The following is a 56748-nucleotide window of genomic DNA, read 5'->3' as shown; positions in this document are numbered from 1 at the left end:
CCTGAGCGATCGCGGTCACCGTCGCGAACGGCAGCGACGAGTACGCGCCAAACCGCAGCGCGCGCATCGCGTTGTGATGCACATACCCGGGTGCGCGGCGCGATGCGCCGAACCCGCTGGCGATGCCCACCGCCACCCGGTGGCCGCCGACGATGCCGGCGACGACATCGGCCGATCCCAGCCCGTTCTGGATGGTCAGCAGCGGGGTGGTCGCCCCCAGCACCGGCCGGGCTGCGGTGGCCCCGGCGGCCACGTCGGCGGCCTTGACCGCCAACACCACCAGGTCCATCGGCTCGGCCGGGGCGGCGGTGGCCGCCCGCATCGTCACCACCTGGTCGTATCCCGGTCCGCTGATCCGCAGTCCGTGCGCGGCGATCTGCGCGATGTGATCGCCCGCCCGGTCGACGGCCAGCACCTCATTGCCGGCCGCCGCCAGTTTGGCGGCATACACCGAACCCATCGCGCCGCAACCGATTACCGCAATCTTCATCCGTTCATCCCAGCAGGTCGTCGATCAACTCGGTCAGCCCGGCCTTCTGCTCCAGCCCGAAGCCCGGTGTGTCGGCGGGCGTGATCGCGCCGTCGGACAGCACACAGCCCGGCGAGTAGCCGCCGAACGGGGCGAACACCCCCGGATAGGATTCGCAGCCGCCCAGCCCCAGCCCGGCGGCGATGTGCAGGTTGATCAGGTGACCGCCGTGCGGGTAGGCGAACCGGCGATCGAACCCGTGCGCCTCCAGCACCCCGAGCATGCGGGCGTATTCGGTCAGCCCGTAGCTGAGCCCGGCGTCCATCTGAAAGACGTCGTGGCCCGGGCGCATGCCGCCGTAGCGGACCAGGTTGGTCACGTCGGGCACCGAAAACAGGTTCTCCCCGGTGGCCACGGCACCGTCGTAGCACTCGATCACCTGGCGGTTCAGTTCGAAGTCGAGCGGGTCGCCGGGCTCCTCGTACCACCGCAACCCGTACGGGCTCAATGCCCGCGCCCAGTCGCACGCCGCGGCCGCGTCGAAGCGGCCGTTGGCGTCGACGGCGACCCGGGCGCCGGCGCCGACGACGTCGAGCACCGCCTCGATGCGGGCCAGGTCGTCGCGCAGCGCCGCCCCGCCGATCTTCACCTTGACCGCGGTGTAGCCCAGGTCGCGGTAGCCGCGCATCTCGGTGCGCAGCCGGTCCAGGTCGTCGCCGGGATAGTAGTAGCCGCCGGCGGCGTACACCGGGACCGCCGACCGGGCCGGTTCCCGGCCCCAGTGGCGGGCGATGGTGGCGTAAGCGGGCTCCTCGGCGAGTTTGGCGTTCAGATCCCAGCACGCCAGTTCCAGCGCGGCCGCCGCGGCGGCGCGGTCGCCGTGTCCGCCCGGCTTTTCGTCGGCGATCGCGCACGCCAGCACCCGTGCCGGGTCGATGCGGCCCGCGTGGTCGTGCAGCGACTCCGGTGGCGCGGACAGCACCCGCGGGATCATCCGGTCGCGCAGAATGCCGCTTTGGGCGAACCGGCCGATCGAGTCGAACGCGACCCCGGCGACCGGTTTGCCGTGTCGCCGCACGTCGGAGACCACCGCAACCAGCGACACCGTGTGCCGTGAGAAGTCGACCAGCGCGTTGGCGATCTCGCCACGCAACCGTATCGGGGTCTCGATGATCTGGGTGATTCGCATTGCCTTAAGCATGCCGTGCACCGGGTTGTCGGCGTTACGGTGACCACCATGTGGGACTTTGAAACCGAGCCGGACTATCAGCGCAAACTGGACTGGGTCGAGGAGTTCATGCGCGCGGAGGTCGACCCGCTGGACCTGGTGGCGCTAGACCCCTACGACCGGGCGAATCCCGACACCGTGGCGGTGTTGCGGCCGCTGCAGCAGCGGGTGCAGGAGCAGGGCCTGTGGGCGGCGCACCTGCCGCCCGACCTCGGCGGGCAGGGCTACGGGCAGGTGCGGCTGGCGCTGCTCAACGAGATCCTGGGCCGGTCCCGCTGGGCGCCGTCGGTATTTGGCTGTCAGGCACCGGATTCGGGCAACGCCGAGATCCTGGCGCTGTTCGGCACCAACCAGCAAAAGGCCCGCTATCTGCAGCCGTTGCTCGACGGGGCGATCACGTCGTGTTATTCGATGACCGAGCCGCAGGGCGGTTCGGACCCGGGCCTGTTCGTCACCCGCGCCGAACGGGACGGCGATTCGTGGGTGCTCAATGGCGAGAAGTGGTTTTCCACCAACGCCCGCCACGCCGCGTTCTTCATCGTCATGGCCGTCACCAACCCGGACGCGCGCACCCGGGAGAAGATGTCGCTGTTCATCGTGCCGGCCGAAACCCCGGGTATTGAGATCGTCCGCAATGTCGGTGTCGGGGTGGAGTCGGGCGAGCATGCCAGCCACGGCTATGTCCGCTACACCAACGTGCGGGTGCCCCTGGACCACGTGCTCGGCGGGGAAGGGCAGGCGTTCGCGATCGCCCAGACCCGGCTGGGCGGCGGACGGGTGCACCACGCGATGCGCACCATCGCGTTGGCGCGGCTGGCCTTCGACATGATGTGCGAGCGGGCGGTGTCGCGGCAGACCCGGTTTGGTCCGCTGTCGGATCTGCAGATGACCCAGGAAAAGGTGGCCGACAGCTGGATTCAGATCGAACAGTTCCGGCTGCTGGTGCTGCGCACCGCCTGGCTGATCGACCGGCACCGCGACTACCAGAAGGTGCGCCGCGATATCGCCGCGGTGAAGGTCGCCATGCCGCAGGTGCTGCACGACGTGGTGCAGCGCGCCATGCACCTGCACGGCGCGCTGGGGGTGTCCAACGAGATGCCGTTCGTGAAGATGATGGTGGCCGCGCAGTCGCTGGGCATCGCCGACGGGGCCACCGAGCTGCACAAGATGACGGTGGCCCGCCGCACCTTGCGCGAATACCAACCGGTGGCAACACCGTTCCCGTCGGCGCATCTGCCGACCCGACGCGCGGCCGCGCAGGCGCTACTGGCCGAACGGCTGGAACACACCATCGCCGAGTTCTGACCGGGTCAGGTCATGTACCGAACGACGCTCTCGGCGACACACGCCGGCTTGGCGGCGCCTTCGACTTCGACGGTCGTCGACAGGGTCACCTGGTAGGCACCGTCACCGAGGTCATCGACGTTGACCACCGAACCCTCGGCGCGCACCTTGGAGCCGACCGGCACCGGCGACGGGAAGCGGACCTTGTTCAGCCCGTAGTTCACCGCCATCTTCAGCCCGTCCACCCGGTACATGGTGTGCATCAACTGCGGCAGCAGCGACAACGTCATGTAGCCGTGCGCGATCGTGGTCCCGAACGGGCCGTTGGCGGCCCTCTCCGGGTCGACGTGGATCCACTGGTGATCCCCGGTCGCGTCGGCGAACAGGTTCACCGCCTCCTGAGTGATGGTCACCCAGTCGCTGTGGCCGATGGATTGACCCTGCAGCGCGGCCAATTCGTTAACCGATCCAAACGTGCGCATTGCGTTATCTCCTACCTTTCGTCGTTTGCGACCGACACTATTCGCGGGCCGCGATCAACCCCTCCTGCACCAGCGTGGCGACGACCGCCCCGTCGGGGTCGACCAGCCGGCCGCTGACCACGCCGCGTCCGCGCGCGGCGGCCGGCGACGACGACTCCAGCAGATTCCACCGGTCACTGCGCACCGGTTGGTGAAACCACACCGAGGAGGCGGTCGTGCCGCTGCGATGACTGCGGTCGGCCATCGCATGGCCGTGCACCTGCAGCGCCGGGTCGATCATGTAGACATCGGTGACATACACCGCCGCGCAGGTGTGCAGAAACGGATCGTCGGGCAGCGGAACCGTTGTGCGCCACCAGAATCGGCGAGTAAATGCCTCCCCGCACCCGGTGTCGGCGATCCGGATGTCGATCTCGTCGAGCGGCATCGACGGGGCGGGCCCGGCCGGGCCGGTGCGCGGCAGGTCACCGGGTGGCGCCGGCGCGGCGACCCGGCCGTGTTCCGGGCCGGCCAGCGCCGCCGCGAAGGTGACCGTGGCGGTGGTCAGCAGCCGGCCGGATTGCCGCGCCATGACCCGCCGGCACGCCGAGGTCCGCCCGTCGAACACCCGCTCCACCGCGTATTCGACGGGGTCGCCGGCGTCGCCGCCGCGCAGAAACTGCACGTGCATGTTGGTCGGTGCCATCCCGGTGACGGTGCGGCCGGCCGCGGCCAGCGCCTGCCCGGCCAGCTGCCCGCCGAACGCGCGCTTGCCGGCCGGCCCGCTGCCGGGGCCGATCCACACGTCGCCGTCGGCGGGCCGCACCTCAAGTAAGTCCAGCAGACGACTCATGCGCCGGCGACGATTCCCTGCTCGACCAGCCGGGCCAGCTCCTCGCCGCCCATCCCGAGCCGATCCCGCAACACCGCCGCGGTGTCGTCGCCCAGCGCCGGCGCCGCCACCGCCGGGGGGTGTACGCCGTCGATCGCCAACGGTGACCCGGCGGCCAGATAGTCGCCGACCCGCGGCTGATGCAGCGCGGTGAACAGCGGGTTGGCCGTCACCCGGTCGCTGGCCGCCACCTCCCCGAAGGTGCGGTAGCGGTCCCACAGGATCGACGTGGCCGACAAGCCGGCGGTGATCTCCTCGGCGGTGTGCTCGGCGAACCACACCGTGAACAAGCCGGTCAACGCGTCGCGGTAGCGGTACCGGTCGCCTTCCTGGGCGAAGTCCGCGCCAAGCGCATCCGCCAGCGCGGCAACGGCTTTCGTGGTTCCGGTGAGTTCGGTCAGGTCGCGGAAATGCCGGGGGGTCAGCGTGACGATCATGAACGACGCGCCGTCGCCGCTGGTGAAGGTCTGACCGTACTGGCCGTAGATGGCGTTGCCGAGGCGTTGCCGCTCGGTGCCGTTGACCATCGGCTCGGTGAGCAGTCCCAGCGCCCCCGCCGTCGCCAGCGCGACGTTCTCCAGCGCCAGGGTGATCCGGCCGCCGACGCCGGTGTCGTCGCGGCGGCGCAACGCGGCGATGACGCCCAGCGCGACATACAGCCCGCACGTCACGTCCCAGGCCGGCAGCACATGGTTGATCGGGCCACCGTGCTCGGCGGGACCGGTCACCAACGGGAAACCGACCGCGGCGTTGACCGTGTAGTCCACCCCGGTCGACCCGTCGCCGCGTCCGCTGACCTCCAGGTGGATCAGGTCGGCGCGTTCAGCGGTCAACGTCTCGTACGAATGCCATTGCCGCCCTACCACATTCGTGATCAACACGCCGGCGTCGACGATCAGCCGTTGCACCAGGCGCTGGCCGGCGTCCGACCTCAGGTCGACCGCCACCGACCGGACGCCCTTGTTCAGCCCCGACCAGTAGATGCTGGTGCCGTTGTCGGCGACCGGCCAGCGGTGATAGTCGGCGCCGCCACCGATCGGGTCGACCCGGATCACCTCGGCGCCCAGCTGGGCCAGCGTCATGCCCGCCAGGGGCACCGCGACGAAACTCGCGATCTCGACGACTCGCACGCCGGCGAGCGGCGCGGCGATGGTGGTCATGGCGCTCCCCTTTCCGTCTTCGGCATCCTCCCAGACCGGCGCGCGGCGCCGACGTCGCCCGCGGGCGACGGTAACGGCGGTGTCTCGCAATCGTTAGCTAACCGCGACGCGTTCCCCCGGCGGCGACGGGCCGGAAAACCCCCCGATTCGTGTTTGACTGCCGCAGGACAGCCATTCGACCGTGTCAAACGGCAGATGAAAGTTGGGATGGGTAGGAGCTATGAAGTTCGTTGACAAGTTGCGCGGCGCCGCGGCAGGTTTGCCACGCCGGCTGACGATGGCGGCCATCGGGGCGGCGTTGCTGCCCGGCCTGGTCGGTGTGGTCGGCGGCACAGCGACTGCCGGCGCGTTCTCCCGACCGGGTCTGCCGGTCGAATACCTGCAGGTGCCCTCGCCGTCGATGGGTCGCGACATCAAGGTTCAGTTCCAGGGCGGGGGGCCGCACGCGGTGTACCTGCTCGACGGTCTGCGCGCCCAGGACGACTACAACGGCTGGGACATCAACACCCCGGCGTTCGAGGAGTACTACCAGTCGGGCCTGTCCACGATCATGCCGGTCGGCGGGCAGTCCAGCTTCTACACCGACTGGTACCAACCCTCGCAGGGCAACGGCCAGAACTACACCTACAAGTGGGAGACGTTCCTGACTCAGGAGATGCCGAGCTGGCTGCAGGCCAACCGGGGTGTCTCGACGACCGGCAACGCGGTGGTGGGCCTGTCGATGGCGGGCAGCTCGTCGCTGATCCTGGCGACCTACCACCCGCAGCAGTTCCCGTACGCCGCAGCGCTGTCCGGGTTCCTCAACCCGTCGGAGGGGTGGTGGCCGACGCTGATCGGCATGGCGATGAACGACTCCGGCGGCTACAACGCCAACAGCATGTGGGGTCCGTCCAGCGACCCGGCGTGGAAGCGCAACGACCCGATGGTGCAGATCCCGACGCTGGTGCAAAACAACACCCGCATCTGGATCTACTGCGGTAACGGCACACCCAACGAGCTGGGCGGAGCCGACATGCCGGCCAAGTTCCTGGAAAGCTTCACGTTGCGCACCAACGAAACCTTCCGGGACAACTACATTGCCGCCGGCGGCAACAACGGGGTGTTCAACTTCCCGGCCGACGGGACGCACGCCTGGCCGTACTGGAACCAGCAGCTGGTGGCCATGAAGCCCGACATCCAGCGGGTGCTGCTGGGTACCGCGCCCGCCACCTAAACCGCACCACCCCAGGCATGGGCAGCAGCGTCCACCCGGCGCTGCTGCCCATGCTTTTTCCCGCGGGCGGAACTATTTCCACAACGCGCGGCGGTCGGCGTAGAGGTAGGTGTACCCGCTGGTCAGGGCGCACACCACGCTGGCGATACCCAGCATGTAGGTGCCCCCGGCGAACAGGCTGATGAACCCGCCGATGGTGGCGCCGCCCATGAAGCTGGCCAGGATCAGGAAATATCCGAGCCAGTCGGTGAGATTCCCGCCGTTGCAGTGCCGCTCGATGCCTTGGCCCATCTTCACCAGCGTCCCGGTCATATAGCTCAAACCGATCGACGTTTCGCCGTCTTTGTTGACGAAGGTGGTGTTCAACGCACCGACACCGAAGGTCACCAACGCGATCGGAAAGAACGGCAGGGGCAGCGCGGGCCCGCCCAGGAAGAGGTCGACCACGGTAGCGAGCACGAGCGCCAACGTGGCCAGCACGGTGGACGCATGCGGCCGGGTCGGCCACAGGTAGCGGCGGCACAGTGACGCGCTGATCACGCCGGCGACGAAGGCCACCATGAGCAGCGCAGCCGACACCGCCAACCAGGGCGAGGCCGTCGTCCACTCTTCGTCGGCGAAGAACCCCATCACTGCGCGCTGGGCGTTTCCGGTCATGAAGGTGACGAAGTATCCCGCGGAGTGTGAAAACGCCGTAGCCCCCAGCACCCCGGCCAGCGCGGACAACACCCAGGACAGCTTCGTTTCGCTGTCGTACATCTGGCGAAGACGAATCACGAACGACCATGCTGCCAGACCTCGGCGGTCTCGGCAGCGCGAGCGAGGCTCAGCTAACCAGGAGACGCTCGATCGAGCGCAGTGGAATCGGCAGCCAGCCCGGCCGGTGCCGCGACTCGTAGCCGGCCTCGTACACCGCTTTGTCCAGTTCGTAGGCCGCCAGCAGGTCCGCGGACGCCCGCGGATCGACCCCGGACACCGCGGCGTAGCCGTCGCAGAACGCGGTGCGGTTGCGCTGCACCCATTCCCGGGCTCGCGCCGCCAGTTGCTTGTCGTCGCTCTGGTCGACCAGCTGCCCGTAGGCGGCGTACTCGTAGGAGCGCAGCATACCGGCGACGTCCCGCAGCGGGGAGTCCGGCGCGCGCCGCTCCTCGGACGGCTGGCCGGGTTCGCCCTCGAAGTCGATCAGCAACCAGCTTTCCGGGGTGCGCAGCACCTGCCCCAGATGCAGGTCGCCGTGCACGCGTTGGGTGGTGATCGGTACACCGGCCAGCGCGCCGAAGCGTTGCTCGATGGCACCCAGGTGGGGCTCCAGCTCGGGAACGGTCGCGGCGGTGGCCTTCAGCCGCGCCACCATGGCGTCCACCGGGAAGGTGGACGCCATGGTGCCCAGGGCCTCGGACAGCGTCGCGTGCACCGACGCGACCGCCTCGCCGAGTCGCTGGGACTCGCCGGCGAAATCCCCGCCGACCTCGTGGGCGTACAGGTCGGCCTCGGCGAACAGGTCGCGGACGCTGGCGGTGGCCATCGCCCAGCCTTCCGCGGAGTTGGCGGCGTACGCGTTGACCATGCCCAGCGGGCAGGGCACCCCGCCGGGCAGCACCGCCTGGTAGGCGCCCAGCAGTCGGGCCGCATGCGGGTTGCCGGTGCGCGCCAACACCCGGTTGAGTTCGATGTCGGGGCTGATGCCGGTGGTGGTGCGGCGGAACACCTTCAGGATGGCGTCCTGTTCGAAGATGACGCTGGTGTTGCTCTGCTCGGCGTCGGCCACCCAGGACGCCGCGTCCAGCGGCAGCACGGCGTCGGGTTCCCGGGCGAAGGTGACGTCGCCGCGCACCGCGGCGGAGTCGATCAGCGACAGCAGGAACCGGCAGGCGTCCGGGTCATACAGCGCGTCGTAGCCAACGTGGCCGTGGTCGGTGCCGATCGTGGCGACCGCACTGTACTCGGAGACCAGGTCGGCGTCCCAGCTGACCACCACCTGATAGCGGTCGGTGGCCCCGTCGGTGTAGGTGACGTCCACCAGCACCAAATCCAAGCCGTCGCGCAACGCCACGATGAGGCCGGGGGTGGCGGCGGACAGTTCCCGGTTGCGGCCGGCGTACCAGCGTTGTTGAACAAGCCAGTCCGCCCAGGGCAGGTTGGCGGGCACCCCGGCGGACCGGTCGGTAGCAGAAGTCATCGCGACTCCTCAGACTTGCACAGCTGAAACCAGTAGAAGCCGTGTCCGGGCAGCGTCAGCAGGTAGGGCAGCTGCCCGATGGCCGGAAACTCCACGTGCCCGGTCAGTTCGATCGGGGTGTAGCCGCTCCAGTGCTGCAGGTTCAGCTCGATGGGTTGGGGGAAGCGGGACAGGTTGTTGACGCACAGCACAGTCCCGCCGGTGTCGTCTTCGAGCTCCCGCACGTACGCCAGCACCGACGGGTTGGAGCCGCCCAGTTCCCGGAATGTGCCGATGGCGAAGGCGTCGTGGCGGCGGCGCACCGCCAGCATGGTGCGGGTCCAGTTCAGCAGCGACGTCGACGTGTCGCGCTGGGCTTCGACGTTGACCGACTGGTGGCCGTACACCGGGTCCTGGATGGGCGGCAGGTACAGCCGGCCCGGGTTGGCGGCGGAGAAGCCGGCATTGCGGTCCGGGGTCCACTGCATCGGGGTGCGCACCGCGTCGCGGTCCCCCAACCAGATGATGTCGCCCATCCCGATCTCGTCGCCGTAGTACAGGATCGGGGACCCGGGCAGCGACAGCAGCAGCGCGGTGAACAACTCGATCTGGTTGCGGTCCTTGTCCAGCAGCGGCGCCAACCGCCGCCGGATGCCGACATTCGCCTTCATCTGCGGGTCTTTGGCGTATTCGGCGTACATGTAGTCGCGTTCCTCGTCGGTGACCATCTCCAGCGTCAACTCGTCGTGGTTGCGCAGGAAAATGCCCCACTGCGCCAGCTCCGGGATCGGCGGCGTCTGGGCCAGGATTTCGGAGATGGGGAAGCGCGACTCGCGGCGCACCGCCATGAAGATGCGGGGCATCAGCGGGAAGTGGAACGCCATGTGGCACTCGTCACCGCCGGTGTCGGGGTCGCCGAAATACTCGACGACGTCGGACGGCCACTGGTTGGCTTCGGCCAGCAGCACCCGGCCCGGGTATTCGTCGTCGACCACCTTGCGGCAACGTTTGAGGAAGGCGTGCGTCTCGGGCAGGTTCTCGCAGTTGGTGCCCTCCCGCTCGAACAGGTACGGCACCGCGTCGAGCCGGAACCCATCGATGCCCAGATCCAGCCAGAACCGCAGCACGTCGATCATCGCGTCCTGCACGGCCGGGTTGTCGTAGTTCAGGTCGGGTTGATGCGAGAAGAACCGGTGCCAATAGAACTGGCGGCGCACCGGGTCGAAGGTCCAGTTGGATTCTTCGGTGTCGACGAAGATGATGCGGGCGTCGGCGTAGCGTTCGCTGGTGTCGCTCCACACGTAGTAGTCGCCGTAGGGGCCGTCGGGGTCCCGGCGGGATTCCTGGAACCACGGGTGCGAGTCGGAGGTGTGGTTCATCACCAGGTCGGTGATGACGCGGATGCCGCGGCGGTGGGCGGCGTCGAGCAGCGTGACGAAGTCCTCGACGGTCCCGAACTCCGGCAACACCCGGTAGAAGTCGCGGATGTCGTAGCCGCCGTCGCGCAGCGGCGAGTCGTAAAACGGCGGCAGCCACAGGCAGTCGACGCCCAGCCAGCGCAGGTAGTCCAGCCGCTCGGTGAGCCCGCGCAGATCACCGATCCCGTCGGCGTTGGAGTCGTAGAACGCGCGGACCAGCACCTCGTAGAACACCGCGCGTTTGAACCAGGTCGGGTCGGCCGGCAGAGCACGAGCGTCACCGAAGTCGTCGGCGCTGGGATGCTCGACCACACCGTCTTCGACGCGGCTCCCCGCGGTGGGGTCGGCCGGATCGAGTTCGTCGTTCGCTAAACCCACCCCTCCACACCTACCGCAAAACGGCGGCGGTTACCCGTCGGGGCGGGGAATCGGTCGTCAGCCGACCGGGCCCGGCGCCAACGTGACCTTCTCGGTGTGCACGCCGGCCAGCTGACCGCGCCAGGTCAGTGCGATGGTGTCGCCGGGGTGATGCTGGTCCAGCAGATCCGTCAACGCGGTGGCCGAGGTGACCGGGGCGTTGTCGACCGCGGTGATCACGTCGCCCATCCCGATTCCGGCGTCCGCGGCCGGGGTGTTGGCCAGCACCCGCTCCACCCGCGCGCCGGCGCCGTTGTGGTCGACCACGCCGACCCCCAGGAATGCGGTGTCACCGATGTGCACGGTGTTTGACGCGGCGCCCGACCGGATCTGCCCGGCGATCGCGAGCGCCTGGTTGATCGGGATCGCGAAGCCCTGACCGCCCTGCTGCGGGATCTTGTAGTTGTCGGAGGCGGCGGTGTTCATGCCGATCACCTGGCCGGCGGCGTTGACCATCGGCCCGCCCGAGTCGCCGGCCCGGATCGGGGCGTCGGCCTGGATCATGCCGTTGAGCGTCTCCGAGCTGCCGGTCAACTCGTCGGCCGCCGACACGGTCTGGTTCAGCGCGGTGACGTGACCGGCGACCGCGCTCGGGGTGCCGCCCTGGCCGCCCGCGTTGCCCATCGCGACGACCGGGTCGCCGACCGCCACCGACGACGAGTCACCGAGCTCGGCGGCGGGCAGCCCGACCGCCCCACGGAGCTGCACCACGGCGACGTCGTGGCTGCGGTCATAGCCGAGCACGTCGACATCGTAGGTTTGGCCGTTACCGATGGCGATCGCGGTGACGTTGGTGGCCCCGGAGATGACGTGGTTATTGGTCAGCACCACGCCGCTGGGGTCGAGCAGAATGCCGGTGCCGGCCCCGACCGCGCTTTGGTACCCCATCTGGGTGTTGATGTCGACGACGGTCGGTCCCACCTTGGCGACCATCGACGACGGGTCCGGCGCCGGGGCGGGCGCCGCGTACGCCGGCGCCGTGGCTAGACCCAGCCCGACCGCAGCCGCCACACAGAGCAAAGACCGCCACGGTCCGCGGGGAGATCCGCCCATCCCGTCACCTCCTGCATCGGTTCACCGGTTCCTCGCAGCGTACGTGGCCGCTACGCGCGATTGGATGCACTTTACGGTAGCGAGCGGCCCCGACGGGGAATGCCGGCGCGGCGAAAACGGTGGCGTCCCATAGGCTGGCCGGGTGGGCGACAACGCCGACCTCCGCCGCCGGTTCGCGCAGGCACCGGTCGCGCGGCTGGCCACCGTGACCCCCGGCGGCGCACCGCACCTGGTGCCGGTGGTGTTCGCGGTGCGCGACGACGTCGTCTACACCGCCGTCGACGCCAAACCCAAAACCACGGCCCGGCTGCGCCGGCTGACCAATATCGAGCACAACCCGCGGGTCAGCCTGCTGGTGGATCACTACACCGACGACTGGACCCAGCTGTGGTGGGTGCGCGCCGACGGCCCCGCGGCCGTGCACCACGACGGCGCGCAGCTGCACACCGGATACCGGTTGCTGCAGGCGAAATACCCGCAATACCGCACCGTGGCCCTGACCGGCCCGGTCATCACCGTCGAGGTGCAGCGCTGGGCGGGCTGGCTGGCCTGACCGACCCGAGATACCCGGTATCGTGCCGACATGGCTTCCCGTGATCACGGCGACCCGGGCGATGCCCCGTCGGCGCCGCCCCCACTGACCCCGGTCGTCAACGACACCCGGCCGTCGGCGGCCGAAGAAGCCCGCACCATCGCGGCCTCCACCAACGCCGCCACGCTGGCGACGCTGACCGCGCACGGCGATCCGTGGGCGTCGCTGGTCACCTACGGGCTGCTGGGCGGCGCCCCGGTGCTGTGTGTGTCCCGGATGGCCGAGCACGGCCGCAACCTGACCAAGGACCCGCGGGCCAGCCTCGCCATCGTCGAACCGTCCACCCAGGCCGATCCGCTGGCCGGCGCGCGGGTCACCCTCGCCGGTGTGGTGCACCACCCCAGCGGCGACGAGCTGGCCGCGGCCCGCGACGCCTACCTGGCGGACGTGCCGGCCGGTAAGTACTACATCGACTACAGCGACTTCTCGGTGTGGGTGCTGCGGGTGCACCGGGTGCGCTGGGTCGGCGGTTACGGCCGCATGGATTCGGCGACCGGCGAGGACTACACCGCCGCGGGCCCCGACCCGGTGGCACCGCGCGCGGCGGCCGCGATCGCCCACCTCAACGCCGACCACGCCGATGCGCTGCGGGCGATGGCGCAGGCACTGGGCGGCTACCCGGACACCACGTCGGCGACGTGCACCGGTGCCGACCGCTACGGCCTGGACCTTCGGGTCGTTACCGACCGCGGGGTGGCCTACACCCGGGTCGGCTACCCCGCGCCGATCGGCTCGGTCGCCGAGCTGCGCGGGGCGGCAAAAGAACTGGTGCGGCTGGCCTCGGCGTAGCCGGCCTCGGCGTAGCCGGCCTCGGCTCAGGCGTTCCTCGACGCAGGGGCGCAGCGCCTAGTGCGCGGCGAGCTCCGCACTCGCACCGTTGAGAGCCGCGTCCGACGGGGTCGCCCGCTCGAGGAACCGGAGCAGCTCCACCGGGAACGGCAGCACCAGCGTGGAGTTCTTCTCCGCGGCGACCTCAACCACCGTCTCCAGCAGGCGCAGCTCCAGGGCGGCCGAATGGTCGGCCATCGCCTCGGCGGCCTGCGCGAGTTTGCGCGACGCCTGCAGCTCCCCATCGGCGGTGATCACCCGGGCACGGCGTTCTCGTTCGGCCTCGGCTTGCCGCGACATCGACCTCTTCATCGACTCCGGCAACACCACGTCCTTGATCTCCACACGGTCGATGTGGATGCCCCAGCCCAGCGCCGGGCTGTCGATCATCACTTCCAGGCCCTGGTTGAGCCCCTCCCGGTTGGACAGCAGGTCGTCGAGATCGCTTTTGCCGATGATCGATCGCAGCGACGTCTGGGCGACCTGCCCAACGGCCGAGATGTAGTCCTGCACATCGACGGCCGCCCGCACCGGGTCGGCGACCCGGAAATAAATCACCGCATCGACCCGCACCGTCACGTTGTCGCGGGTGATGCCGTCCTGGGCGGGCACCGGCATCGTGATGATCTGCATGTTCACCTTCTCCAGGTGATCGGCGACGGGGACCAGCCAGGTCAGCCCCGGCGTCCGCACGCTGCGTTGCACCCGCCCGAACCGAAAGACGACGCCGCGTTCGTATTCCTTGATCACGCGGAAGTTCGCCACCGCTGATAGTGCCGCGATGCCGACCGCACCGGCCAGCACAAGAAGGATGATCATGGTGTCTCCCGTTCCACTCGGGGAACACCCTCAGCGTCCGTCAGCGAATACGGGCCAATCGGCGCCCGAGTTCATGCCTTCGATTCTGGCACCGGCCATGGGGCACCTCAACACGATCGCCGTGGACACCGTTTTGGCTGAACCGCTTGTGCTGGGCAGCGGTTGAGGGAAGGGTGGACTATCAGCACGACAGCCGGGGAACCAGGAGCGGCGCACGATGACCGCCGGCGACGATGCAGAGCGCAGCGATGAGGAGGAGCGGCGCACGATGGCAGACAAGACGACCACTTCCTCAGGCAGCGGGAGCGCCCCCACCGCGGACAGTCCGGCCGCCATCCGCAACGTGGTGGTGGTGGGCCCGTCGGGCGCCGGGAAAACCACCCTGGTGGATGCGTTGCTGGTGGCGTCGGGGGTGTTGCCCCGGCTCGGCTCGGTGGTGGACGGCACCACCGTCTGCGACTTCGACGACGCCGAGATCCGGCAGCAGCGCTCGGTCGGGCTGGCGCTGGCGTCGTTGCTGCACGACGGGATCAAGGTCAATTTGATCGACACCCCCGGCTACGCCGACTTCGTCGGCGAGCTGCGCGCCGGGTTGCGCGCCGCGGACTGCGCGCTGTTCGTGATCGCCGCCAACGAGGGGGTCGACGAGCCGACCAAATCGCTGTGGCAGGAATGCGATCAGGTGGGGATGCCGCGCGCGGTGGTCATCACCAAGCTGGACCACGCCCGCGCCGACTACCCCAACACCCTGGCCACCGCGCAGGCGGCATTCGGCGGCAAGGTGTTACCGCTGTATCTGCCGGTCGGCGACGGGTTGATCGGGCTGCTGACCCAGACGCACTACGACTACGCCGGCGGGCAGCGCACCGAACACGCCCCGGACCCGTCGTACCGCGAGCAGATCGACGAACACCGCGGCAGCCTCATCGAGGGCGTCATCGAAGAGTCCGAAGACGAGTCGCTGATGGAGCGCTACCTCGGCGGTGAACAGATCGATCAGGCGGTGCTGATCGCGGACCTGGAGAAGGCGGTCGCCCGCGGCTCCTTCTTCCCGGTGATCCCGGTGTGCGCCAACACCGGGGTCGGCACACTGGAGCTGCTCGAGGTCGCCACCAGTGGATTCCCGTCTCCGCTGGAGCACCCGCTGCCGGAGGTGTTCACCCCGCAAGGCGCGACACATGACAGCCTGCGCTGCGACCCGGACGCGGCGCTGTTGGCCGAGGTGGTGAAGACGACCTCGGACCCCTACGTCGGCAGGGTCAGTTTGGTCCGGGTGTTCTCCGGCACCATCAGGCCCGACGCGACGGTGCACGTGTCGGGCCATTTCACATCGTTTTTCGGCGAGGAGAACAGCCACGCCGACCACGACGAGGACGAGCGGATCGGCACCCTGTCGTTCCCGCTGGGTAAACAGCAGCGCCCGGCGGGCACTGTGGTGGCCGGCGACATGTGCGCGATCGGTCGGCTCAGCCGCGCCGAAACCGGGGACACCCTGTCGGACAAGGCCGAACCGCTGGTCTTGCGACCCTGGACGATGCCCGAGCCGCTGCTGCCGATCGCGGTCCAGCCGCGCGCGAAAACCGATGAGGACAAGCTGTCGGTCGGGTTGGCGCGGCTGGCGGCCGAAGACCCGACGCTGCGCATCGAGCAGAACCCGGAAACCCACCAGACCGTGCTGTGGTGCATGGGTGAGGCCCACTCCAGCGTGGTGCTCGACGGCCTGGCCAACCGGTACGGCGTCACGGTGGACACCGTGGAGCTGCGGATCCCGCTACGAGAGACGTTCGGCGGCAACGCCAAAGGCCACGGCCGGCACGTCAAGCAGTCCGGCGGGCACGGTCAGTACGCGGTGTGCGACGTCGAGGTCGAACCGCTGCCGGAGGGCTCCGGGTTCGAGTTCGTGGACAAGGTGGTTGGGGGTGCGGTGCCGCGGCAGTTCATCCCCAGCGTGGAAAAGGGGGTGCGGGCGCAGATGGAGAAGGGCGTCGACGCCGGATACCCGGTGGTCGACATCCGGGTCACCCTGCTCGACGGCAAGGCCCACAGTGTCGACTCGTCGGATTTCGCCTTCCAGATGGCCGGGGCGCTGGCGTTGCGGGAGGCGGCGGCGGCCACGAAAGTGACGCTGCTGGAACCGATCGACGAGGTCTCGGTGCTGGTGCCCGACGACCTGGTCGGCGCGGTGATGGGGGATTTGTCCAGTCGCCGGGCCCGGGTGCTGGGCACCGAGAAGATCGGCGACGAACGCACCCTGGTGAAGGCCGAGGTTCCGCAGGTGGAACTCAGCCGCTACGCGATTGACCTGCGGTCGCTGTCGCACGGCGCGGGATCCTTCACCCGGTCCTTCGTGCGGTATGACCCGATGCCGGAATCCGCCGCCGCACGGGTCCGGGCCACCGCGTAAGGAGCGGCGTTGACGACCTTCCACGGCCTGCCCGTCCACATCCTGCTGAACCACTTCATCATCGTCTTGGCCCCGCTGACCGCGCTGCTGGCGATCGTCGCGGCGTTGTGGCCGGCGGCGCGCCGCCGGCTGGTGTGGCTGTTGGTGGCGCTGGCGGCGGTGACCGTCGCGTTGACGCCGCCCACGGTGCGGGCCGGCGCCTGGTTCGCCGAGCACGTCGACTCCTCCCCCACCTTGACCACCCACATGAACCTGGGCGACACCACCATCTACTGCTCGGTGGCGCTGCTGGTGGTGGCCGCGCTGCTGGCGGTGACGCATGTTCGCCAACAGCGTGGGCGCCGGCCGTCGCCGGTGGTGCAGGGGTTGATTGCGGTGCTGGTGATCGCGGCGTCGGTGGCGGTGTTGGTGCAGGTCTACCGCATCGGCGAGTCGGGCGCCCGGGCGGCGTGGGGCAGTTTCGCCGCCGCTGCGGCACCCTAGGCCGCCTTTCCGATAGTTTGCCGCGCCCGGTGTTCGGGCGTCGGCGTCCCGGCATGTCGGGGCCCGTCCGATTAGAATGTGTTCTTGATGATTCAACCATTGGGGAGGGTGGGCGCCATGCGAAGCGTGGTTCGCTGTCTGTCGGTGGTGGCGGCGACGTGTGCGCTGACGCTGGCGGTCCCGGAGACCGTCAGTCGGGCGGCCGAGGCGCCGCCGCGGGCCGGTTACACCGTGGCCACCATCCAACCCGGCCCCGGCCAGGTGGTCGGGGTGGGGCACCCGGTCATCGTGCAATTCACCAAACCGGTCGCCGATCGCGCCGCCGCCGAACGGACCATCGACGTGTCGTCGGCGGGCAACACCACCGGGCGGTTCAACTGGGTGAGCGACGAGGTCGTGCAGTGGGTGCCGGACAGGTTTTGGCCGGCCCACAGCACGGTGACCGTGAAGGCCAGCGGGTTGTCGAGCCGCTTTGAAACCGGCGATGCGGTGGTCGCTGTGGCCAGCATCTCCGCGCACACCTTCACCGTCAGCCAGAACGAAGAGGTGCTGCGGGTGATGCCCGCCTCGATGGGCAAGCCCAAGCGCCCGACACCGATCGGGTCGTTCACCGCGCTGTCCAAGGAGCGGACCATCAAGTTCGATTCCCGCACGATCGGGATTCCGCTCAACGACCCCGAGGGCTACCTGCTCGATGGGGAGTACGCGGTGCGGGTCACCTGGAGCGGGGTGTATGTACATTCGGCGCCGTGGTCGGTGGATTCCCAGGGCTACGCCAATGTCAGCCACGGGTGTATCAACCTGAGCCCGTCCAACGCGGCCTGGTACTTCAACCTGGTGAACATCGGCGACCCGATCATCGTCCAGGCCTAGCGGGCGGCGAGTAGTCGCCGATCAGAACATCGTCCGCTCGATGCCGAAGCGGTCAAAGATCTTGCTGGCGATCTCTTCGATCGACACGTGGGTGGTGTTGAGGTACGGGATACCCTCCCGGCGCATCAGCCGCTCGGCTTGCTCCAGTTCCCAGCGACACTGCTCCATGGCCGCATAGCGGCTACCCGGCCGGCGCTGCTCGCGGATTTGCGCCAACCGCTGCGGGTCAATAGCTAGGCCGCACAGCCGATCCCGGTACGGGCGCAGGTGTACGGGTAATTCCAGCTTGTCCAGATCCTCGTCGATCAGCGGGTAGTTAGCGGCGCTCACCCCGTAGTGCAACGCCATGTACAGGCAGGTGGGTGTCTTGCCGGAGCGGGACACCCCGACCAGGATCAGGTCGGCTTGGGAGAAGTCCACGTCCATGCCGTCGTCGTGGGCCAGCGCGTAGTTGGTGGCGTTCATCCGCGCCTCATACTTTTCGACGTCGACCAGTCCGTGCGAGCGGTTCACCGCGCCGGACGGGGTGGCGCCCAGTTCCTCCTCCAGCCGACCGATGAACGGCGCGAACACATCCAGCATCAGTGCGCCGCTGGCGGCGACAATCCCGCCGAGCGAACGGTCGGCCATGGTGTTCACCACAATCGGTCGGCTGCCGGTTTGCTGGTATCGGGTCTTAATCCGCTGCGCGGCGGACTCGGCCTTGGTCGCGTCGTCGATGAACGGCAGTCGATGCTTCTCGAACTCCACCCCTTCGAACTGCGCCAGCATGCTGTTGCCGATGGTCTCCGCGGTGATCCCCGTGGAGTCGGAGATGAAGAAGACTGGACGTCGCATTGCGCTCCCACCCGGCGCGTTGACACCCGGCCGCGGCTGGTATGCATGTGACACCGCTGCCGGCGAGGGTTCTGTTGGGGTTGGCGCCATCCGCAGCGCACGATACCAGCCCCTCCGACCACCGCTGTTTGATGAGGAGGCCCGCGTGAGCGACCTGGTGCTGTGGCTAGACCAACTGGGCATGGCCGACCTGGGCGAGGTCGGCGGCAAGAACGCCTCGCTGGGCGAGATGATCGGCAACCTCGCCGAGCTGGGCGTGTCGGTGCCCGGCGGGTTCGCCACCACCGCCAGCGCGTTCCGACGCCATCTGCACGACAGCGGTCTGGCGGCACGCATCGCCGACCGGCTGCAGAACCTCAACGTGCAGGACGTCGACCTGCTGGCCAGCAGCGGCAAGGAGATCCGCGGCTGGATCACCGAGACCGCGCTGCCCGCCGAGTTAGAACAGGCGATCCGGGACGGCTACGCCAAGCTGTGCGACGACGCCGGCGCCCCGGACGTTGCGGTGGCGGTGCGCTCGTCGGCCACCGCCGAAGATCTGCCCGACGCCTCCTTCGCCGGCCAGCAGGAAACCTTCCTCAACGTCACCGGCATCGACAACGTCCTGCACACGGTCAAAGAGGTCTTCGCGTCCCTCTACAACGACCGCGCGATCGCCTACCGCGTGCACCAAGGCTTCCGGCACGACGATGTTTTCCTCTCCGCGGGCGTGCAGCTGATGGTGCGCTCGGACGTGGGTGCCGCCGGGGTGCTGTTTACGCTGGACACCGAATCGGGTTTCCGCGACGTCGTGTTCGTCACCGGCAGCTACGGCCTGGGTGAGATGGTGGTTCAGGGCGCGGTGAACCCCGACGAGTTCTACGTGTTCAAGCCCACCTTGACCGCCGGTAAACCCGCGCTGCTGCGGCGCAGCCTGGGGGCCAAGCAGCAGCGCATGGTCTATTCCGATCGGCCCGGCGAGCGGGTGCGGGTCGAAGACACCCCCGCCGAACAGCGGCGCCGCTTCTGCATCACCGACGAGGACGTGCACGAACTGGCGCGTCAGGCCCTGGTGATCGAGCAACACTACGGCCGCCCGATGGACGTCGAATGGGCCAAGGACGGCCACACCGGAAAGCTCTACATCGTGCAGGCCCGCCCGGAGACGGTGAAGTCGCGCGCGCATGCCACCCAGCTGGAGCGCTTCCAGCTCAACGAGCAGGGCGAGGTGTTGACCCAGGGCCGCGCCATCGGCCAGAAAATCGGGGCCGGTCAAGCGCGGATCATCCGGTCGCTGCAGCAGATGAACAGCTTCCGGGAAGGCGACGTGCTGGTCGCCGACATGACCGACCCGGACTGGGAGCCGATCATGAAGTGCGCCGCCGCCATCGTCACCAATCGCGGCGGCCGCACCTGCCATGCGGCGATCATCGCCCGCGAGCTGGGCGTGCCGGCGGTGGTCGGAACCGGCGACGCACTGGAGCGCATCCCGGACGGCGCGGCGGTGACGGTGTCGTGCGCGGAGGGCGACACCGGCGTCGTCTATGAAGGCCGGCTCGACTTCGACCGGGTCACCGCGGACCTGGGCGCGATGCCGGAGCCGCCGCTGAAGATCATGATGAACGTCGCCAACCCGGACCGCGCGTTCGATTTCGGCATGCTGCCCAACGCCGGTATCGGCCTGGCGCGGCTGGAGATGATCATCGCCAGCCACATCGGGGTGCACCCGAAGGCGCTGCTCGACTACGACCGCCAGGATGACGAGACCCGGGCGACGATCGACGCGCGAATGGCCGGCTATGCCGATCCGGTGAGCTTCTACGTCGACCGCCTGACCGAGGGCATCGCCACCATCGCCGCCTCGGTGCATCCCAAGCCGGTGATCGTGCGGCTGTCCGACTTCAAGTCCAACGAGTACGCCAACCTGATCGGCGGCCGCCGCTACGAACCGCACGAGGAAAACCCGATGATCGGCTATCGCGGCGCCAGCCGTTACGTCGATCCGGGCTTTGCCGACGCGTTCGGGTTGGAGTGCGCGGCGGTGAAAAAGGCGCGCGAGACGATGGGGTTCACCAATATTTGGGTGATGATCCCGTTCGTGCGGACACTCGACGAAGGCCGCAAGGTGATCGAGGTACTGGCCCACAACGGCTTGCGGCAAGGCGAGCACGAGCTGAAGGTCATCATGATGTGCGAGGTGCCCTCCAACGCCCTGCTCGCCGACGAGTTCCTGGATGTCTTCGACGGTTTCTCGATCGGCTCCAACGACCTCACCCAGCTCACCTTGGGCCTAGACCGCGACTCCGGCATCGTCGCCGACCTGTTCGACGAACGCGACCCGGCGGTGAAAAAGTTGCTGGCGCTGGCGATTAGCACCGCTCGCGCGAAAGGCAAGTACGTGGGGATCTGCGGCCAGGGCCCCAGCGACCATCCCGACCTGGCCGAATGGCTGATGGAACAAGGCATCGAGTCGGTGTCCCTGAACCCGGACACGGTGGTGGATACCTGGCTGCGGCTGGCGAAGAAGAAAGCGGGTACCGGGTAGGCCCGGCCAGCACCCCGCCGAGCAGACGCAAAAGCCCCTTGAAACACCTGTTTTCGGGGGCTTTTGCGTCTGCTCGCGCGACCTACTCGCGCCCCGGTGGGTGCCACGGGTGCCCGCCCAGCGAGGCGGTGATCACCGCGGGCGGCATCCGCGACACGTACAGCTCGGCGCGCTGCTGCGGCGTCAGATGCCGCCAGGCCCGTAGCCGGCTGGCCGCGCGGCGACCCGCATGCCGCAACACCGCGGAACACCTGGCCGAAACGGGGCGGCGGACAACAAAATCCATGACCTTCTCCTGTCCGGAGGCCCGTCCGGTCGGGAAGTTCGCGCGACGGCGACGGCTCGGGCTTAGCCGACAACAGGGGTACCCGGACCGGGTCGGGCCGAAACTGCGGTCAAACACGGATGTGGACTATCGCTGCGACACAATCTCGCCCTCACCTCCTCGGTCCAGATATCCATCGGGCGGTCAGCGTTCGTTCCATGCTGGCACCGCGGCCCGGGCCCGTCAATCACCCGTCGCCACGACCTGTGGACAAACGCTATCCCGCGCCGCGCGCCGGCTCGGCGGCCAACCCGAGTTCCTCCAGCACCGCAGCGGTGTCGGCCCCCAACTCCGGGGCGGGGCCCGCGACGCGGCCCGGGGTCCGCGAAAACCAGGTCGGCACACCGGGAAACCGCACCGCCCCGTGCGGGGAGTCCACCGTCTCGAAAAAGCCGACCGCGTTCAGGTGCGGATGGTCGAACAGCGCCCCGGGGGTATGCAACGGCGCCGCGGGGATTTCCAACTCGCGGAACAACGCCAGCCATTCGGCGGTGGTGCGCTCCCGCAGCGTCTCGGCCAGCAGAGCATAGACGGTGTCGATCTCGCGGGCCCGGCTCTCCACGGTGGCGTACCGGGCGCTGGCCCACGGCGGCTGCACCGCGCCGATAAAGGCGTTCCAGTGTTTGTCGTTGTAGATCAGCGCGGCGAGGTAGCCGTCGCTGGTGGCATACGGGCGGCGGTTGGGCGCCAGCGCCCGCGGATAGCCCGCCGGGCCCAGCGGCGGGTCGAAGATGGCGCCGTTGGCGTGCTCGACCAGCATGAACGACGCCATCGTCTCGAACATGGCGGCCTCCACCTCCTGGCCCTCCCCGGTCCGTTCCCGGTGGAACAGCGCCATCATGGTGGCGTACAGCGCGGTGAGCCCGGCGACCTTGTCCGCCATGATGGTGCCGACATAGCTGGCCTCCCCGGTCAGCTGTTGCTGCACGGCCGGCAACCCGCATTCAGCCTGGATGGTGTCGTCGTAGGCGGGCAGGTCGCGGCCGGGCCCGCGCCGGCCGTAGCCGTAGCAGTTGGTGTACACGATCCCCGGGTTGAGGGCCGCGACCGCGTCGTAGCCGAAGCCGAGCTTGCTGATCGCCTTGGCCCGCATCGAGTGGATGAACACGTCCGCGGTGCCGATCAACGCCCGCAGCGCCGTTTTCCCGGCCTCGGTGTGCAGGTCCAACACCACGCTGCGCTTGCCGCGGTTGACGTTGACGAACACCCCGCTCATCGCCGGCGCCGGCCCGACCGAGATGTAGCGGGTGGTGTCGCCGTCGGGTGACTCGACCTTGATCACGTCGGCGCCCATATCGGCCATGATCTGGGTGCAGTACGGTCCCATCACCATCGCGGTCAGGTCGATCACCCGCAGCCCGGCCAGCGGCCCGGTCGCCTCGGTGGGCCTAGCCATGCTGTGCTCCTTGTCGGGTGCCGTGTTCGGCCATCGCGAAGCTGTACCGGATGTGGTCGACGTGCCCGTCGGGCACCGCCGGAAAGATCACCGGGGCGCCGGTGTCCCTGATCGCGGCCAATTCCTCGCCGACCTGCTCGATCGACCACGACGGCCGGAACACGCCGGGGGTTTCGGCGATCACGGCCCGTGCCACCCGGCCGGCGATGGCGATCAGCATTTCGCCGCTGACCGAACAGGATTCGTGGGCCAGCCAGCCCACCACCGGCGCCACCAGCTCCGGGCCCCACGGCGGGTAGGCCGAGGTGTCGATGCCGTCGGCCATCCGGGTGTCGGCGGCCGGCACGATGATGTTGCAGCGCACCCCGGACGCGGCGCCTTCCAGCGCGGCCACGTTGGACAGCCCGATCAGGCCGGCCTTGGCGACCGCGTAGTTGGCCACCCCGTGGTTGCCGTACAGGCCGCCGATCGACGAGGTCAACACGATGCGGCCGTAGCCCGCCGCGCACATGGCCGGAAACGCCGGCCGGACAACGTGAAACGCCCCGCGCAGATGGACGTCGACGACGGCGTCGAAGTCGGCGTAGCTCATCTCGAGCAGCGAGCCGCGCCGCACGGTGCCGGCGTTGTGGATGAGGACATCGAGGCGGCCGTAGCGGTCCAGCGCCGCGGCGATGATCGCGGCACCGCCGCCCGCGGTGGCCACCGACTCGGTGCAGGCGACGGCCTCGCCGCCGGCCGCGGTGATCTCGGCGACCACCTGCTCGGCGGGGACGGTGTCGGCGCCGTCGCCGCCCAGGCTGCCGCCGGGGTCGTTGACGACGACCTTGGCGCCACGCGACGCCAGCAGCAGCGCGTAGGCGCGCCCGAGCCCGCGGCCGGCGCCGGTGATGACGGCGACGCGGTCGTCGAAGCGCAGCTCAGGTTCCCAGGATGAGGCCATCGAGATCGCCTTTGTCGCGCCATTGCTGCAGCAGGTCCCCGAACGCGTAGAACCCGGGCCCGTACGGTTCGCCCAGATGGGACCGGATGCCCTCACCCCCGCCGCCGCCTTCGTTGTTGTAATAGCCCGGCGTGCAGGCTTGATCGAACGCCGAATTGTCGATCGCGGTCTCCCGGATCGTCTGGCACCACTGGTCCTGGGCCTGCTGGCTGGGCTCGACGGTGGTGGCGCCGCGGGCCAGCGCCGCGGCGATGATGTGCGCGATGTGCTCGCCCTGCAGTTCGTAGTTCGCGGCGATATTCGCCGAGATCCCCACCTGGGTGAAGCCGGTGTAGAACTGGTTGGGGAAGCCGCGGCTGGTCATCCCGTGGAAGGTTTTGTATCCGTCCCGCCAGTAGTCGTACAGCGACAGCCCGTCGCGGCCCTCGATCGCGTCGATGGAGTAGCGGCGCGAAATCTCGGTGGTGATCTCGAAGCCGCTGGCATAGATGATGCAGTCGACCTCGTACTCGACACCGTTGGCCACCAATCCGTTCGGGGTGGCCCGCTCCACCCCCTTGGTCGCCGACACGTCGACCAGCGTGACGTTGGGCCGGTTGAAGGTGTCCAGATAGTCGTCGTTCGAGCAGGGCCGTTTGCACAGGAACCGGTAGTAGGGTTTGAGCGCCTCGGCCGTCGCCGGGTCCGCGACGATGGCCGCCACGCGGCGGCGCAGCCGCTCCATGACCTTGTAGTCTTCCTCCTCCCGCAGCGCCATGAACTGCTCGGGCGTCAACGACGCCGGGTCGTCCAGCGCCAGCACCCGGGCGGCGGTGTTGCGGCCGAGTTCGGTCCAGAAGTCGCAGACCAGATCCGGCTGCCCCAACGCCATCCCCTCGAACGTCCAGGCGTGGAAGTTGCGTTGCCGCTCCTTTTGCCAGCCCGGCTGCAGGGATTTCACCCAGTCGGGGTCGGTGGCGGTGTTGTTGCGGACGTCGACGGTGGACGGGGTGCGTTGAAACACGTACAGCTGCTTGGCGTAGCGGCCCAAGAACGGCACCACCTGAATCCCGGTGGCGCCGGTGCCGACCAGCGCGACCCGCTTGTCGGCGAGCTTGTCCAAACCGCCGCCGGCGTCCCCGCCGGTGTAGTCGTAGTCCCACCGCGAGGTGTGAAAGCTGTGCCCGCCGAAGGCCTGGATGTTGGGGATGCCGGGCAGTTTGGGCCGGTGGAACGGCCCGGAGGCCAGCACCACGAACCGGGCGCGCAGGTCGTCGTCGCGGTTGGTGCCGATCCGCCACCGGTTGATCTCGCCGTCCCACCGCAGGTTTCGCACCTGGGTGGACAGGATCGCGGAATCGTAGAGGCCGAAGTGCTTGGCGATCCGGCGGCAGTGCTCGAAGATCTCGGCGCCGTCGGCGAACTTCTTGCTCGGCATGAAGTCCAGCTCTTCGAGCATCGGGATGTAGCAGTAGGATTCGTTGTCGCACTGGATGCCCGGATAGCGGTTCCAGTACCACACCCCGCCGAAATCGCTGCCCAACTCGATGATCCGCACGTCGTCGACGCCGGCTTTTTTGAGGTGGGCGGCGGTCAGCAGCCCCCCGAAGCCCCCGCCGAGGACCGCGACGTCGATGTCGGCCGAGATCGGGTCCCGGACCAGCGGCGGTGAATGCGGGTCGGTCTCGTAGTAGCCGGCGAAATCGTCGGATAGTTCGACGTACTGTTTGGACCCTTCGGCGCGCAGCCGCTTCTCGCGTTCGGTCCGGTATTTCTGCCGCAGTGCGTCGATGTCGATGTCGTCGGGGGTCTGCGTGGGCGGGCAGCTGCTGGTCATGCCAGCGACTTCTCCGGCAGCGCGGCCGGGTGCAGCGGCGCCTCCATCTTGTGCACCTCGGGCAGCACCTCCTTGGCGAACAGTTTGGTGCTAGCCATGGCGTCCTCGTAGGGCATGGTGCCGAACTGCGGGACGATCGTCATCTCGGAAAACGAACACGCCTCCTGGGCGGCGGCGATCCGTTTGAGGATTTCCTCGGGCGTCCCGATCAGCAGGTTGGATGCGTGGTAGCCCGGGGTCTTCTGCGCGGGCGGTTTGCCGTCGCCGGTGACCGCCGAGGCGAGCACCGCGGTCGCGCTGGCCTCCCGGGCAGCGTAGGCCTCATACCCCTTGACACCCTTGAAGTTCGAGGCGTCGGCGAAGCCGTAGTGCACGGTGACATCCCGGTTGGCGGTCCAGATCCACTCTTCGGTCTTGGCCGCGTCGGCCTCATTGGCCACGCAGTACATGAACATCACGTTCTTGGGCTGGCACGGTTCCAGGCCTTCTTCGGCGCGGAAGGTGTTGACCTTTTGCACCTCGGCGCCGGCATCCCAGATCGGCTTGTTGCCGACGAACAGCGGCACCATGCCGCGGCGGGCCAGGATCTCCAACGATTCCGCTGTCGACGACGAGCTGTAGATGCGGGAGAACAGATCGTCGCTGAACGGCGCCGGCCGCAGCGACATTTCCGGGACCTTGAAGATCTCCCCGTCGTAGGAGAACCGCTCCCCGGAGAACGCCAGCTGCAAAATGTCGAGGGTCTCGTTGAAACGCTGCCGGCTTTCCTCCCGGGGCACCCCGACGGCTTCGAATTCGCCCTTGGAGACGCCGCGCCCGATCCCGATGGTGGTGTAGCGGCCGCCCGAGACGATGTCCAGGTAGGCGATCTGGTGGGCCAGCCGAACCGGATGCCACCACGGCGCGACCACCACGAAGGTGCCCAGGCCGACCCGCTCGGTGCGCCCGGCGAAATAGGTCAGCGCCTGAATCGGGTTGGGGGTCATCCCGTACGGGGTGCCGCAGTGCTCCGGGAACCAGATGCCGTCGAAGCCCAGCGGCTCGGCCAGGTCGCCCAGCGCCAGCGCCGCTTGCACGCATTTCCAGTCCGGGGTGGCCGGCGGTGTCGAGAAATCGCCGGCGAGGACGCGTTCCCAGTCCTGCGAGTTTTGAGCACCGGTGCCCAGGTTGACTTTCATCGGTTGTCCTCCTTAGTTGGGAGTTCTTGCGGGTCGCCGGTACCCATGTACTTCGACAGTTGGTGATGCAGGTTGACCGTGCTGCGTTCCCGGTACGGGTTGGGTTTGGTACCGGGGAAACCCAGCGATTTCATGCCCCGCTGGACCGCCGCCATATTGGAGAAGTCCTGCGGCAGCACCGACCGCCAGCGCGGGTCGCCGACCGGTGTGTACTCCCATTGGGTGTGCGGCTCTTCATCTTTCGGGTACAGCTCGAAGACCGACACTTCGAAGATGCACTTATCCGGGTTGTAGCTCGGGTCGGGGCGGGCGCTGTAGCACAGCGCGCTGGTCAGGCCCTGGCCGATCTGGAAGTTCGGGAAGATCTGCCAGGCGGTGCCGCTTTGGCCCAGGATGTCGGCCGGAATAGTCGGCCAGATCACGCCGCGCGCCTCGTCATCGCGGCGCGCCGAGGACAACCAGTGCTCGAGCACCTTGTCGGCGGGGGTGCCCTCGGGCAACTCGTCGACCAGCCGCAGCGCCGCGTTCACCAGCGTCTGCGTGGTCGTCGCGTTGGTCTCCTCCATGGTGTAGACCTGCATCTCCGCGGTGGAGATCCGCGGATCCCCGGTGCCCAACCGGATCTTCGACTTGGTTTCCTCCAGGTCATCGGGTGCGTCGTAGCCGATGTTGGAGTGTTTGCCCTGAGCCTTGGCCCAGCCCTTGAATTCGCCGAACTTGTTGAACTCCGGGTGGGTGGTATAGACGTGGTAGGTCTCGTTGAAGGCCTCCATCGCGACCTTCCAGTTGCAGTCGAAGTTCAGCCACTTGCGCCACTTGTAGCGCATGTTCTGCAGCCCGAACGGGTCGAGGATCTTGGCGGCGGGAAACAGGTAGTCGGCCAACGGTTCACAGTCCGGGTCCATGTTGATCCACAGCCAACCGCCCCAGGTGTCGACGCTGACCGGCGCCAGGTGGGTGTTGTCGGCGGTCAGCGCGCCCCGCCAGTCCGGGCGCTCCCGGATGTGGGTGCACGCCCCGGACAGGTCGTAGGTCCAGCCGTGGAACCCGCACACGAACGACTTGCGGGTCCGATCACAGGCGTTCTTGGCCCCCGCCGGGGTGTCGACCAGCCGCCGGCCGCGGTGCATGCACACGTTGTGGTGCGCGGCGAACTCGTGGGTGCCGGTGCGCACCACGATGATCGAATCGTCGAGGATGTCGTAGGTGAGGTAGCTGCCCACCTCGGGCAGCTCTTCGACCCGACCGACCTGCTGCCACACCTTGCGCCACAGCCGGTCCCGCTCGGCGCGGGCGTAGTCCGGGCAGATGTAGGCCTCCACCCCGATCGTCGTCGGCGCGGACAGCTCGTCGGAATCGGTCACGGTTCCTCCCAACGGGTGATGGCGGCGCGGAAGGCTTCGTCCTTGAGGAATAGCGAGGTGTTGTCCGCGCCCAGATGCGTCCATTTGAGGTCCAGCCCCCCGTCGACCAGCAGGGTTTGGCCGGTGATATAGCTCGACAGGTCCGACAGCAGAAACAGGATGGCGCCGGCCTGCTCGTCGGGGCGGCCCCGGCGCCCCATCGCGATCGCCCGCCGGTCGCGGTCGGGGTCGGCGTCGACGTAGGTGGCCGACGCCGCCGTCTCGGTCACCCCGGGGGCGACCGCGTTGACCCGGATCCGGTGGCCGGCCAGTTCGACGGCCATGGTGCGGGTGGCCGCCACCACCGCCGCCTTGGCGGTGCCGTAGCCGATGTGAAACGGCGCGGTGTTCATCCCGCTGATCGACGAGATCGACACGATCGAGCCGGGCCGGCGCTGCGCGACCAGTTCGGCGGCCACCGCCTGGCTCATGAAGAACATGGTTTCCAGGTTGTCGGCGAACAACCCGCGCCAGTCCGCGCGGCGCACCCGCGTGCACGGCATCCAGGTCGCCGGTGCGGCCCCGCCGGCCACGTTCACCAGCCCGTACAGCTCGCCGTCGGCGGCGCGGGCCTGCTGCAGCACCGCGGCGATGCCGTCGTCGGTGGCGGCGTCGGCGACCGTCGGCACGATCGACAGGCCCCGGTCCACCAGCGGCCCGAGGTGCCGGTCGAGGTTGTCCCGACATCGGCTCACCGCGACGACGGTGGCCCCGGCCTCGGCGGCCATGCGGGTCACCGTGGTGCCGATCCCGCCGCCGCCGGCGCCCGACACCACGACGACGCGACCGTCGAGGCTCAGCAGATCGTTCTCACCCAAAGTATTTGTCCGGACCAGGTAGTTGTGTGCATTGAATTGAGAATATGATTCTCTACAGCTGATCCCGGCGTCAAGGGGTGATTTTTGGGCGGGTGGCGTTATTGTCTGGACCAATACCGCTTGCTAACGTGCGAGCGATGACGGTCGGAACACCCATGCCGCAGCCGGACAGCCGCTACGCCGCCCCGGCGGCGCCCCGCCTCGCCGAGGGCTGGCAGCTGCAGAGACTGACCCCGCCGAGTCGGCTGTTCGGCGCGAACGGTCTGCGCACCGGCGCCGACGGCCGCGTCTACGTCGCACAGGTCACCGGGAGCCAGATCAGCGCGCTGGACCTGCAGACCGGTCAGCTGGCGACCGTCAGCGCCAAGGGCGGCGACATCATCGCGCCCGACGATGTCGCCTTCGACCCCGCCGGCAACCTGTACGCCACCGAGGTGATGGACGGGCGGGTCAGCGTGCTCGACACCGCGGGCCGCGCCCGGGTGCTGCGCGACGACGTGCCGTCGGCCAACGGCATCACCGTGCACCGGGGCCGGTTGTTCATCGGCGAATGCCGGGAGGGCGGGCGGCTGCTTGAACTCGACCTGAACGGCGGCGCGCCGCGGGTGCTGCTGGACAACGTGCCCTCCCCCAACGCCATGGAGGTCGGGCCCGATGGCCTGTTGTACTTCCCGGTGATGGGCGCCAACGAGATCTGGCGCATCGATCCGGACGGGGGCGAGCCGCAGCGCGTCGCCGCCGACCTGGGCGTGCCCGACGCGGTGAAATTCGACGCCGACGGCCAACTGGTGTCGACCCAGGTGCACAGCGGGCAGGTGCTGCGGATCGATCCGCGCACCGGGACGCGCACCGTGCTGGCCGACCTGAACCCCGGCCTGGACAACCTGACGTTCGTCGGCGACCGGTTGTTCGTCTCGAATTTCACCGGCGAGATCACCGAAATCCTGGGTCACGGGCAAACCCGCACCGTGCTGCCGGGCGGGTTGAACTGGCCGCTGGACCTGGCGGTGGGCCACGACGGCGTCCTGCACATCGCCGACGGCACCTACTGCTACGCGCTGGGCCCGGACCGGGCACTGCACACGGTAGGGATGCTGTTCAGCCCGGGCTACCCGGGTTTTCTGCGTGGGCTGACCCCGGCCGGGCCCGGCGAGTTCGTCGTCACCACCTCCGGCGGACAGGTGTCGCGGTACCGACCGGCCAGCCAGCACAGCGAGGTGCTGGCCGACGGATTCGATCAGCTCTACGGGGTCGCGCTCGCCCTGGACGGGGCGGCGGTGGTGGCCGAGTTCGGCACCGGGCGGCTGCTGGCGGTCCGGGCGGGGCAGGTCGAGGTGCTGGCCTCCGGGCTGAGCGATCCGGTGGGGGTTGCGATCGGCCCCGACGGCGCCTTCCTGGTCGCCGAGACCGGGCGGGTGGTCGCGGTGACCGGTTCGGGCAGCGAACCCGTGCTGGACGGGTTGGCGCGCCCGCACGGGATCGCGGTGCACGACGGGCAGCTCTACGTCGTGGACGCCGACGACAAGACGCTGATCGGCTTCGATCTGGAGCGCCAGACCCGACGCGTCATCGCCGCCGACCTGCCCGTCGGCGCCCCGGCCGGGGTGGCCCCCAAGCCGCTGCGGGGCATGCCGCCGTTCTCCGGGCCGCAGGGTCCGTTCGCCGGGATCGCGGCCGGACCCGACGGCACCCTGTACCTGTCGGCCGACGCCGAGGGCAGCGTGCTGGCGCTGCGACGGACCTAGGCGCACCCCGATGCCCGACAACGACCACCGTTACCTGCAGGTGGCGCGCACCCTGCGCAAGGAGATCGTGGACGGCGTCTACCCGGTGGGCTCCCAGCTGCCCACCGAACACGAGCTGTGCCAACGATTTTCGGTCAGTCGGTACACCGTGCGGGAGGCGCTGCGCCGGCTGCGCGACGATAACCTGGTGGCATCGCGGCCGCGGGCGGGCACCCTGGTGGTGCCCCGACCGACCTCGGACTCCTACGTACAAGACGTCATGTCGATCAACGACCTGCTGGCGTTTGCGACCGGCGCCCGCTTCGCCATCGAATCCAGCGCCATGATCACCGTGGACGATGCGTTGGCCGGCCGGACCGGGCTGGCCAGCGGCGAGTCCTGGCTGGCGGTGCGCGGCTACCGGCAGGGCGAGGGTGCGGATTTTCCGCTGTGCTGGACCGAGTACTACATCAACCGGGCGTTCGCCGGGGTGGGCCGGCTGCTGCAGCGCCACGAGGGGCCGATCTTCCCGCTGATCGAGGACCTGTTCGGGCAGAACATCGTCGAGGTGCATCAGGAGATCGCCGCGGTGCTGATCGCGCCGCCGCTGGCGGCGGGCCTCAAGGTGGAGCCGGGCACCCCGGCGCTGGAAGTGCGCCGCACCTACACCACCTCCGACGGCGAGGTCGCGCAGGTCACCATCAACACCCATCCGGCGTCGCGGTTCCGGCACGCGATGACCATGCGGCGAGTGCGAGGCTAGGGCGGTGATGGACCGCGCGGCCGCCGCCTACGCGCATCGGTGGTGGGTGAAAACCACGCTGGCCGACACGCTGCGCGAAGCCGCGCGACGCACCCCCCGGCGGGTCGCGCTGATCGACGGCGCCTGCCGACTGGACTGCCAGGCCCTGCACAGTCAGGCCGAGGCCCTGGCCCGGGCCCTGGTGGCGCGGATGCCGGTCGGCAGCGTGGTGTCCTTCATGCTGCCGAATTGGCATGAGGCCGCGGTCATCTACCTCGGGGCGACGTTGGCCGGGATGGTGGTCAACCCGATCCTGCCGTCGCTGCGGGATCGGGAGCTGGCGTTCATCCTCGACGATGCCGACACCCGGATGATCTTCGTACCCGGCGACACCGGCCGCTACGACTATCCCGCGCTGCTGGACCGGGTGACCGCACAGTTGGCTGCCCCACCGGAGGTCGTCGTGGTGCGCGGCGGCCGCGGCGAGCACGGCTACGCGGCGCTGCTGGGTCAGCGGCCCGCCGCCCAGCCGCTGCCCACGCTCGACCCGGACGCGGTGCGGATGATTATGTACACCTCGGGCACCACCGGCCGGCCGAAAGGGGTGCTGCACAGCCACAACTCAATTCATGCGCTGATCAGCCAGATCCGGGACCACTGGCTGGTCGAGTTCGGGGACACGTTTCTGGTGCCGTCCCCGATCGCGCATATCGGCGGGTCCATCTACGCGTTCGAGTGCCCGCTGCTGCTGGGCACCACCGCGGTGCTGATGGACCGTTGGAACCCGGAGGCCGCGGTGGCGCTGATGCAGGCCGAGCACTGCACCCACCTCGCCGGGGCGACCCCGTTTCTGGATCAGCTGCTGGCCGCGGCGCAGCGGGCCGGGACCCGGCTGCCCGATTTGAAGTTGTTCGTCTGCGGCGGCGCCTCGGTGTCGCCGACCCTGATCCGGCGCGCGGCCACGCATTTTGAACGCGCCGTCATCACCCGGGTGTACGGCTCCACCGAGGTGCCGGTCACCACGATCGGCGCGCTGGGCCCCGCCGACCGCGACCACGCCGCGGACACCGACGGCCGGCCCGGTCTGGCCGAGGTGCGGCTGGTCGACGGCGAGATCCGGGCGCGCGGACCGCAAATGCTGGTCGGCTACCGGCACCCCGAGGATGCGGCCGACGCGTTCGATGAGGACGGTTTCTTCCGCACCGGGGATCTGGCCCGCTGGGTCGACGACGAGTTCCTGGTCGTCACCGGCCGCGCCAAGGACCTCATCATCCGCAGCGGGGAGAACATCTCCCCCAAGGAGGTCGAGGACCTTCTCGTCGGGCATCCCGACGTGGCCGAGGTGGCCGTGGTGGGCCTCCCCGACGACCGCACCGGCGAACGCGCCTGCGCGGTCGTCGTGCCCGCGGCCGCGCCCGGCCCGGACGTCGCCGCGCTGCGCGGCTTCCTGCAGGCGCACGGCCTGGCCACCTTCAAAGCCCCCGAGCGGGTGGTGCTCTGGGACGCGCTGCCCAAAAACGACGCCGGGAAAGTATTGAAGCAGCGGATCAAGGCAATGCTGATGACAACGGATGAGTGATATGCAGACAGCGGTAGTGACCGGGGCGAGCAGCGGAATCGGTTGGGGCTGCGCGGTGCGGCTGGCGCAGGCGGGGATGGCGGTGCTGGGCACCGGACGCGACGGCGGACGGCTGGCCGAATTGGAGCGCGCCATTGGCGATCCCGACCGCGTCGCGACCCTGGCCGTCGACCTGCTCGACGAGGATGCGCCGCGGCGGATCGTCGACGCGGCGGTGCAGCGGTGGGGGCGGATCGACTTCTTGGTCAACAACGCCGGGGCGGGCAGCCCCAAACCGGTGCACGAGACCGACGACGAGAACCTCGACTATTTCCTGGGTTTGATGCTGCGGGCCCCGTTTCGGTTGACCCGCGAGGCGCTGCCGCACATGCGGCCGGGGGCGGCGATCATCAACATCACCTCCACCTTCGCGGTCGTCGGTGGGCTGCGCGGCGGGGCGTACTCGGCGGCCAAGGGCGGGCTGACCGCGCTAACCACCCACCTGGCCTGCCAGTACGGGGCGCAGGGCATCCGCTGTAATGCCGTCGCCCCCGGCGTGATCCGCACCCCGATGACCGAGCACCGGCTGGCCGAGGAGCGGTTCCGCCGCATCAACACCGAGATGACCCCGCATCAGCGGTTGGGGACCGTCGACGACGTGGCGGACACGGTGGCGTTCCTGTGCTCGCCGGGCGGCAGCTTCATCAACGGGCAGACCATCGTGGTCGACGGCGGCTGGAGCTCCACGAAATACCTGTCCGAGCGGGCCCTGACCTCGCAGTGGACGACGCCGTGAACCTGTTCGCGCTGCTCGATCAGACCGCGCACCGCTTCGGTGACCGCGGCGCGGTCTACGACGGGGCAGACCGCTGCTGCAGCTGGGACGAGCTGCGGGACCGTGCGCTGGCGCTGGCCGGTTCACTGCGCGGTGCGTCGGGGACGCGGATCGCGATTGCCAGCGAGAACCGGCCGGAGATCGTCGAGCTGTTCTTCGGGATCTGGGCGGCCGAAGCCGTGGCGGTGCCGCTCAACTACAAGCTGCATCCCCGCGAGATGGCGCAGATCCTCACCGACGCCGATGTCACGCAGGTGTTCGCCTCGCCGACCATCGCCGCCCAGCTCGCCCCGGTGACCGACGTGCCGGTGCAATCCGTTGCCACCGAGGAGTATTCACGTCGGCTCAGCGCGGAGCCGGCAGCGCCACCGGACACCGACCCGTCGACGTTGGCGTGGCTGTTTTACACCAGCGGCACCACCGGGCGCGCCAAGGGCGCGATGCTCAGCCACCGCAACCTGATGGCGATGACGCTCGCCCACCTGGCCGACATCGATGACCCCGACCAGGATGGCGCGCTGGTGCACGCCGCGCCGATGTCGCACGGGTCGGGGCTCTACATTCCGGCCTACGTCGCGCGCGGTGCGCGCCAGGTGATCCCGGCGTCGCACGGGTTCGACGCGGACGAGTTTTTGGATCTGTGTGACCAACATCGCGGCTGCAGCGCGTTTTTGGCGCCGACCATGGTGCAGCGGCTGGTCGCGACCGGCCGGGCCTGCCCGCGTCAGCTGCGTACGATCATCTACGGCGGCGGCCCGATGTATGTCGACAGCCTCAAAAAGGCGATGGCCGCATTCGGTCCGATCTTCGCGCAGATTTACGGCCAGGGCGAATCCCCGATGACCATTACCGGGCTGCGCCGCGCCGACCACGACGCCGCCAACGAGGCGCTGCTGGGGTCGGTCGGCTACCCCCGCGCGGGGGTGCAGGTCGCGGTGCTGCGCGACGACGGCACCCCGGCCGCGTGCGGCGAGGTCGGTGAGATCGTGTGCCGCGGCGACGTGGTCATGTCCGGCTATTGGAACAATCCCGACGCCACCGCCGCGACGCTGCGGGACGGCTGGCTCTACACCGGCGACCTGGGCTCCTTCGACCCTGCCGGCTTCCTGACCCTGCACGACCGTTCCAAGGACGTGGTGATCAGCGGCGGCAGCAATATCTATCCACGGGAGGTGGAGGAGGCGCTGCTGGACCATCCCGAGGTTGCCGAGGCCGCGGTGATCGGGGCGCCCGACCCGGAATGGGGTGAGGTGGTGGTCGCGGTCGTGGTGGGCCGGGTCGACGCCGCCGCGCTGGACGCGCACCTGCTGGCGCGCATCGCCCGGTTCAAGCGGCCCAAGCGCTACGTGTTCACCGACGAACTGCCGAAGAACAGCTACGGCAAGGTGCTCAAGCGGGAGCTGCGGGCGCGGTTGTAGGGCACAGCAAAGGTATTCGTCGGTGCTATTTTTGTATATATGGCGAGGACGCTTGTAGATATCGACGATGATGCCCTCGCAGCGGCTGCGAAGGTGCTGAAAACCTCGACCAAGAAGGACACCATCAACACCGCACTGCGCGAGATCGCGATGCGCGACGTCCGCGCGCGGATGCTCGATCGGTTCGCCGATGACCCGCAGTATTGGGAACAGCAGCAGAAGGCCCGCGAACGCGTGTGGCGCCGCGACGACGTCGAATGAACCCGGTGTATCTGGCTGACACATCGGTGTGGCACTGGGCGCGGCACCCGGCGGCCCGTGCGGCGTTGCAGGACGAACTCGACCGTGGCACCGTCGCTACCTGCGCGATCATCGATGCCGAGTTGATCGTGTCGGCGCGAAATGAGCGTGAGGCCGCCGAGATCACCGAAGACCGTCGCGCGCTGCACTGGCTGCCGAGCCCGGACGAGATCTGGGACGAGGTGCTGGCCACACAGATGTCGCTGGTCGCCAAATCGCTGCATCGGTCGGTGAAGCTACCGGATCTGGTTATCGCGGCCGTTGCCCGCCGCAATAGTGCGACGGTGCTGCACTACGACCATGACTACGACGCCATCGGCGAGGTCACGAACCAGCCGATGCAGTGGCTCGTACCGCCCGGTTCGCTGGCATAGGCGCCTGGTCGATGCGCTGACCCGATGATGCCGACCGGACGCTTGGGCACCTCCCCGCTCGCCGCGGGACCGGCCGCGGAAGGAAGGATTAGGGATATGCCCGACACACGACCCTTCCGGATCGACATTCCCGACGATGTGCTGACCGATCTGCGCCGCCGCCTGGCCGCCACCCGCTGGCCGGAGGCCGAATGCGTCGACGACTGGAGCCAGGGCATACCGCTGGCCTACACCCGCGAGTTGGCCGACTACTGGGCCACCGGCTACGACTGGCGGGCGCGGGAGGCGGCACTGAACCGGTTCGACCAGTTCATCACCGAGATCGACGGCCTGGATATCCATTTCATCCATCAGCGGTCCCCCCACGACGGCGCGTTTCCGCTGATCATCACCCACGGCTGGCCCGGATCGATCGTCGAGTTCGCCAAGGTCATCGAGCCGCTGACCGACCCGACCGCGCACGGCGGCCGCGCCGAGGACGCGTTCCACGTGGTGTGCCCGTCGCTGCCCGGTTACGGCTTCTCCGGCAAGCCCGCGGCCACCGGGTGGGGCGTCGAGCGGATCGCCGCCGCCTGGGAAACGCTGATGACCCGGCTGGGCTATGACCGTTACGGCGCCCAGGGTGGCGACTGGGGTTCGGCGGTCACCACCCAGATCGGCCGCAATGTCGGGCACTGCGCGGGCATTCACGTCAACATGCCGATCGCCGCGCCGCCCGCGGAGGCACTGAAGGATCCCACCGACGCCGACCGGGCCGCGCTGGCGGCCATGAAGGACCACCAGCGGTGGGGCACCGGGTATTCCAAGCAGCAAGCCACCCGGCCGCAGACCTTGGGCTACGGGCTGGTCGACTCGCCGGTCGCCCAGTTGGCGTGGATCGTCGAGAAGTTCTGGGCGTGGAGCGACTGCGACGGCCACCCCGAAAATGCGTTGTCCCGCGACGAGATGCTCGACAACGTGATGCTGTACTGGACGACCGGCACCGGGGCGTCCTCGGCGCGGCTGTACTGGGAATCGTTTGCGACCTTCCGCGACAGCGGCCGGGTCGAGTTGCCGACCGGGGTGGCCCAGTTCCCCAAGGAGATTTCCTGCCTGCCGCGGTCGTGGTGCGAGAACAGCTACCACATCACCCGCTGGACGGCGATGCCGCGCGGCGGGCACTTCGCCGCATTCGAGCAGCCCGAACTGCTCGTCGACGACGTGCGCGCGTTCTTCGCCACCGTGCGCTGACGCCCACACGCCGAGAAGACGCAAAAGCCCCCAATTCGCCGTTGAATTGGGGGCTTTTGCGTCTTCTCGCGGGAAAACTACAGCAGGCCGAGCAGCTGCAGGTCGGTGATGTACTTGACGATCACCGCCGGCGTGACATGCGGGATGTCTTTGTCCGGACCGATTTTCGCCTCTTGCACCGCGGCACGGAACCGGTCGGTCGGGGCGATCGATCCGCAGATCGGCGTCTCCGGCTTCTGGTAGTTGTGCAGCAGCGGCAGCAGCGACGCCTGACGTTGCTTCTCCGGCAGCGCCCGCAGGGTGGTCTCAAACCGCTGCAACCACTCGGCGTAGTCGGCGATCCGCCGGAGCGGGTAGCCGGCGTCGATCAGCCAGTCGACGTACTCGTCCATGCCGATACCGTCGTCGTACGGGTTCATCACGTGGTAGGTGGCAAACCCGTCGCCGGCCTTGGCGCCCAGCGTGGAGATGGCCTCGGCGATGAACTCGACCGGCAGACCGTCGTAGTGGGCGCGTTGCCGCTTGCCCTCGCCGTCCAGCTCGTAGAACGAACCGGGCGCGATCCCGGTGGCGACCAGGGACAGCATCATCCGGGTGAACATGTCCGGCAGGTTGAGCTGGCCCGCGTAACTGGTGTCGGCCAGGATCATGTCGCAGCGGAACACCGCGACCGGCAGCCCGCACAGATCGTTGGCCTCCCGCAGCAGCACCTCGCCGGCCCACTTGCTGTTGCCGTACCCGTTGGCGTAGCCGTCGTTGATCGCCCGCACCGGGCTCATCACCCGCACGTCGGCGTCCTCGGTGAACTTGCCGGGGGTGATCTGGTCGCCCACCCCGATCGTCGACACGTAGGTAAACGGCTTGATCTTGGTGGTGAGCGCGATCCGGATCAGCTCGGCGGTGCCCAACGCGTTGGGGCCGAACAGCTGGCTGTACGGCAGCACGTGGTTGACCAGCGCCGCCGGGTCGACGATCAGGTCGACGGTGTCGGCCAGCCGCTGCCAGGTCGCCGCGTCCAGGCCGAGGTTGGCCTCGCCCTTGTCACCGGCGATGACCTCCAGGTGCTTGGCGGCCAGCTCGGTGTAGCGGGCCAGCAGCTTCTCATCGCCGCTGTCGAACGTCTTGTCCAGCCGGGCCCGCGCGTCGTCGTCGGACTTCGCGCGCACCAGGCAGATCAGCGTGCCGTCGACGGTGGCCATCCGCTCCAGCCACTCCAGCGCCAGGTAGCGACCCAGGAAGCCGGTGGCGCCGGTGAGCAGCACGGTGCGCACCTGCTCGCTCGGTCCGGGCAGCGTCGGCGCCGCGGCCAGCGTGGCCGCGTCGAGGAACTTGTCCAACGTCAGGTCGGCGGCGGCCACCTCGACCGCGTCGCGGCCGTGCACGCTGGCGAACGTGGGCCGCTTGGAGCCGGCCCGCTCGGCCTCGACATAGTCGGCGATGGCCTGCAGGTCAGACGCCGGGCTGACGATCACGCCCACCGGCACGTCGACGTCGAAGATCTCGTGCAGCAGGTTGGCGTAGGTCAGCGCCGACAACGAGTCGCCACCCAGGTCGGTGAAGTGCGCCTCCGGCGCCAGATCACCGGCCGCCGCGCCCAGCAGTGCCGCCGCGGCCCGGCTGACCGTCACCAGTACCGGCGCCTCGGCGCCGCTGCGGCGCAGCTCGTTGAGCTCGTTGGTCTGGCCCTCGGCCAGCTCGGCGTAGAGCTGTTCCAGCCGCTCGCCGTAATGCGCCTTGAGCTTGGGCCAGGCCAGCTTGCGGATGCCGGTGAGCAGACCGTTCTCCAGGGTGAACGGGGTGGTTTCGATGAGGAAGTCGCGCGGCACCTCGTAGGACTGCAGGCCGGCTTCTTTGGCCACGTTCTGCAGCGACTCGGCGATCAGCGGCTTGAGCGCCTCGAGGGAGTGCCCGGCCAGGGCGTCCTCGGTCGGCACGATCACCGCCAGCAGATAGGGATGAGCGCTGTTGCCGTAGACGTAGATCTGCCGCACCAGCGGGCTGTTGCCGAACACCGCCTCCAGCTTGGCGACGGTGACGAACTCGCCCTGGGCCAGTTTGAGCACGTTGTTGCGGCGGTCGACGTACACCAGCTTGTCGGGGCCGACCTCGGCGACGACGTCGCCGGTGCGGTAGTAGCCGTCGTCGTCGAACACGCCGGCGGTGACCTCGGGCCGCTTGTAGTAGCCGGGGAACATGTTCTCGGTCTTCAGCAGCAGCTCACCGCGGGGGTACGGCTGGTCGGTGCTGTAGTAACCCAGGTCCGGGACGTCGGCCAGCTTGTAGTCGAGCACCGGCGGACGCTGGATCTCCCCGTCGAACAGGACCATGCCGGCCTCGGTGGAGCCGTAGCCGTCGAGCACATGCTGCTCGGTCAGCGCCTCGACCCACGCCTTGAGCTCGGGGGAGATCGGGGCCGAGCCGGTCATCACGAAGTGGAACCGCCCGCCCAGCAGGTTCTGCCGCTGTTCGGCCAGCACCCGCGCCTCAACGGCCGCCCGGTCCCTGCTGTCAGTGCCGTCGGCACACTGGCGACCGACCTCGCTCTGAAACTCCTGGAACAGCATCTCCCAGATGCGGGGCACGAAGTTCAGCTCGGTGGGCCGCACCAGGGTGAGGTCCTCCAGCAGCGTCGACAGGTCGCTGCGGGCCGCAAAGTAGGCGGTGCCGCCGTTGCCGAGCGTGCCGTACAGGATGCCGCGGCCCATGACGTGGCTCATCGGCATGAAGCTCAGGGTGATCGACGCCGCGCTCGGGCCGAACCAGTTCTTGGTGGAACGCTGCCACATCTTGGCGACGTTGCGCTGCGGGTACATCGCGCCCTTGGGGGCGCCGGTGGACCCGGAGGTGTAGATCAGCAGCGCCAATGCGTCGTTGTCGGCGCCGGCGGGCAGCGGCGGGGCCGGCAGCGCCGCGCCGCGGTCCAGCACGTCGGCCAGGGTCTCCACCGCCACCGGGGTGTCCGCCAGCTGCGCGCGGGCGGCGTCGACGGCGTCGCGGTGGTCGTCGACCTGCGGGTGGTAGTCGAACACCACCAGCCGTCCCGGCACGTGGCCGGCGCGGATCAGCTCGACGGCGTCGGACAGGCTGTCCACGCTGGCCGCGAGCAGCACCGGTTCGGTTTCGGCGACGATGGGCTGCAGCTGGGTGGTCGCTGCGCTGGTCTGCAGCGGCACCGACACCGCGGCCAGCTGCGCCAGCGCCACGTCGATGGTGGTGTAGTCCACGCTGGTGAAGCCCAGCACCGCCACCCGGTCACCGGGTTGCACGGTCTCGGCGGCCCAGGCGGCGGCCAAGGCCGTGACGCGGTCCGACAACTCGCGATAGGTGATGGTCTCGAACTTCGGCAGCAGCTGGGCCGACGTGCGCCCGGTGGCCGGGTCGGTGACGAACTCGACCGCGCGTTGTCCCAGCGCGGGTCGGTCGGCGTAGCCGTCCAGCACGGTTTGGATGACCCGCGGCAGGCCCAACTCGGGCTGCTCGGTCGCCGCGGCGACGTCCGGGTCGGGCCGGGCGGCGGCGAACTGCGGGTCACTGGCGGTCAAATCGGCGATGCGGCGCTCCAGCCGCTCGTCCTGGGTTTCAATTGACATAACAGAACCTCTAAAGAAGCAAATTGGGGAAGTTGGTCTGCGCAACGCTGCGCATAACAGAAACTACGTTAGCAAAACTAATTTTATTCCGGGAAGGGTGCTCCGCTGTGAAGCTGCGCACATGCCGTTAGCGCAGGGCCTGCTCCAGCCACGGGGTCAGCCACTCCGCGCCCTCTTGGGTGAAGTGCACGCCGTCGCTGCGGACCTTGATGCCGTCGACCTTGGCGGTGTAGACGCCGTCCGGGCAGAGCTTCTTGTTGAGGTCGACCACCGTGATGTTGCGGTTGTGGCCGATCACGCGGCGTAGCAGCGCGTTCCACTGATCGACCCGGTGCGGGTCGTCCTCGGGGTACAGGCTGCCGTCCGGTTTCTCCCCGTAGCGGCTGTAGGGCACCGTGGTGACCGCCACCCGGGCGCCGGTGGAGCCGAGCACGTCGAACGCGCGGCGCAGTTCGACGGTGAGGTACGCGTCGAAGGTGGGGTCACCGATGTGGGTCCAGCGGCCCTCGTTGACCCGGTCCACCGTCTCCCACCGGCCGATGATCAGCAGCGCCACATCCGGCTGGTCGGTGGCGACCTGCTGGGCCCATCGACTGGGCCAGGCGTCGCATTCGGATTTTTGGTCCAGGGTCTCCCCGGAGTAGCTGTACGGCCCAGCCCGCACAATGCTGCAGCCGATGATGGTGTGGTCGATGAAGTCGTAGCCGGGGGTGGCCGGCAGGTAGTGCATCAGCGTCCAGCCGATCGAGTCACCGAATACCGACACGGTGCGGGGTCGGTGGGGGTCGCGCTGCGCGACGGCGCGCGCCGGACGCTTTTTGACCGGCGGTGACGGCGACACCGCCGCCGCGGCCGAAATCCCGGGCGGCAGGCCGGGCGTGCGGTCCGCGCGCGGCTGGGTGCCGACCGGTACGACCAGCACGGTCACCGCGACGGCGGTGGCGATGGTGGCCCCCGCCAGCGGCAACTGCGGCACCAACACCGGCCGCCACCGCCGGATCGGCTGTTCGATCGCCCACCACGACACGGCGGCCACCGCCACGGTGACCGCGCAGCGCACCGCGAACAGCCGCCAGCCCGACCATCCGGTGCGTTCCCCGTTGACCACCAGGAAGATCGGCCAGTGCCACAGGTACACGCCGTAGGAGATGGCGCCCAGCCACACTAGCGGGCGCCAGGACAACACCCGGGCCAGCAGGCCGTCCTGGTGCAACGCCACCGGCGCGATGACCAGGATGGCGGCCACGGCCACCACGGTCAGCGAGCCGGAGCGGAACTCGCGGGCGTTGCCGGTGGCGTAGTGGGCCGCCGCCGCTAACACCGCCACGCCGACCGGCGGCAGCAACCGCGCCGCCCATCTGCCCCAGCGCGACCGGATCACCGGCCACCCGGCCATCAGCGCCGACCAGTCCCGGACCAGCAGTGCGGCCGCCGCGGCCCCGATCAGCAGGGCTTGCGCGCGGGTATCGGTACCGAAATAGATGCGGTCTCGGCTAGCGTCGGAGGCCAGCACGATCGCCGCGGCCGCCGAGCCCGCCGCGCCCAGGGTCGCCAGCACCAACACACTCAGCCGCACGCCGCCGAGGGTGGCGCAGCGCTCGCGGCGCCGGGCGCGCCACGCCAACAGCAGCGCGACCCCCACCACCAGCAGCGGCCACACCAGGTAGTACTGCTCCTCCACCCCCAGTGACCAGGCATGCTGCAGCGGGGAGGGGGTGCCGCCCTGGGTGAAGTAATCGGTCTTGGCGAAGACGAACCGCCAGTTGGCCACCCAGCAGAACGCGGCGATCGCGTCGTCGCGCAGGCCGGCGACGGCGCTCGACGGGAACAGCTCGCGCGCGACGGCGACCGTCAACACCATCAGCAGCAGCGCGGGCAGCAGCCGACGGCCGCGGCGGACCCAGAACCCGGCCAGGTCGATGCGGCCGGTGCGGCCGAGCTCGTCCAGCAGCAGCGACGTGATCAAAAAACCGCTGAGCACAAAGAACAGGTCCACCCCGATGAAGCCCCCGCCGACGCCGGGGATGCCGCCGTGTTCGGCCAGCACCAACGCGACGGCGACCGCCCGAAGACCGTCCAGGGCGTGGATGCCCGGCCGGCGTTGCCGGCGTCGGGCGGCGTCTTCGCCGCGGGAGGTGGTGAGCCGGGCGGCGCGGGGGACGGGGGCAACCCAGCGGGGCTTTCCGGTGGTGCGCACGGACGCGGGGTAGCGCTCGGCCGCTCCGGTACTCGCTGGCGCGGTGCCCCGAGCAGCCGTCCTGGGCACGCCGCTATTGCCGCCGATACGTCACACCCTCCCTGTCCGGACCACAGCCAGCTTAGGTGGCAAACACCCGCAGAACGCCGACGACACGTCGGTAAGGTAGGGAATTCGGTTCCCGCGCAGCGGTTCTAGTGACGGCGGTCACCGCCCGGGCGGGTGGGCCACCACGGCGCGGCGGTGCCGCCTACGCTCCATTCATGGCCATCACACTGCACGACCCGCGCGTCAAATCAGTCCTAGACCGCATGTATGCCGCCACCGAGAAACAGATGCCGTTGCTGCGGGCCCGCCACGACGACTTTGAGCGGCTGTCGTCGGCCAGCGCGCAGGAGCGTGCCGACGCGTTCAGTGAGTTCTACATCCCGGTCACCCCGGAAGCCGGTCGGCTGCTGTATTCGCTGGTGCGGGCCACCCGGCCGGCCACGGTGGTCGAATTCGGCATGTCGTTCGGTATTTCCGCTATCCACCTGGCGGCCGCGGTCCGCGACAACGGCACCGGACGCGTCATCACCACCGAACTCAGCGACACCAAAATCGCCGCGGCGAAGGAGAACTTCGCCGCAGCCGGGGTCGACGATGTGATTACCGTGCTGGCCGGGGACGCGCTCACCACCCTGGCCGAGCTGGACGGCGCGGTCGACTTGGTGCTGCTCGACGGGTGGAAGGAGCTCTACCTGCCGGTGCTGCAGTTGCTGGAGCCGCGGCTGTCGCCGGGGACCCTGGTCGTCGCCGACAACACCGAGATGGAGGGCACCCAGGCCTACCTGGACTACGTGCGCGATCCCGGCAACGGCTACGTCGGGGTGAACTTCCCGGTCCGCGACTCCGACAGTATGGAGATCAGCTGCCGCGCCGGCTAGCGCCGCCTGGACCCTGGCCGGCGACGCCGGTGTGACAGCGCGCACCCCGGTGGTCCGGCTACCCTGGCATTCCATGAGGTCAACGAAGGTTGCCGTGGCGGCCGCCGCACTGGCGATCGCGAGTTGGTGCGGCGGTGGCGGCGTCGCGCACGCGGATCCCCCTCCCCCGCCGGGCCCACCGCCCGGGCCGCCGCCGGGTCCGGCGAGTCCGGCACCCGCCCCGAAAGCGGCGATCGACAAGGACGGCACCTACAAGGTCGGCACCGACATCGCGCCGGGCACCTACAGTTCCGAGGGCCCCGCCGGTGACGGGGTGTGCTACTGGAAGCGGTTGAGCGGCGACAAGATCGTCGACAATGCGATGACCAAGAAGCCGCAGGTCGTGCAGATCGAGCCGGGCGACACCGCCTTCAAGACCGACCACTGCCAGCCCTGGCAGCTGGTCGACTGCCCACCCACCTGCCCGCCGCCGCCGCAAGCGCCACCGCCCGGCCTGGGCCTGCCGCCCATCCTGCCGCCGGCGCCGGGTCGACCCTAAGGGACTCGACGTCACAATCGGATCACGTTGGTCACGAGGCAATTACGGCCCGCGCGGCCGAATGGCGGTGGGCCGCTGCTCTGTTAGCTTGCCGGTGAGACAACCGACGAGGCAGGGGAGAACGGCCGGTGTGGGCGATGTTCGTGCGCAAGGTTTCCCGGATACGGCCGCGTCGTGTCGCCGCGGTCACGCTGTTGGCGGCGACGCTGCTGGGTCTGGCCGGCGCGCCCAGCTGCACCCCCACGTCCGCGGCGTTCTCCCGTAAGGGCCTGCCGGTCGAATACCTGGAGGTGCCCTCCCCGGCGATGGGCCGCGACATCAAGGTCGAGTTCCAGGGCGGCGGCCCGCAGGCGCTGTACCTGCTGGACGGCCTGCGCGCGCAAGACGACAACAGCGGCTGGGACATCAACACCGCCGCGTTCGAGTGGTTTTACCAGTCCGGCATATCGGTCATCATGCCGGTGGGCGGCCAGTCCAGCTTCTACAGCGACTGGTACAAGCCGGCCTGCGGCAGCGCCGGCTGCCAAACCTACAAATGGGAGACCTTCCTGACCCAGGAGTTGCCGGCCTGGTTGGCCAGCAACCGGACGGTGTCGGCGGTCGGCAATGCCGTGGTGGGCCTGTCGATGGCCGGGGGCGCGGCGCTGACCCTGGCGATCTGGCATCCCGCGCAGTTCGTTTTCGCCAGCTCGCTGTCGGGCTTCCTCAACCCGTCGCAAGGGTTGTGGCCCACCATGATCGGCTTCGCGATGAAGGACGCCGGCGGCTACACGGCGACGGATATGTGGGGGACCGCCAACGATCCCGCGTGGCGGCGCAACGATCCGATGGTCAACATCGGCCGGTTGGTGGCCAACAACACCGCGATTTGGGTGTATTGCGGCAACGGGACGCTGTCGGATCTCGACGGCGCCGGGGATTTCGGCACGCAGTACAGCGCGCAGTTCCTGGAAAACATCACCATCAAAACCAACAAGGAGTTCCAGCAGAAGTATCTGGCCGCGGGCGGCCACAACGGCGTGTTCAACTTTCCGTCGAACGGCACACATAGCTGGGGCTATTGGGGATCGCAGCTGCAGGCGATGAAACCCGATCTGCTGCGGGTGCTGGCCGGCCCGCCGCAACCGGCGGCCCCGCCGCCGGGCGCGCCGCAACCGGGTGCGCCGCTAGCCGTCGCGCCGCAACCGGGCGTCCCACCGGCGGTCGCGCCGCAACCCGTCGTCCCCGCGGCGGTCGCGCCGCAAGCCGGCGTCGTACCCCAACCGGGCGTGCCGCAAGCCGGCGTCGTACCCCAACCGGTTGTACCGCAAGCCGTTGCGCCGCAACCGGTCGTGCCACAGGCTGTCGTCCCGCAACCCGTCGCGCCGCGGTAAACCTAAACCCTCCCACCCCCACACCTCGACCACGGCCAACCCAGAACCAACAACTACTGGCACCCCGACAAACACCCCCACCACAACACCAACGAAGACGATGAAGACGACGACGGACCGTAGCCGCCGATGGGGCGGTATCGCCCGGACTATGCCAGCGCGACGTCGGGCACCGCGATTTCGTGCAATGCCGTGACCAGGTCGGCGAGGTCGCCGCGCTCCGGCGAGTAGCCGGGAAAGTAGCAGCAGATGTCGGATGCGTGCTGGCCGTAGCGTTCTCGGATCCGGTCTGCACATTCCTCCGGGGTGCCCACGATACCCAAGGTCCGCACCATCGGCTCGGTGACTAAGGCCCGCATGTCCGCATACTTGCCCTGCTTGGACAGTGCGTTGAGCCGCGGTTGCAGGTCCGCCCAGTCCTCCACCTCCAAGACCGGCCGGTAGTTGGGCGTGGATCCGTAGAAGGCGATCAGCGACGCCACGCCGTCGATCGCCCTCGCCAAACCGGCCTCGGTGCGCGCAACGGCCACCATGGCCTGGCCCACGATCTGAAACTCGCCCGCGGCCCGCCCCGACCTCCGCAATCCTTCGGCAATCGCCGGTAGCGTGCGTTCGGCAAAATGCCGGGTGCTGTTGAACGGCATCACCAGCAGCCCGTCGGCGACCTCGGCGGCCTTCCGGGTCATCACCGGCCCGAGCGCACCCATCAATACCGGCGGCACACCGTACGGGTTGGGCCCGGGATTGAAGTTGGGCGGCATCAACGTGTGGGTGAAGAACTCGCCCCGAAACTGCAGCGGGGCCTCGCCTTCCCACGCCGCGAAGATGGCCCGTACCGCGGCGACAGACTCGGCCGTTCGGTTCGCCGGCTTGCCCCACTGGCTGCCGTACCGCTTCTCGATGTGCGCCCGGATCTGCGAGCCGAGGCCCAGCCGGAACCGACCCCCGCTGAGCACCTGCAGGTCATAGGCGGAGTGCGCGAGATGCAACGGACTACGCGGGCCGGCGATCGCGACGTTCGTCATCAGTTCCAGATCGGTTTCCTGCGCGGCCACCACCAGCGGGACAAACACGTCGTGCGGGCCTTCGAACGAGAAGAGGCCATCGGCCCCCAGTTCGGCGATCGCACGGGCGCTTTCCCGCGCGTTGTCCGGTGCCCCGTCGACCTGCAGGTGGACCTTCACCGCGACACCAGCGACTCGGACAGCGACCACAGCCGGGCGGCACGTTCGGCGTCGACCGCATACGGCGCGACGTCGGTGCGGATGCGGCAGTCGGTCACGGCTTCTAACCTTGGCTCAGGGCGTCCGCGGTGGCAAGGTCGGCATGCGGTGGTAGCCGCTGCCTGGCCACGGTGCGAAACGTTTCGGTCGGCGACAGGCTCGTTCTGCCGCTACCCGCGGCGGCTAGGGCTTCGGCCTTGAACGCGCGGGCGGCGGCGCCCAATCGGTACCGCACCACGCCGACCCCCTGCTCGGCGGTGGGCGCGGTTGGGTCCCACAGCAACACTTCGACGTCCGGGTGGTCGGCGATGTCACGCACGAGGCGGCGCAGCCGCGGATCGCCGGTGTACAGCTCGGCCGAGACACCCAGCGCGCGCGGACTTTCTTCCAGGACACCGGAGTCCAACGGGGCCGCGTCGGCGCCGAGGATCTGCAACGCTTGGGCCCCGCCGGCGTCGACGAGCACCACCGTGACCTTCCACCCCGCCATGACGTGATCGAACAGCCAGCCACCGGCGTGCTGCACCGCGTCGGCGGCCGTCGCCGCAATGACGTGCAGGCGGTAGGACGCCAGGGCGGTGTCGGTCACGGCAACACGCGGACCGGGACGTGCGACCAACCGGCCACGTTCTGCATGCTCACCCGCTGACATCCCTCCCACAACACCTCGTAGCGGGGCATGAAGTCGAGCATCTTTTCCAGCGCGATGGCGGCTTCCATCCGGGCCAGCGCCGCGCCCAGGCAGCTGTGAATCCCGTACCCGAAGCCCAGATTCTGCGCCTCGGTGCGGTCCCGGTCGATGTTGAAGGTGTCGGGGTCGGTCCAGGCGTCGGGATCGCGGTTGGCCGAGCCGCCGACCAGGAACACCGGCTTGCCCGCCGGGATGGTGCACCCGTGCAGGTGCACCGTTTTCATCGAGCGACGCACGTTGTACTGGGCCGGCGCCTCGTAGCGCAGCAGCTCTTCCACCGCCGCCGGGATCTTGCTGCGGTCATCGAGCAGCTTCTGCCACTCGTCGGGGTGCTGGGCGAACACCGTCGCCGCGTTGCCGATCAGCTTGGTCACCGTTTCGGCCCCCGCCCCACCCAACAGGGTGGCGAAACCGGCGATCTCGGAGCCCCTCAGGCGGGTCCGCTCCCCGTCCTCGCGTTCGATCTCGGCGGCGATCAGCCTGCTGATCATGTCGTCTTGCGGCTCGGCGCGGCGCTGCTGGATGAGCTCGTAGTACATCACCCAGGATTCGGCCATCGCCTGATTGCCGGCGTCGGACATGTCGATTTGGCCCGGATCGCGATGCAACAACTCGTCGATCCACAGCCGCACCTTCTGGCGGTACTCGGTGGGCACCCCCAGCATCCGGGTGATCACCTCCACGGGGAACAGCGCCGAGAAGTCTTGCACGACGTCGAACCCGGTCGGATCGGCCGCGGCCAACAGCCCCTCGATCTGCTCGGTGACCATCTGGCGTAGCGCCATGATCGCCCGCGGCGTGAACACCTTGTTCACCAGGCTGCGCATGTGCCGGTGCTCGGGGGGATCCAGCGAGATGATCATCTTCGCCGGCACCGGCTGCCCGGTGCGCACCATCCCCAGATCCACCCCGTATGCCGAGGAGTACGTCTCGAAGTCCTTGAACGCCGCGGCGACGTCGGCATGCCGCGACAGCGCGTAGAAGTCGTATTGCTCGTTGTAATAGACCGGGGCGTCCGCCCGCATCCGCCGGTACGTCTCGTAGGGACCGTTGAAGAAATCCTCCGAGAACGGGTCGAAAACGAGCTGCGCTGTTCTCACGTCACCTCCTGTGCCGCCCAACGCGAACCGGACTAACAAACAGTAAACCTTACAGTATCTAACCCCGGAAGCATATCCGCAGGCATCGCCTTGTCGGCCACCGCCACGGTCGCACTCGCGTCGCCGGCCGCCCCGGCGCCAGTTCGTTATACTGGCTAAGCATTGGGCTGGCTCGCAGCCATGGAAGGACCTCGCATGACACGCACCGACAACGACACCTGGGATTTGGCGACCAGCGTGGGCGCAACGGCGACCATGGTGGCCGCTGCCCGCGCCATCGCGGCCAACAGCGCAAACCCGCTGATCGACGACCCGTTCGCCGCACCGCTGGTCCGTGCGGTCGGGGTGGATTTCTTCACCCGCTGGGTCAGCGGTGACCTCGATGTCGCCGATGTCGACAACAACGAATCCGGGTGGCGGTTGGCGTACCTGCCCGACGCTATGGCCGTGCGCACCCGCTACTTCGATGCCTTCTTCGCCGACGCGACCCGCTCCGGCATCCGCCAAGCGGTTATCTTGGCGTCCGGCCTGGACGCGCGGTCATACCGGCTGGCGTGGCCCGCCGATATGACCGTGTTCGAGATCGACCAGCCGCAGGTCATCGAGTTCAAGACCCGCACGTTGGCCGACCTGGGGGCCACACCCCGCACCGATCTGCGCACGGTGGCGATCGACCTGCGCCAGGATTGGCCGGCCGCAGTCCGGGATGCGGGCCTGGACAGTACCCGCCCCACCGCGTGGATCGCCGAGGGTCTGCTGGGGTACCTGCCGCCGACCGCCCAGGACCGCCTGCTCGACGACATCACCGCGCTCAGCGCCGAGGGCAGCCGGGTGGCGGTCGAGGCCGTCCCGAACATGTCGGACCTGGATCTGGGCCAAGCCCGCGACACCATGCGTGCGGCCACCGCCAAGTGGCGCGAGCACGGCATCGATGTGGAGTTCGCGGATTTGGGCTACGACGGGGAGCGCCACGACGTGGGCGCCTACCTGCAGCAGCGGGGTTGGCGCTCGGTCGGCACGACGGCACGCCAGTTGTTCGCCGACAACGGTCTGGCCCCCATATCCGAAAGCGCCGACTCGGTCTCGGTGGCCGACACGATCTACTACACCTCCACCTTGCGGTAAGGACAGGACCTATGAGCAGCTCATCTCCCGCCGGCCTGGCGGTGCAACGCCGAGGACTTAACACCGCGATCACGCGGTTTTGGAGCTTCGCCGCGCCGATATACGACCAGGCCTTCCTGCAACGCTGGGTCTACCGCCCCGCCCACGATGAGGTGGTCGCCCAGCTGCACAGCCACGGAGCCGCCACGGTTGCCGACATCGCCTGCGGGACCGGGATTCTGGCGGATCGGATCGAACGGGAGTTGCAGCCCGCCGCGGTGCACGGGGTGGACATGTCCGACGGCATGTTGGCGGAAGCCCGCGCCCGGTCGGCACGGGTGCAGTGGTTGAAAGGCCCCGCCGAGCAGCTGCCGTTCGACGACGGTGCCCTCGACGCCGTGGTCACCACGTCGGCGTTTCACTTCTTCGATCAGCCCGCCGCGCTGCGGGAATTCCACCGCGTGCTCGCTCCGGGCGGGGTGGCGGCGGTGACCACGATGAGCCCGCGCCAGCCCCTACCCTTTCATCGGTTCTCCGCCAACCGATTGACGCCGGCGCACAACCCGTCGCCGGCGGAGATGCGGACGCTGTTCGAGGGGGCCGGGCTGAGCGTCAGTGAACAGCATCGGGTCCACCGGCCCACCTGGACGAAGCTGGTGTCGGACCTGCTCACGGTGGGGGTCAAACCCGCGTAGCCGGCTCGATGACCTGGACCCGGAACCGGTCCAGGGTCTCCAACAGGTGCGCCAGGCTGTCACCCGGCACCGGGACCTGCACCCAGGTGACCCCCAAGGCCGCCAGCTTGTCCAACCCACTCAGATAGGCGTCGGCGTTGAAGTCGTCGTCACCGGGGTTGCCGCCGGCGAGGTTGGTGAAGGTGACGTCGACCTGCGACCCATCACGGCCCGCGGCGTCCAGTCGGCGGCGCAGGTCGTCGATGCCGGCGGCCAGGTGCTCCGCGGTGTCCAGCGACGCGGTGCGCGCGGTCGCGGCGAGCCCGGCCGGCGCCGCGAACGGACACCACCCGTCGCCGTGCTCGGCGACGCGCTGGCGTGCCGCGCCGGTGTTGCCGCCGATCCAGATCGGCGGGTGCGGCCGGCTGACCGGCCGCGGGTGCGCGGTAATCCCCCGCGCGGCGAAATGCTTCCCCTCCACCGAGATATCGTCGGTGGTCCACACCGTGCGGATCACCGACAGCGCTTCCTCGAACAGTTGGGTGCGTTCCTCGTAGTCCACACCCAGCGCCGCGAATTCGCGCTTGAGGTAGCCGACGCCCACCGCCAGCGTGAACCGGCCTCCCGACAGCAGATCGAGCGTGGCACCGGACTTGGCCACCACAAACGGGTTCCGATAGGGCAACACCACGATGTTGGGGATCAGCCGCAGGGTGGCGGTGTGCGCGGCGGCAAAACCCATCGCCACGAACGGATCCAGCGCGTCGTGTCCCCCGGCATCAAGCCAGCGTTGGGTGGGTGCGGGATGGTCGGTGAAACCGAACCCGTCGAACCCCGCTGCCTCCGCCGCCGCCGCGACCGTGGCCACCCCGGCTCCGGTCACCAGCTCCGGATTGTAGGGATGGCTGTGCATGGGATGGGTGATCGCGAAACGCATCTAGCACCTTCGATCCGGTCCGGAATGTGGTCCGCGACGGCAGACCTTCCCAAGAGAGTGACATTTCAGGTTTGATTTGTAAACCTTGGTCCACCCTCTCCGGAACCTCAGGAGCCCCACGATGAGCCTTGTCGCCGGACGCGGTCCGCTCAGTCACGATCCCGCGGGCTGGTTCGTCCCGCCCCTGCCGGCCGAGCCGGTGTACGTCGAACCGCACCCGCGGCGCGTTCAGGCTTTTCGCCACGGGCACCTGGTGATCGACACCGAGCGGGCGCTGCTCGTGCACCGCCGGGATCGCCCGCTCAGCTACGCGTTTCCCGCCGCGGACGTCGCGGAACTACCCGGCAGCCCGGAACCGGCCGCGGCCGGGTATGTCCAGGTGCCGTGGGACGCGGTCGATACGTGGTTCGAAGAGGGCCGCCAGCTGGTCCACTATCCGCCGAACCCGTATCACCGCGTCGACTGCCGGCCCACCCGGCGGCGGTTGCGGGTGACGGTTGCCGGTACCGCCCTGGTGGACACCGACGACACCGTGATCGTGTTCGAAACCGCGCTGGAGCCACGGCTATACGTGGCCGCATCGCAGGTGCGCACCGATCTGCTGCGCCGGTCCGACTCGTCGAGCTACTGCAACTACAAGGGGACCGCCACGTACTGGTCAGCCGAGGTCGGCGACACCGTCATCGCCGACGTGGCCTGGAGCTATCCCGACCCGCCGCCCGAGAGTTCGCCAATCAGAGGGTATTTCAGCTTCGACGCCATGCGCGCCGAAGTGCAGGCCGAACTCCCGGGCTCGGATTCCTGAATGCGATGCGGCGTGCGGTCAGCCGCCCCAGCCGCGGGCGCCGTCCCAACCGCCGCAGAAGCCGTTGACGCAGCCGTGACCGAAGCCGCCCTGGAAGGGGTTCCAGCCACCGCAACCCTGCCAGCCGGCGCCGCTGCCGCAGCCGTTACCGCCACCGTTGCCGTCCGGGCCGCCGCTACCGCTCGGCTCGGCGACAACGTGATCGGTCGTGGCCGCCGGGGCGTCGGCGAGCATCACGGCCGTTGGTGCGACGGCGACCGCCGCCGCAGCACCCGCTACGAACACTGTTCCCACAAGTTTCCGTATGCTTAGCATGTCTCTATATTGCGCAATGATCGCGCCGTTGCCAACCCCAATGTGAGCGCCGATACCGTTTTGTGAACCTGCGTCGCACCTCACGGTGGCCCGTAAGCCCAGGTGAATGTGCTTGTTACAGCAGGTCGTGCGCCGGTTGCGGAGCGTCACGCGGTTTGGCGTGTCATCATCCGGGCCGCCGCGGTACGCGGCAAATTCAGCGGCAGGTCGGTGTAGGTGACGATGCCGGGCGCGGCGGCCACCACGGCCGGGATGGCGTTGATCGGCGGCATGGCCGTCATGATGTGGCCAAGCACCATGAAGTCGGCGATCGTTTCACCGTGAAAGTCCGGCGGCGGTAAGAATCCGACTTTCATGTTCACCGTCGGGCGTCCGTCAATCGTGATCGCCCAACCGTCCCCGTCGAGCTGCCAATCCGGGTCGAGGGTCTGGCCCTTGCGCCAGCGCACGTTGAGGTCGACAACGGTCTTGCCGTCGACGATGCCTTGCCAGCTGGCGAATACGCCGGCCACGCAGCCGGCGTTGATCGTCCAGGAACCCAGGTCGAGGTCCTCGGTGGTCTGCGCATACTGCGCGTCACAACGGATTTCGTCGAGCTCGACTCCGATAGCGTCGGCGATCAGCCGCACCCCCTCGGCGAAGATCGCGGTGCCCTTCGCGGCCATCGGCTGCAGCGCGGGGTCATCGATCGGGGTGCCGAACCCGACCGGTCGTTCGGTGTCCGGCGAGTCATAGAACGTGGTGTCCGCCGATTCGGAGATGGTGACCTTGTCGGTCCGATCGCACGCGGTCGCGGCCACGATCGCCAACAGTTCCGCGAAGCCGGGGCTGACACCCGAGCCGAAGATCGTCGATTTGCCGCGCTGGCAGGCCTGCTCGAGTCGTTCCCGATCGGCGCCCAGGTTGTGGCCGGTGATGAACGACGCGGAGGCCACCACGTTGATCCCGGCGGACAGGATGCGGGTGAGTTCGTCGACGTCGATCCACATCGGGTTATAGACGACGCAGTCCGGCTTCAGCTCCAGCAGCGCGTCCACGTCGTTGGTCGCGGCCACCCCGATCGGCGCGATGCCGCAGAGTTCACCGACATCACGGCCGGCCTTATCCGGCGACCAGGCGTAGCAGCCAACCAGGTCGAAATCCGGGTGCGCGGCCAGTGCTTGAACCGAGCTTTTGCCGACATTGCCGGTCGTCCATTGAACAACCCGGTATGCGGCGCCATTGCCTGCTGTCATGTGTGCCTCATTCACTTGCCGCGTCCTGCGTGCCGCTCCCTGTCTACACGGGGCCGCCCCGGCGGGGAAGGCTTTTGCCCAAAATTTTTCCGCTTCGGGAAAAATCTCAGGGTCGCCGTGGCCGCGCCGCAAGTTGGTCTTCCAAGCCGGCGATGATCACCGTCAGGTTGTAGTCGAGCTGATCGGGATCGTCCCCGGCCTGTTCGCGGGCGGCGACCACCCGACGCAGCGCCGGAAAGTCTTGTGCGTCTGCGCTCTCCAACGCATTGATCACCTCGGGCACATCGGGGTGCACCCGGTTCTGTGCGCCCTGGACGGCGGCCAACCCGGACGAAAATGCGGTCTCGGTGACGAACGTCAACACCCGTCCGGCCTCGTCGGGACCAAATCCCGCGTCAATCAGTGCCTGCAGCACGGTTTCCACCCGGCTCAACGCCCCCAGCCCCCGCGAGCCGGGAAAGCGCACCGACAGCGCCAGCACGCCGAGTTTGATGGTGGCGTCGCGCTGGGCGCGGGCATAGCAGCGCAGCGCGTCACGCCAGTCGCCGCCGCCGGCCAGTTCGATGCGGGCCAGTTCGGTTTCGAAGACGTCCAGCGCCACGAGTTCCAGCAGGCCGTCGCGGTCTCCGACGTGGTAGTTCAGCGCCTTGGGGTCGACGCCCAGCGCGTCGGCGACGGCCTGCATCGTCAGCGCCTCCGGGGCGATATCCCGTGCAGCAGAAGCGATCAGCTCACGGCTGAGCTGCCGCGGGCGGCCCCGCCGACGCGGTCCCGCCGCGCCGGTGCCCACGTCGGGCAGATCAGCGGCTGCGCGGCTCACCCGTTCAGCGTACGTTTCGCGGACACCGTCACCCCGTGGTGCGCTAGAGGACACTGGCCGCGGAGGCCTACGACCACAAGGATTACATCGCATGATCGACCTGCGCAGCGACACCGTCACCCGTCCGAGCCCAGCCATGCTCACCGCCATGACGCGCGCCGAGACCGGCGACGACGTATGGGGCGATGACCCGACCGTCCTGCGCCTGCAGTCCCGGCTGGCCGAGGAGGCGGGCAAGGAAGCCGGGCTGTTCTTTCCCAGCGGCACGCAAAGCAACCTCACCACGCTGATGGCCCATTGCGGCCGCGGCGACGAATACCTCGTCGGCCAAGCCGCCCACACCTACACCCACGAAGGCGGCGGCGCCGCGGTGCTCGGCAGCATCCAGCCCCAGCCACTCGACAACGCCGAGGACGGCACGATCCCGCTCCAGCGCATCGCCGCCGCGATCAAGCCACTCGATGATCACTTCGCCCGCACCCGCCTGCTCGCGCTGGAAAACACCATCGGCGGCAAGGTGCTGCCGGCGGCCTACGTCGCCCAGGCCACCCGGTTCGCCCACGACCGCGGGCTGTCCACGCACCTCGATGGCGCGCGGGTATTCAATGCGGCGGTCGCCTCGACTCAGCCGCTGACGGCGCTGACCGAGGGCTTCGACTCGGTGTCGATCTGCTTTTCCAAAGGCCTGGGCGCGCCGGTGGGTTCGGTGCTGCTCGGCAGCAAGGCGTTCATCGAGGTGGCGCACCGCTGGCGCAAAGTGCTCGGTGGCGGGATGCGCCAGTCCGGCGTGCTGGCCGCCGCGTGTCTGTACGCGCTCGACCACAATGTCGCCCGGCTGGCCGACGATCACGCCACCGCCGCGCGCCTGGCCGAGGGCCTCGCCCAGATCGGCGACGTACAGGTGCTCTCGCAGGCCACCAACATGGTGTTCGCGCAGTTTCCGCCGCAGGAGTGCGCGGGCCTGCAGGCGTGGCTCACCGAGCGCGGCATCCTCACACGGCTGCGCTACCCGACGCGGTTCGTGACGCACCTGGATGTCAGCGCCGACGATGTCGACACGTTCGTGGCGGCGGTGCAGGCCTACTTCACGACGTGATCGGCGGCGGGCGCCGCGATCGGGCGTAGGCTGCCAACGCATGACCTTCGACAGCACGTTGCCGCCCGCGTTACGCCGGGCGCTGGAGTTGCTCACCGATCCGCCGACGCAGCCCGACGTCAGCAAGGGCTACCTCGATCTGTTGGGCGGCGAATCGGTAGAGGATGCTGCGGTGCCGAAGAACACCGGTGCGATCCAGGCGCTGTGGGCCTCCCCGGTCGGATCGATGCTTTATGACAACGCCCAGGCGGTGTCACGCCGGCTGATCTCCGCGTGGCAACACCCCACCGAGTGGTTGAACCTGCGGCCCGGCGCGGTCGCGTTGGATGTCGGCTGCGGTCCCGGCCCGGTCACCGCGGCGTTGGCGCGCGCGGTGGGGCCAAGCGGGCTGGCGTTGGGTGTCGACATCTCCGAGCCGATGCTGGCCCGCGCGGTGCGTGCCGAATCCGGTCCGCAGACCGGCTTTCTGCGGGCCGACGCGCAACGGCTTCCGCTGCGCGATGCGACGGTCGATGCGGTGGTCTCGATCGCGGCGGTGCAGCTGATCCCGGATCCGGCGGCCGCGCTCACCGAGATGGCGCGGGTACTGCGCCCCGGCGGCCGCCTGGCCGTGATGGTCCCCACCGCCGGGCGGGCCGCCCGGTTTTGGCGGATGCTGCCTAACGGCGGCGCCCACGTGTTCGACGAGGACGAACTCGGCGACCTGTTGGAAGACCGCGGCTTCGTCAGCGTGCGGACCAAGAATTTCGGCACCATCCAGTGGTTGCGCGCCAAGCTGCCGGGTTGAGGCGCCACACCGCACGGTTGAGGCGCCAAGCCGCCTCGCCGCCTCGCCGCCTCGTTGAGTTTGCGCTGAGGGTCGTGGATTTGGCCCTTGGATTCAAGCGGTGGCTGCAACGAATGTGGACGGGTTTGAGAGTAGTCGCTCGAGTTCTTCGGCGGGTGTTCGCC

The 56748-nt window shown here is 68.9% G+C and carries 51 protein-coding genes (1 of these 51 only partly in view); 24 read left to right on the top strand and 27 right to left on the bottom strand.

Going from position 1 to position 56748, the window contains the following annotated elements:
- On the bottom strand, positions 1 to 490 hold the 5' portion of the coding sequence (locus ACAG26_RS17685; RefSeq protein WP_370484374.1) for a ketopantoate reductase family protein. 443 nt of this gene lie to the left of the window's left edge; only the first 490 of its 933 coding nucleotides appear in the window; its start codon is at positions 488 to 490; its stop codon lies beyond the left edge, outside the window.
- A gap of 4 nt (positions 491 to 494) precedes the next feature.
- Complete coding sequence (locus tag ACAG26_RS17680) at positions 495 to 1658, bottom strand: enolase C-terminal domain-like protein (RefSeq protein WP_370484373.1); 1164 nt, start codon at positions 1656 to 1658, stop codon at positions 495 to 497.
- 48 nt (positions 1659 to 1706) lie between these two features.
- On the opposite strand from ACAG26_RS17680, the gene ACAG26_RS17675 reads away from it, so the two are divergent.
- Complete coding sequence (locus ACAG26_RS17675; protein ID WP_370484372.1) at positions 1707 to 3002, top strand: acyl-CoA dehydrogenase family protein; 1296 nt, start codon at positions 1707 to 1709, stop codon at positions 3000 to 3002.
- A gap of 5 nt (positions 3003 to 3007) precedes the next feature.
- Here the strand turns inward: ACAG26_RS17675 and ACAG26_RS17670 are convergent, their stop codons facing one another.
- From ACAG26_RS17670 to ACAG26_RS17660, 3 genes are read right to left on the bottom strand one after another with little or no spacing between them, the layout of a single operon-like run.
- Entirely contained in the window at positions 3008 to 3463 is a 456-nt protein-coding gene (locus ACAG26_RS17670) for a MaoC family dehydratase (RefSeq protein WP_370484371.1), read from the bottom strand.
- A 37-nt stretch (positions 3464 to 3500) separates the two neighbouring features.
- On the bottom strand, positions 3501 to 4295 hold the full coding sequence (locus tag ACAG26_RS17665) for an acyl-CoA thioesterase domain-containing protein (RefSeq protein WP_370484370.1): 795 nt from the start codon (positions 4293 to 4295) through the stop codon (positions 3501 to 3503).
- On the bottom strand, positions 4292 to 5494 hold the full coding sequence (locus ACAG26_RS17660) for a CoA transferase (protein WP_370484369.1): 1203 nt from the start codon (positions 5492 to 5494) through the stop codon (positions 4292 to 4294). Before ACAG26_RS17660 ends, ACAG26_RS17665 begins: the two co-directional genes overlap by 4 nt.
- A 220-nt stretch (positions 5495 to 5714) precedes the next feature.
- On the opposite strand from ACAG26_RS17660, the gene ag85C reads away from it, so the two are divergent.
- Positions 5715 to 6707 (top strand): diacylglycerol acyltransferase/mycolyltransferase Ag85C, encoded by a 993-nt coding sequence (ag85C, locus tag ACAG26_RS17655; RefSeq protein WP_370484368.1) that lies wholly within the window; start codon positions 5715 to 5717, stop codon positions 6705 to 6707.
- Positions 6708 to 6779: 72 nt separating this feature from the next.
- Here the strand turns inward: ag85C and ACAG26_RS17650 are convergent, their stop codons facing one another.
- The 4 genes from ACAG26_RS17650 to ACAG26_RS17635 form a co-directional block, all read right to left on the bottom strand.
- Positions 6780 to 7466 (bottom strand): YoaK family protein, encoded by a 687-nt coding sequence (locus ACAG26_RS17650; protein ID WP_370484481.1) that lies wholly within the window; start codon positions 7464 to 7466, stop codon positions 6780 to 6782.
- A gap of 67 nt (positions 7467 to 7533) precedes the next feature.
- The gene (locus ACAG26_RS17645) at positions 7534 to 8886 is read right to left on the bottom strand and encodes a maltokinase (protein ID WP_370484367.1); all 1353 of its coding nucleotides are present in this window, start codon (positions 8884 to 8886) and stop codon (positions 7534 to 7536) included.
- Positions 8883 to 10661 carry a maltose alpha-D-glucosyltransferase gene (treS, locus tag ACAG26_RS17640; protein ID WP_370484366.1) on the bottom strand — a complete coding sequence of 593 codons (1779 nt, stop codon included), beginning with the start codon at positions 10659 to 10661 and terminating at the stop codon, positions 8883 to 8885. The genes ACAG26_RS17645 and treS overlap by 4 nt, the downstream gene beginning before the upstream one ends.
- A gap of 57 nt (positions 10662 to 10718) precedes the next feature.
- Positions 10719 to 11753, bottom strand: coding sequence for a S1C family serine protease (locus tag ACAG26_RS17635; RefSeq protein WP_370484365.1), 1035 nt, complete (start codon positions 11751 to 11753; stop codon positions 10719 to 10721).
- A gap of 142 nt (positions 11754 to 11895) precedes the next feature.
- Here ACAG26_RS17635 and ACAG26_RS17630 point away from each other — a divergent pair, with 142 nt between their 5' ends.
- Both ACAG26_RS17630 and ACAG26_RS17625 read left to right on the top strand, forming a co-directional pair.
- On the top strand, positions 11896 to 12306 hold the full coding sequence (locus ACAG26_RS17630; RefSeq protein ID WP_370484364.1) for a TIGR03668 family PPOX class F420-dependent oxidoreductase: 411 nt from the start codon (positions 11896 to 11898) through the stop codon (positions 12304 to 12306).
- A gap of 30 nt (positions 12307 to 12336) precedes the next feature.
- Positions 12337 to 13134 (top strand): HugZ family protein, encoded by a 798-nt coding sequence (locus tag ACAG26_RS17625; RefSeq protein ID WP_370484363.1) that lies wholly within the window; start codon positions 12337 to 12339, stop codon positions 13132 to 13134.
- 57 nt (positions 13135 to 13191) lie between these two features.
- Here the strand turns inward: ACAG26_RS17625 and ACAG26_RS17620 are convergent, their stop codons facing one another.
- Positions 13192 to 13992 (bottom strand): SPFH domain-containing protein, encoded by an 801-nt coding sequence (locus ACAG26_RS17620; protein WP_370484362.1) that lies wholly within the window; start codon positions 13990 to 13992, stop codon positions 13192 to 13194.
- Positions 13993 to 14260: 268 nt separating this feature from the next.
- Between ACAG26_RS17620 and ACAG26_RS17615 the strand changes: the two genes are divergently transcribed.
- The 3 genes from ACAG26_RS17615 to ACAG26_RS17605 all read left to right on the top strand — a co-directional run bounded on the left by ACAG26_RS17615 (position 14261) and on the right by ACAG26_RS17605 (position 17752).
- Positions 14261 to 16396, top strand: a complete 2136-nt coding sequence (locus ACAG26_RS17615) for an elongation factor G-like protein EF-G2 (RefSeq protein WP_370484480.1) — start codon at positions 14261 to 14263, stop codon at positions 16394 to 16396.
- A gap of 9 nt (positions 16397 to 16405) precedes the next feature.
- Entirely contained in the window at positions 16406 to 16879 is a 474-nt protein-coding gene (locus ACAG26_RS17610; protein ID WP_370484361.1) for a DUF2231 domain-containing protein, read from the top strand.
- A 117-nt stretch (positions 16880 to 16996) separates the two neighbouring features.
- Positions 16997 to 17752 carry a L,D-transpeptidase family protein gene (locus ACAG26_RS17605; RefSeq protein WP_370484360.1) on the top strand — a complete coding sequence of 252 codons (756 nt, stop codon included), beginning with the start codon at positions 16997 to 16999 and terminating at the stop codon, positions 17750 to 17752.
- A gap of 21 nt (positions 17753 to 17773) precedes the next feature.
- Here the strand turns inward: ACAG26_RS17605 and ACAG26_RS17600 are convergent, their stop codons facing one another.
- Complete coding sequence (locus tag ACAG26_RS17600) at positions 17774 to 18589, bottom strand: pyruvate, water dikinase regulatory protein (RefSeq protein ID WP_370484359.1); 816 nt, start codon at positions 18587 to 18589, stop codon at positions 17774 to 17776.
- 145 nt (positions 18590 to 18734) lie between these two features.
- Between ACAG26_RS17600 and ppsA the strand changes: the two genes are divergently transcribed.
- Complete coding sequence (ppsA, locus tag ACAG26_RS17595) at positions 18735 to 21113, top strand: phosphoenolpyruvate synthase (protein WP_370484358.1); 2379 nt, start codon at positions 18735 to 18737, stop codon at positions 21111 to 21113.
- Positions 21114 to 21195: 82 nt separating this feature from the next.
- Here the strand turns inward: ppsA and ACAG26_RS17590 are convergent, their stop codons facing one another.
- The 7 genes from ACAG26_RS17590 to ACAG26_RS17560 all read right to left on the bottom strand — a co-directional run bounded on the left by ACAG26_RS17590 (position 21196) and on the right by ACAG26_RS17560 (position 28992).
- Complete coding sequence (locus ACAG26_RS17590; RefSeq protein WP_370484357.1) at positions 21196 to 21399, bottom strand: hypothetical protein; 204 nt, start codon at positions 21397 to 21399, stop codon at positions 21196 to 21198.
- A gap of 256 nt (positions 21400 to 21655) precedes the next feature.
- Positions 21656 to 22834, bottom strand: a complete 1179-nt coding sequence (locus tag ACAG26_RS17585) for a CaiB/BaiF CoA transferase family protein (RefSeq protein ID WP_370484356.1) — start codon at positions 22832 to 22834, stop codon at positions 21656 to 21658.
- A complete protein-coding gene (locus ACAG26_RS17580; protein ID WP_370484355.1) occupies positions 22827 to 23777 on the bottom strand; it encodes an SDR family NAD(P)-dependent oxidoreductase in 951 nt (316 codons plus the stop codon). The genes ACAG26_RS17585 and ACAG26_RS17580 overlap by 8 nt, the downstream gene beginning before the upstream one ends.
- A complete protein-coding gene (locus ACAG26_RS17575; protein WP_370484354.1) occupies positions 23755 to 25593 on the bottom strand; it encodes a flavin-containing monooxygenase in 1839 nt (612 codons plus the stop codon). Before ACAG26_RS17575 ends, ACAG26_RS17580 begins: the two co-directional genes overlap by 23 nt.
- Positions 25590 to 26771, bottom strand: coding sequence for an LLM class flavin-dependent oxidoreductase (locus tag ACAG26_RS17570; protein ID WP_370484353.1), 1182 nt, complete (start codon positions 26769 to 26771; stop codon positions 25590 to 25592). Before ACAG26_RS17570 ends, ACAG26_RS17575 begins: the two co-directional genes overlap by 4 nt.
- A complete protein-coding gene (locus tag ACAG26_RS17565; RefSeq protein ID WP_370484352.1) occupies positions 26768 to 28135 on the bottom strand; it encodes an SRPBCC family protein in 1368 nt (455 codons plus the stop codon). The genes ACAG26_RS17570 and ACAG26_RS17565 overlap by 4 nt, the downstream gene beginning before the upstream one ends.
- Positions 28132 to 28992, bottom strand: a complete 861-nt coding sequence (locus ACAG26_RS17560; protein ID WP_370484351.1) for an SDR family NAD(P)-dependent oxidoreductase — start codon at positions 28990 to 28992, stop codon at positions 28132 to 28134. Before ACAG26_RS17560 ends, ACAG26_RS17565 begins: the two co-directional genes overlap by 4 nt.
- 155 nt (positions 28993 to 29147) lie before the next feature.
- Here ACAG26_RS17560 and ACAG26_RS17555 point away from each other — a divergent pair, with 155 nt between their 5' ends.
- The 8 genes from ACAG26_RS17555 to ACAG26_RS17520 all read left to right on the top strand — a co-directional run bounded on the left by ACAG26_RS17555 (position 29148) and on the right by ACAG26_RS17520 (position 37173).
- A complete protein-coding gene (locus ACAG26_RS17555; RefSeq protein WP_370484479.1) occupies positions 29148 to 30737 on the top strand; it encodes an SMP-30/gluconolactonase/LRE family protein in 1590 nt (529 codons plus the stop codon).
- A gap of 10 nt (positions 30738 to 30747) precedes the next feature.
- Entirely contained in the window at positions 30748 to 31479 is a 732-nt protein-coding gene (locus tag ACAG26_RS17550) for a GntR family transcriptional regulator (protein WP_370484350.1), read from the top strand.
- A gap of 7 nt (positions 31480 to 31486) precedes the next feature.
- A complete protein-coding gene (locus ACAG26_RS17545; protein ID WP_370484478.1) occupies positions 31487 to 33037 on the top strand; it encodes an AMP-binding protein in 1551 nt (516 codons plus the stop codon).
- On the top strand, positions 33030 to 33812 hold the full coding sequence (locus ACAG26_RS17540; RefSeq protein ID WP_370484349.1) for an SDR family NAD(P)-dependent oxidoreductase: 783 nt from the start codon (positions 33030 to 33032) through the stop codon (positions 33810 to 33812). Before ACAG26_RS17545 ends, ACAG26_RS17540 begins: the two co-directional genes overlap by 8 nt.
- Positions 33797 to 35269 carry an AMP-binding protein gene (locus ACAG26_RS17535; protein ID WP_370484348.1) on the top strand — a complete coding sequence of 491 codons (1473 nt, stop codon included), beginning with the start codon at positions 33797 to 33799 and terminating at the stop codon, positions 35267 to 35269. The genes ACAG26_RS17540 and ACAG26_RS17535 overlap by 16 nt, the downstream gene beginning before the upstream one ends.
- 39 nt (positions 35270 to 35308) lie before the next feature.
- The gene (locus ACAG26_RS17530) at positions 35309 to 35530 is read left to right on the top strand and encodes a type II toxin-antitoxin system VapB family antitoxin (RefSeq protein WP_370484347.1); all 222 of its coding nucleotides are present in this window, start codon (positions 35309 to 35311) and stop codon (positions 35528 to 35530) included.
- Positions 35531 to 35535: 5 nt separating this feature from the next.
- Positions 35536 to 35943: a PIN domain nuclease gene (locus ACAG26_RS17525; RefSeq protein WP_370484346.1), complete on the top strand. Its 408-nt coding sequence runs from the start codon at positions 35536 to 35538 to the stop codon at positions 35941 to 35943.
- A gap of 96 nt (positions 35944 to 36039) precedes the next feature.
- A complete protein-coding gene (locus ACAG26_RS17520; RefSeq protein ID WP_370484345.1) occupies positions 36040 to 37173 on the top strand; it encodes an epoxide hydrolase family protein in 1134 nt (377 codons plus the stop codon).
- Between the two features lie 77 nt (positions 37174 to 37250).
- Here ACAG26_RS17520 and car read toward each other — a convergent pair whose 3' ends face one another.
- Together car and ACAG26_RS17510 are read right to left on the bottom strand one after the other, a co-directional pair.
- A complete protein-coding gene (gene car, locus ACAG26_RS17515; protein WP_370484344.1) occupies positions 37251 to 40763 on the bottom strand; it encodes a carboxylic acid reductase in 3513 nt (1170 codons plus the stop codon).
- 127 nt (positions 40764 to 40890) lie between these two features.
- Positions 40891 to 42960, bottom strand: coding sequence for an acyltransferase family protein (locus tag ACAG26_RS17510; protein ID WP_370484343.1), 2070 nt, complete (start codon positions 42958 to 42960; stop codon positions 40891 to 40893).
- 263 nt (positions 42961 to 43223) lie between these two features.
- Here ACAG26_RS17510 and ACAG26_RS17505 point away from each other — a divergent pair, with 263 nt between their 5' ends.
- From ACAG26_RS17505 to ACAG26_RS17495, 3 genes are all read left to right on the top strand, one after another.
- The gene (locus ACAG26_RS17505; RefSeq protein WP_370484342.1) at positions 43224 to 43886 is read left to right on the top strand and encodes an O-methyltransferase; all 663 of its coding nucleotides are present in this window, start codon (positions 43224 to 43226) and stop codon (positions 43884 to 43886) included.
- Between the two features lie 73 nt (positions 43887 to 43959).
- Complete coding sequence (locus ACAG26_RS17500) at positions 43960 to 44424, top strand: hypothetical protein (protein WP_370484341.1); 465 nt, start codon at positions 43960 to 43962, stop codon at positions 44422 to 44424.
- A gap of 137 nt (positions 44425 to 44561) precedes the next feature.
- The gene (locus ACAG26_RS17495) at positions 44562 to 45797 is read left to right on the top strand and encodes an alpha/beta hydrolase-fold protein (RefSeq protein ID WP_370484477.1); all 1236 of its coding nucleotides are present in this window, start codon (positions 44562 to 44564) and stop codon (positions 45795 to 45797) included.
- Positions 45798 to 45946: 149 nt separating this feature from the next.
- On the opposite strand, the gene ACAG26_RS17490 is transcribed toward ACAG26_RS17495, so the two are convergent.
- The 3 genes from ACAG26_RS17490 to ACAG26_RS17480 all read right to left on the bottom strand — a co-directional run bounded on the left by ACAG26_RS17490 (position 45947) and on the right by ACAG26_RS17480 (position 48811).
- Complete coding sequence (locus ACAG26_RS17490; protein ID WP_370484340.1) at positions 45947 to 46981, bottom strand: TIGR03617 family F420-dependent LLM class oxidoreductase; 1035 nt, start codon at positions 46979 to 46981, stop codon at positions 45947 to 45949.
- Between the two features lie 103 nt (positions 46982 to 47084).
- A complete protein-coding gene (locus tag ACAG26_RS17485) occupies positions 47085 to 47609 on the bottom strand; it encodes a hypothetical protein (protein ID WP_370484339.1) in 525 nt (174 codons plus the stop codon).
- Positions 47606 to 48811 carry a cytochrome P450 gene (locus ACAG26_RS17480; protein WP_370484338.1) on the bottom strand — a complete coding sequence of 402 codons (1206 nt, stop codon included), beginning with the start codon at positions 48809 to 48811 and terminating at the stop codon, positions 47606 to 47608. Before ACAG26_RS17480 ends, ACAG26_RS17485 begins: the two co-directional genes overlap by 4 nt.
- 195 nt (positions 48812 to 49006) lie before the next feature.
- Here ACAG26_RS17480 and ACAG26_RS17475 point away from each other — a divergent pair, with 195 nt between their 5' ends.
- Positions 49007 to 49936, top strand: coding sequence for an SAM-dependent methyltransferase (locus ACAG26_RS17475; RefSeq protein ID WP_370484337.1), 930 nt, complete (start codon positions 49007 to 49009; stop codon positions 49934 to 49936).
- A gap of 11 nt (positions 49937 to 49947) precedes the next feature.
- Positions 49948 to 50610: a class I SAM-dependent methyltransferase gene (locus ACAG26_RS17470; protein WP_370484336.1), complete on the top strand. Its 663-nt coding sequence runs from the start codon at positions 49948 to 49950 to the stop codon at positions 50608 to 50610.
- Here ACAG26_RS17470 and ACAG26_RS17465 read toward each other — a convergent pair.
- Positions 50597 to 51526, bottom strand: a complete 930-nt coding sequence (locus ACAG26_RS17465) for an LLM class F420-dependent oxidoreductase (RefSeq protein ID WP_370484335.1) — start codon at positions 51524 to 51526, stop codon at positions 50597 to 50599. The genes ACAG26_RS17470 and ACAG26_RS17465 overlap by 14 nt on opposite strands.
- Positions 51527 to 51647: 121 nt before the next feature.
- Here ACAG26_RS17465 and ACAG26_RS17460 point away from each other — a divergent pair, with 121 nt between their 5' ends.
- Positions 51648 to 52331: a DUF427 domain-containing protein gene (locus ACAG26_RS17460; protein WP_370484334.1), complete on the top strand. Its 684-nt coding sequence runs from the start codon at positions 51648 to 51650 to the stop codon at positions 52329 to 52331.
- 18 nt (positions 52332 to 52349) lie between these two features.
- Here the strand turns inward: ACAG26_RS17460 and ACAG26_RS17455 are convergent, their stop codons facing one another.
- From ACAG26_RS17455 to ACAG26_RS17445, 3 genes are all read right to left on the bottom strand, one after another.
- Positions 52350 to 52646, bottom strand: coding sequence for a hypothetical protein (locus ACAG26_RS17455; protein ID WP_071028628.1), 297 nt, complete (start codon positions 52644 to 52646; stop codon positions 52350 to 52352).
- Positions 52647 to 52792: 146 nt separating this feature from the next.
- The gene (locus tag ACAG26_RS17450; RefSeq protein ID WP_370484333.1) at positions 52793 to 53881 is read right to left on the bottom strand and encodes a dihydrodipicolinate reductase; all 1089 of its coding nucleotides are present in this window, start codon (positions 53879 to 53881) and stop codon (positions 52793 to 52795) included.
- 106 nt (positions 53882 to 53987) lie between these two features.
- The gene (locus ACAG26_RS17445) at positions 53988 to 54701 is read right to left on the bottom strand and encodes a TetR/AcrR family transcriptional regulator C-terminal domain-containing protein (protein ID WP_370484332.1); all 714 of its coding nucleotides are present in this window, start codon (positions 54699 to 54701) and stop codon (positions 53988 to 53990) included.
- A gap of 91 nt (positions 54702 to 54792) precedes the next feature.
- Between ACAG26_RS17445 and ltaE the strand changes: the two genes are divergently transcribed.
- Complete coding sequence (gene ltaE / locus ACAG26_RS17440; RefSeq protein ID WP_370484331.1) at positions 54793 to 55797, top strand: low-specificity L-threonine aldolase; 1005 nt, start codon at positions 54793 to 54795, stop codon at positions 55795 to 55797.
- 40 nt (positions 55798 to 55837) lie between these two features.
- Positions 55838 to 56584, top strand: a complete 747-nt coding sequence (locus ACAG26_RS17435; RefSeq protein ID WP_370484330.1) for a methyltransferase domain-containing protein — start codon at positions 55838 to 55840, stop codon at positions 56582 to 56584.
- Positions 56585 to 56748 lie beyond the last annotated feature (164 nt).

This window comes from Mycobacterium sp. pUA109, from assembly GCF_041287095.1.
Taxonomy (GTDB): Bacteria; Actinomycetota; Actinomycetes; order Mycobacteriales; family Mycobacteriaceae; genus Mycobacterium.
Note: the sequence above shows the minus strand (reverse complement) of the source record. Positions and strands in the feature narration are given on the sequence as shown.

Bases quoted from the DNA above. Each gene is read 5' to 3' on its own strand.
- ACAG26_RS17680 (WP_370484373.1), bottom strand. From the start codon at position 1,658: ATGCGAATCACCCAGATCATCGAGACCCCGATACGGTTGCGTGGCGAG.
- ACAG26_RS17675 (WP_370484372.1), top strand. From the start codon at position 1,707: ATGTGGGACTTTGAAACCGAGCCGGACTATCAGCGCAAACTGGACTGG.
- ACAG26_RS17670 (WP_370484371.1), bottom strand. From the start codon at position 3,463: ATGCGCACGTTTGGATCGGTTAACGAATTGGCCGCGCTGCAGGGTCAA.
- ACAG26_RS17665 (WP_370484370.1), bottom strand. From the start codon at position 4,295: ATGAGTCGTCTGCTGGACTTACTTGAGGTGCGGCCCGCCGACGGCGAC.
- ACAG26_RS17660 (WP_370484369.1), bottom strand. From the start codon at position 5,494: ATGACCACCATCGCCGCGCCGCTCGCCGGCGTGCGAGTCGTCGAGATC.
- ag85C (WP_370484368.1), top strand. From the start codon at position 5,715: ATGAAGTTCGTTGACAAGTTGCGCGGCGCCGCGGCAGGTTTGCCACGC.
- ACAG26_RS17650 (WP_370484481.1), bottom strand. From the start codon at position 7,466: ATGTACGACAGCGAAACGAAGCTGTCCTGGGTGTTGTCCGCGCTGGCC.
- ACAG26_RS17645 (WP_370484367.1), bottom strand. From the start codon at position 8,886: ATGACTTCTGCTACCGACCGGTCCGCCGGGGTGCCCGCCAACCTGCCC.
- ACAG26_RS17635 (WP_370484365.1), bottom strand. From the start codon at position 11,753: ATGGGCGGATCTCCCCGCGGACCGTGGCGGTCTTTGCTCTGTGTGGCG.
- ACAG26_RS17625 (WP_370484363.1), top strand. From the start codon at position 12,337: ATGGCTTCCCGTGATCACGGCGACCCGGGCGATGCCCCGTCGGCGCCG.
- ACAG26_RS17620 (WP_370484362.1), bottom strand. From the start codon at position 13,992: ATGATCATCCTTCTTGTGCTGGCCGGTGCGGTCGGCATCGCGGCACTA.
- ACAG26_RS17615 (WP_370484480.1), top strand. From the start codon at position 14,261: ATGGCAGACAAGACGACCACTTCCTCAGGCAGCGGGAGCGCCCCCACC.
- ACAG26_RS17605 (WP_370484360.1), top strand. From the start codon at position 16,997: ATGCGAAGCGTGGTTCGCTGTCTGTCGGTGGTGGCGGCGACGTGTGCG.
- ACAG26_RS17600 (WP_370484359.1), bottom strand. From the start codon at position 18,589: ATGCGACGTCCAGTCTTCTTCATCTCCGACTCCACGGGGATCACCGCG.
- ACAG26_RS17590 (WP_370484357.1), bottom strand. From the start codon at position 21,399: ATGGATTTTGTTGTCCGCCGCCCCGTTTCGGCCAGGTGTTCCGCGGTG.
- ACAG26_RS17585 (WP_370484356.1), bottom strand. From the start codon at position 22,834: ATGGCTAGGCCCACCGAGGCGACCGGGCCGCTGGCCGGGCTGCGGGTG.
- ACAG26_RS17580 (WP_370484355.1), bottom strand. From the start codon at position 23,777: ATGGCCTCATCCTGGGAACCTGAGCTGCGCTTCGACGACCGCGTCGCC.
- ACAG26_RS17575 (WP_370484354.1), bottom strand. From the start codon at position 25,593: ATGACCAGCAGCTGCCCGCCCACGCAGACCCCCGACGACATCGACATC.
- ACAG26_RS17570 (WP_370484353.1), bottom strand. From the start codon at position 26,771: ATGAAAGTCAACCTGGGCACCGGTGCTCAAAACTCGCAGGACTGGGAA.
- ACAG26_RS17555 (WP_370484479.1), top strand. From the start codon at position 29,148: ATGCCGCAGCCGGACAGCCGCTACGCCGCCCCGGCGGCGCCCCGCCTC.
- ACAG26_RS17550 (WP_370484350.1), top strand. From the start codon at position 30,748: ATGCCCGACAACGACCACCGTTACCTGCAGGTGGCGCGCACCCTGCGC.
- ACAG26_RS17545 (WP_370484478.1), top strand. From the start codon at position 31,487: ATGGACCGCGCGGCCGCCGCCTACGCGCATCGGTGGTGGGTGAAAACC.
- ACAG26_RS17540 (WP_370484349.1), top strand. From the start codon at position 33,030: ATGAGTGATATGCAGACAGCGGTAGTGACCGGGGCGAGCAGCGGAATC.
- ACAG26_RS17530 (WP_370484347.1), top strand. From the start codon at position 35,309: ATGGCGAGGACGCTTGTAGATATCGACGATGATGCCCTCGCAGCGGCT.
- ACAG26_RS17520 (WP_370484345.1), top strand. From the start codon at position 36,040: ATGCCCGACACACGACCCTTCCGGATCGACATTCCCGACGATGTGCTG.
- car (WP_370484344.1), bottom strand. From the start codon at position 40,763: ATGTCAATTGAAACCCAGGACGAGCGGCTGGAGCGCCGCATCGCCGAT.
- ACAG26_RS17505 (WP_370484342.1), top strand. From the start codon at position 43,224: ATGGCCATCACACTGCACGACCCGCGCGTCAAATCAGTCCTAGACCGC.
- ACAG26_RS17500 (WP_370484341.1), top strand. From the start codon at position 43,960: ATGAGGTCAACGAAGGTTGCCGTGGCGGCCGCCGCACTGGCGATCGCG.
- ACAG26_RS17495 (WP_370484477.1), top strand. From the start codon at position 44,562: ATGTTCGTGCGCAAGGTTTCCCGGATACGGCCGCGTCGTGTCGCCGCG.
- ACAG26_RS17475 (WP_370484337.1), top strand. From the start codon at position 49,007: ATGACACGCACCGACAACGACACCTGGGATTTGGCGACCAGCGTGGGC.
- ACAG26_RS17470 (WP_370484336.1), top strand. From the start codon at position 49,948: ATGAGCAGCTCATCTCCCGCCGGCCTGGCGGTGCAACGCCGAGGACTT.
- ACAG26_RS17465 (WP_370484335.1), bottom strand. From the start codon at position 51,526: ATGCGTTTCGCGATCACCCATCCCATGCACAGCCATCCCTACAATCCG.
- ACAG26_RS17460 (WP_370484334.1), top strand. From the start codon at position 51,648: ATGAGCCTTGTCGCCGGACGCGGTCCGCTCAGTCACGATCCCGCGGGC.
- ACAG26_RS17455 (WP_071028628.1), bottom strand. From the start codon at position 52,646: ATGCTAAGCATACGGAAACTTGTGGGAACAGTGTTCGTAGCGGGTGCT.
- ACAG26_RS17450 (WP_370484333.1), bottom strand. From the start codon at position 53,881: ATGACAGCAGGCAATGGCGCCGCATACCGGGTTGTTCAATGGACGACC.
- ltaE (WP_370484331.1), top strand. From the start codon at position 54,793: ATGATCGACCTGCGCAGCGACACCGTCACCCGTCCGAGCCCAGCCATG.
- ACAG26_RS17435 (WP_370484330.1), top strand. From the start codon at position 55,838: ATGACCTTCGACAGCACGTTGCCGCCCGCGTTACGCCGGGCGCTGGAG.